The organism is Duganella caerulea (genome assembly GCF_040362985.1).
Taxonomy (GTDB): domain Bacteria; phylum Pseudomonadota; class Gammaproteobacteria; order Burkholderiales; family Burkholderiaceae_D; genus Rugamonas; species Rugamonas vulcania.
The window spans coordinates 335,801-391,446 of record NZ_BPWJ01000007.1; the positions used below are offsets into that span (position 1 = coordinate 335,801).

General features: G+C 61.0%; 41 protein-coding genes (1 of these 41 cut by a window edge). 25 read left to right on the forward strand and 16 right to left on the reverse strand.

Annotated elements, in window-relative coordinates:
- Positions 1-362, reverse strand: partial view of a hypothetical protein gene (locus ACUJB0_RS22165; protein WP_444847102.1) — the 5' portion only. It extends 193 nt beyond the left edge of the window; 362 of the gene's 555 nt are visible here — the first part of the coding sequence; its start codon is at positions 360-362; its stop codon lies off the left edge, out of view.
- A 118-nt stretch (positions 363-480) separates the two neighbouring features.
- Positions 481-3,327 carry an excinuclease ABC subunit UvrA gene (uvrA, locus tag ACUJB0_RS22170; RefSeq protein ID WP_444847103.1) on the reverse strand — a complete coding sequence of 949 codons (2,847 nt, stop codon included), beginning with the start codon at positions 3,325-3,327 and terminating at the stop codon, positions 481-483.
- A 232-nt stretch (positions 3,328-3,559) separates the two neighbouring features.
- Here uvrA and ssb point away from each other — a divergent pair, with 232 nt between their 5' ends.
- The 7 genes from ssb (at position 3,560) to ACUJB0_RS22205 (ending at position 12,509) form a co-directional block, all read left to right on the forward strand.
- Positions 3,560-4,060, forward strand: a complete 501-nt coding sequence (gene ssb, locus ACUJB0_RS22175; protein WP_161085181.1) for a single-stranded DNA-binding protein — start codon at positions 3,560-3,562, stop codon at positions 4,058-4,060.
- A 330-nt stretch (positions 4,061-4,390) separates the two neighbouring features.
- On the forward strand, positions 4,391-4,768 hold the full coding sequence (locus ACUJB0_RS22180; RefSeq protein WP_444847104.1) for a helix-turn-helix domain-containing protein: 378 nt from the start codon (positions 4,391-4,393) through the stop codon (positions 4,766-4,768).
- A 187-nt stretch (positions 4,769-4,955) separates the two neighbouring features.
- Positions 4,956-6,308, forward strand: coding sequence for a tyrosine-type recombinase/integrase (locus ACUJB0_RS22185; RefSeq protein ID WP_444847105.1), 1,353 nt, complete (start codon positions 4,956-4,958; stop codon positions 6,306-6,308).
- Positions 6,305-7,831 (forward strand): site-specific integrase, encoded by a 1,527-nt coding sequence (locus ACUJB0_RS22190; protein ID WP_444847106.1) that lies wholly within the window; start codon positions 6,305-6,307, stop codon positions 7,829-7,831. The genes ACUJB0_RS22185 and ACUJB0_RS22190 overlap by 4 nt, the downstream gene beginning before the upstream one ends.
- Before the next feature lie 50 nt (positions 7,832-7,881).
- Positions 7,882-9,831: an integrase gene (locus tag ACUJB0_RS22195; RefSeq protein WP_444847107.1), complete on the forward strand. Its 1,950-nt coding sequence runs from the start codon at positions 7,882-7,884 to the stop codon at positions 9,829-9,831.
- Between the two features lie 600 nt (positions 9,832-10,431).
- The gene (locus tag ACUJB0_RS22200) at positions 10,432-11,361 is read left to right on the forward strand and encodes a hypothetical protein (RefSeq protein ID WP_444847108.1); all 930 of its coding nucleotides are present in this window, start codon (positions 10,432-10,434) and stop codon (positions 11,359-11,361) included.
- Between the two features lie 41 nt (positions 11,362-11,402).
- Positions 11,403-12,509 carry a hypothetical protein gene (locus ACUJB0_RS22205; protein WP_444847109.1) on the forward strand — a complete coding sequence of 369 codons (1,107 nt, stop codon included), beginning with the start codon at positions 11,403-11,405 and terminating at the stop codon, positions 12,507-12,509.
- A gap of 105 nt (positions 12,510-12,614) precedes the next feature.
- Here ACUJB0_RS22205 and ACUJB0_RS22210 read toward each other — a convergent pair whose 3' ends face one another.
- From ACUJB0_RS22210 to ACUJB0_RS22225, 4 genes are all read right to left on the reverse strand, one after another.
- Positions 12,615-14,477 carry a hypothetical protein gene (locus ACUJB0_RS22210; RefSeq protein WP_444847110.1) on the reverse strand — a complete coding sequence of 621 codons (1,863 nt, stop codon included), beginning with the start codon at positions 14,475-14,477 and terminating at the stop codon, positions 12,615-12,617.
- Positions 14,474-14,989, reverse strand: coding sequence for an ABC-three component system middle component 2 (locus ACUJB0_RS22215; protein WP_444847111.1), 516 nt, complete (start codon positions 14,987-14,989; stop codon positions 14,474-14,476). Before ACUJB0_RS22215 ends, ACUJB0_RS22210 begins: the two co-directional genes overlap by 4 nt.
- Complete coding sequence (locus ACUJB0_RS22220) at positions 14,977-15,978, reverse strand: ABC-three component system protein (protein WP_444847112.1); 1,002 nt, start codon at positions 15,976-15,978, stop codon at positions 14,977-14,979. Before ACUJB0_RS22220 ends, ACUJB0_RS22215 begins: the two co-directional genes overlap by 13 nt.
- 109 nt (positions 15,979-16,087) lie before the next feature.
- The gene (locus ACUJB0_RS22225) at positions 16,088-16,411 is read right to left on the reverse strand and encodes a helix-turn-helix domain-containing protein (protein WP_444847113.1); all 324 of its coding nucleotides are present in this window, start codon (positions 16,409-16,411) and stop codon (positions 16,088-16,090) included.
- A 119-nt stretch (positions 16,412-16,530) separates the two neighbouring features.
- On the opposite strand from ACUJB0_RS22225, the gene ACUJB0_RS22230 reads away from it, so the two are divergent.
- From ACUJB0_RS22230 to ACUJB0_RS22255, 6 genes are all read left to right on the forward strand, one after another.
- Entirely contained in the window at positions 16,531-17,004 is a 474-nt protein-coding gene (locus ACUJB0_RS22230; RefSeq protein ID WP_444847114.1) for a hypothetical protein, read from the forward strand.
- Between the two features lie 592 nt (positions 17,005-17,596).
- Positions 17,597-18,151, forward strand: a complete 555-nt coding sequence (gene abiEi / locus ACUJB0_RS22235) for a type IV toxin-antitoxin system AbiEi family antitoxin (RefSeq protein ID WP_444847115.1) — start codon at positions 17,597-17,599, stop codon at positions 18,149-18,151.
- Positions 18,152-18,298: 147 nt separating this feature from the next.
- The gene (locus ACUJB0_RS22240; protein ID WP_444847116.1) at positions 18,299-20,095 is read left to right on the forward strand and encodes an HsdM family class I SAM-dependent methyltransferase; all 1,797 of its coding nucleotides are present in this window, start codon (positions 18,299-18,301) and stop codon (positions 20,093-20,095) included.
- A complete protein-coding gene (locus ACUJB0_RS22245; RefSeq protein ID WP_444847117.1) occupies positions 20,049-22,916 on the forward strand; it encodes a hypothetical protein in 2,868 nt (955 codons plus the stop codon). Before ACUJB0_RS22240 ends, ACUJB0_RS22245 begins: the two co-directional genes overlap by 47 nt.
- On the forward strand, positions 22,900-27,102 hold the full coding sequence (locus ACUJB0_RS22250; RefSeq protein WP_444847118.1) for a C-terminal helicase domain-containing protein: 4,203 nt from the start codon (positions 22,900-22,902) through the stop codon (positions 27,100-27,102). The genes ACUJB0_RS22245 and ACUJB0_RS22250 overlap by 17 nt, the downstream gene beginning before the upstream one ends.
- Positions 27,103-27,114: 12 nt before the next feature.
- Complete coding sequence (locus ACUJB0_RS22255) at positions 27,115-29,310, forward strand: DUF8724 domain-containing protein (protein ID WP_444847119.1); 2,196 nt, start codon at positions 27,115-27,117, stop codon at positions 29,308-29,310.
- A 65-nt stretch (positions 29,311-29,375) separates the two neighbouring features.
- Here the strand turns inward: ACUJB0_RS22255 and ACUJB0_RS22260 are convergent, their stop codons facing one another.
- Positions 29,376-30,545: a hypothetical protein gene (locus ACUJB0_RS22260; RefSeq protein ID WP_444847120.1), complete on the reverse strand. Its 1,170-nt coding sequence runs from the start codon at positions 30,543-30,545 to the stop codon at positions 29,376-29,378.
- 127 nt (positions 30,546-30,672) lie between these two features.
- Positions 30,673-31,866: a hypothetical protein gene (locus ACUJB0_RS22265; protein WP_444847121.1), complete on the reverse strand. Its 1,194-nt coding sequence runs from the start codon at positions 31,864-31,866 to the stop codon at positions 30,673-30,675.
- A 1,117-nt stretch (positions 31,867-32,983) separates the two neighbouring features.
- On the opposite strand from ACUJB0_RS22265, the gene ACUJB0_RS22270 reads away from it, so the two are divergent.
- The 5 genes from ACUJB0_RS22270 to ACUJB0_RS22290 all read left to right on the forward strand — a co-directional run bounded on the left by ACUJB0_RS22270 (position 32,984) and on the right by ACUJB0_RS22290 (position 37,376).
- Entirely contained in the window at positions 32,984-34,018 is a 1,035-nt protein-coding gene (locus ACUJB0_RS22270) for a porin (protein ID WP_444847122.1), read from the forward strand.
- Positions 34,019-34,030: 12 nt separating this feature from the next.
- On the forward strand, positions 34,031-34,771 hold the full coding sequence (locus ACUJB0_RS22275) for a substrate-binding periplasmic protein (RefSeq protein WP_444847123.1): 741 nt from the start codon (positions 34,031-34,033) through the stop codon (positions 34,769-34,771).
- A 7-nt stretch (positions 34,772-34,778) separates the two neighbouring features.
- Complete coding sequence (locus ACUJB0_RS22280) at positions 34,779-35,501, forward strand: substrate-binding periplasmic protein (protein ID WP_444847124.1); 723 nt, start codon at positions 34,779-34,781, stop codon at positions 35,499-35,501.
- An 81-nt stretch (positions 35,502-35,582) separates the two neighbouring features.
- Complete coding sequence (locus ACUJB0_RS22285; protein WP_444847125.1) at positions 35,583-36,254, forward strand: substrate-binding periplasmic protein; 672 nt, start codon at positions 35,583-35,585, stop codon at positions 36,252-36,254.
- Between the two features lie 21 nt (positions 36,255-36,275).
- The gene (locus ACUJB0_RS22290) at positions 36,276-37,376 is read left to right on the forward strand and encodes a hypothetical protein (RefSeq protein ID WP_444847126.1); all 1,101 of its coding nucleotides are present in this window, start codon (positions 36,276-36,278) and stop codon (positions 37,374-37,376) included.
- A gap of 7 nt (positions 37,377-37,383) precedes the next feature.
- On the opposite strand, the gene ACUJB0_RS22295 is transcribed toward ACUJB0_RS22290, so the two are convergent.
- The 4 genes from ACUJB0_RS22295 to ACUJB0_RS22310 all read right to left on the reverse strand — a co-directional run bounded on the left by ACUJB0_RS22295 (position 37,384) and on the right by ACUJB0_RS22310 (position 40,046).
- Positions 37,384-37,599, reverse strand: coding sequence for a DUF2783 domain-containing protein (locus ACUJB0_RS22295; protein ID WP_444847127.1), 216 nt, complete (start codon positions 37,597-37,599; stop codon positions 37,384-37,386).
- An 11-nt stretch (positions 37,600-37,610) separates the two neighbouring features.
- The gene (locus tag ACUJB0_RS22300) at positions 37,611-38,603 is read right to left on the reverse strand and encodes an SLAC1 anion channel family protein (protein ID WP_444847128.1); all 993 of its coding nucleotides are present in this window, start codon (positions 38,601-38,603) and stop codon (positions 37,611-37,613) included.
- A 101-nt stretch (positions 38,604-38,704) separates the two neighbouring features.
- The gene (locus tag ACUJB0_RS22305; protein WP_444847129.1) at positions 38,705-39,679 is read right to left on the reverse strand and encodes a GlxA family transcriptional regulator; all 975 of its coding nucleotides are present in this window, start codon (positions 39,677-39,679) and stop codon (positions 38,705-38,707) included.
- Positions 39,680-39,701: 22 nt separating this feature from the next.
- Positions 39,702-40,046 carry a hypothetical protein gene (locus ACUJB0_RS22310; RefSeq protein ID WP_444847130.1) on the reverse strand — a complete coding sequence of 115 codons (345 nt, stop codon included), beginning with the start codon at positions 40,044-40,046 and terminating at the stop codon, positions 39,702-39,704.
- Positions 40,047-40,186: 140 nt separating this feature from the next.
- On the opposite strand from ACUJB0_RS22310, the gene ACUJB0_RS22315 reads away from it, so the two are divergent.
- Together ACUJB0_RS22315 and ACUJB0_RS22320 are read left to right on the forward strand one after the other, a co-directional pair.
- Positions 40,187-42,235, forward strand: a complete 2,049-nt coding sequence (locus ACUJB0_RS22315; RefSeq protein WP_444847131.1) for an ATP-binding protein — start codon at positions 40,187-40,189, stop codon at positions 42,233-42,235.
- Positions 42,232-42,984: a substrate-binding periplasmic protein gene (locus ACUJB0_RS22320; protein ID WP_444847132.1), complete on the forward strand. Its 753-nt coding sequence runs from the start codon at positions 42,232-42,234 to the stop codon at positions 42,982-42,984. Before ACUJB0_RS22315 ends, ACUJB0_RS22320 begins: the two co-directional genes overlap by 4 nt.
- 4 nt (positions 42,985-42,988) lie before the next feature.
- Here ACUJB0_RS22320 and ACUJB0_RS22325 read toward each other — a convergent pair whose 3' ends face one another.
- Both ACUJB0_RS22325 and ACUJB0_RS22330 read right to left on the reverse strand, forming a co-directional pair.
- On the reverse strand, positions 42,989-43,579 hold the full coding sequence (locus tag ACUJB0_RS22325; protein ID WP_444847133.1) for a hypothetical protein: 591 nt from the start codon (positions 43,577-43,579) through the stop codon (positions 42,989-42,991).
- A gap of 91 nt (positions 43,580-43,670) precedes the next feature.
- The gene (locus tag ACUJB0_RS22330; protein ID WP_444847134.1) at positions 43,671-45,608 is read right to left on the reverse strand and encodes a phosphatase PAP2 family protein; all 1,938 of its coding nucleotides are present in this window, start codon (positions 45,606-45,608) and stop codon (positions 43,671-43,673) included.
- Between the two features lie 39 nt (positions 45,609-45,647).
- On the opposite strand from ACUJB0_RS22330, the gene ACUJB0_RS22335 reads away from it, so the two are divergent.
- From ACUJB0_RS22335 to ACUJB0_RS22350, 4 genes are all read left to right on the forward strand, one after another.
- On the forward strand, positions 45,648-46,067 hold the full coding sequence (locus ACUJB0_RS22335) for a hypothetical protein (RefSeq protein ID WP_444847135.1): 420 nt from the start codon (positions 45,648-45,650) through the stop codon (positions 46,065-46,067).
- 73 nt (positions 46,068-46,140) lie between these two features.
- Positions 46,141-47,367: a TolC family protein gene (locus ACUJB0_RS22340; RefSeq protein WP_444847136.1), complete on the forward strand. Its 1,227-nt coding sequence runs from the start codon at positions 46,141-46,143 to the stop codon at positions 47,365-47,367.
- Positions 47,360-48,622 (forward strand): efflux RND transporter periplasmic adaptor subunit, encoded by a 1,263-nt coding sequence (locus ACUJB0_RS22345; protein ID WP_444847137.1) that lies wholly within the window; start codon positions 47,360-47,362, stop codon positions 48,620-48,622. The genes ACUJB0_RS22340 and ACUJB0_RS22345 overlap by 8 nt, the downstream gene beginning before the upstream one ends.
- Before the next feature lie 13 nt (positions 48,623-48,635).
- The gene (locus ACUJB0_RS22350) at positions 48,636-51,767 is read left to right on the forward strand and encodes a CusA/CzcA family heavy metal efflux RND transporter (RefSeq protein WP_444847138.1); all 3,132 of its coding nucleotides are present in this window, start codon (positions 48,636-48,638) and stop codon (positions 51,765-51,767) included.
- Positions 51,768-51,783: 16 nt separating this feature from the next.
- On the opposite strand, the gene ACUJB0_RS22355 is transcribed toward ACUJB0_RS22350, so the two are convergent.
- Positions 51,784-52,413: a retropepsin-like aspartic protease family protein gene (locus tag ACUJB0_RS22355; protein ID WP_444847139.1), complete on the reverse strand. Its 630-nt coding sequence runs from the start codon at positions 52,411-52,413 to the stop codon at positions 51,784-51,786.
- 337 nt (positions 52,414-52,750) lie between these two features.
- Here ACUJB0_RS22355 and ACUJB0_RS22360 point away from each other — a divergent pair, with 337 nt between their 5' ends.
- Entirely contained in the window at positions 52,751-53,191 is a 441-nt protein-coding gene (locus ACUJB0_RS22360; protein ID WP_444847140.1) for a hypothetical protein, read from the forward strand.
- A 78-nt stretch (positions 53,192-53,269) separates the two neighbouring features.
- Here ACUJB0_RS22360 and acpA read toward each other — a convergent pair whose 3' ends face one another.
- Positions 53,270-55,396 carry an acid phosphatase gene (acpA, locus tag ACUJB0_RS22365; protein WP_444847146.1) on the reverse strand — a complete coding sequence of 709 codons (2,127 nt, stop codon included), beginning with the start codon at positions 55,394-55,396 and terminating at the stop codon, positions 53,270-53,272.
- Positions 55,397-55,646: the final 250 nt, after the last annotated feature.

Genomic DNA, 55,646 nt, shown 5'->3' on the forward strand with positions numbered 1-55,646 from the left:
ACGGCGTTGAAGGACACATCGACGTTGCCGTTGCCCGCGTAGGCCGCCTTGAAGCCGGCCTTGCCGAGGTTCAGGAGGACGTCGCCATCGGCGTCGTAGCCGCAGATCTCGTCGTTGCGCGCCAGCTTGCCGCACAGCTCGTGGTTGGTGGCCAGCAGGTCTTCCAGCTCGGTGGAGTAGAAGGTGCCGGGTGGCGGTGGCGCGCGCCGTGTCTCGCCGAGGTAGCTGCTGTAGAACTGGGTGATGAAATCGACCTGCTGCCGCTCCGAGCGCGCCTTGTAGGCCATCAGCGAGGCCACCGCGATCACCGTGGCGCCCGCCAGTGCGGCGATGGGCAGGTAGTGTTTTTTATTGAATGACATGGCAGTCCCCAAGGAAGATGCATTGCTGCATTGTCCTTGAGGCTGGCGCGGGGCGAATTGCCCCAAATCAAGATGGGTGAGCGGAGGGGCGCCGCCGCGTTGCGCGGCGGCGACCGCTTTACTTCAGCAGCGGCACCAGGTACTTGCCGGTCACGCTGGCGGGGTTGGCCGCCACTTCTTCCGGCGTGCCGGCGGCGATGATCTTGCCGCCGCCCGCGCCGCCTTCCGGTCCCAGGTCGACGATCCAGTCGGCCGTCTTGATCACGTCCAGGTTGTGCTCGATGATGACCAGCGTGTTGCCCTGGTCGCGCAGGCGGTGGATCACCTTCAGCAGCAAATCGATGTCGTGGAAGTGCAGGCCGGTGGTCGGCTCGTCCAGGATGTACAGCGTGCGGCCCGTGTCGCGCTTGGACAGCTCCAGCGACAGCTTGACGCGCTGCGCCTCGCCGCCCGACAAGGTGGTGGCGCTCTGGCCCAGCTTGATGTAGCCCAGGCCCACGTCCAGCAGCGTGTGTAGCTTGCGCGCGATCAGCGGCACCGGCTTGAAGAACTCGTGCGCGTCCTCGACCGTCATGTCGAGGATCTCGGTGATGTTCTTGCCCTTGTACTGCACTTCCAGCGTCTCGCGGTTGTAGCGCTTGCCGTGGCAGACGTCGCACGGCACGTACACGTCCGGCAGGAAGTGCATCTCGACCTTGATCACGCCGTCGCCCTGGCAGGCTTCGCAGCGGCCGCCCTTGACGTTGAACGAGAAGCGCCCGGCGCTGTAGCCGCGCTCCTTGGCGGTCGGCACGGTGGCGAACAGGTCGCGGATCGGCGTGAACAGGCCGGTGTAGGTGGCCGGGTTCGAGCGCGGCGTGCGGCCGATCGGCGCCTGGTCGACCGCGATCACCTTGTCGAAGTGCTCCAGGCCGCTGATGGCGTCGTGCGGCGACGGCTCGGTCTGCGAGCCGTACAGGTGGCGCGACAGCGCCGGGTACAGCGTGTCGTTGATCAGCGAGGACTTGCCGGAGCCGGACACGCCGGTCACGCAGGTCATCAGGCCGACCGGCAGGTGCAGGTTGACCTTCTTCAGGTTGTTGCCGGTGGCGCCGGTGATCACCAGCTGCTTGTCCGGGTCGGCCACGTGGCGCTTCTTCGGCACGGCGATCTTCAGCGTGCCTTTCAGGTACTGGGCCGTCAGCGAATTCTTGTTCTTCAGGATGTCGGTCAGCGTGCCCTGGGCGATGATGTCGCCGCCGTGCACGCCGGCGCCCTTGCCCATGTCGACGATGTAGTCGGCGGTGCGGATCGCGTCCTCGTCGTGCTCCACCACCAGCACGCTGTTGCCGATGTCGCGCAGGTGCTTCAGCGTTTCGATCAGGCGGTCGTTGTCGCGCTGGTGCAGGCCGATCGACGGCTCGTCAAGCACGTACATCACGCCGGTCAGGCCGGAGCCGATCTGCGAGGCCAGGCGGATGCGCTGCGCCTCGCCGCCGGACAAGGTGTCGGCGCTGCGGTCCAGCGACAGGTAGTCCAGGCCGACGTTGTTGAGGAACTGCAGGCGCGAGATGATCTCCTTGACCACGCGGTCGGCGATCTCCTTTTTCGCGCCCTTCAGTTTGAGCTGCTCGAAGAAGGACAGCGTGTCGCGCAAAGGCTTCTCGGCGATCTCGTAGATGGCCTTTTCCTGCTTGCCTGTGCCGACCTTGACGTAGCGCGCCTCGACCCGCAGCCGCGCGCCGTCGCACGACGGGCATTTCTTCTCGTTGATGAACTTGGCCAGTTCCTCTTTCACCGCCATCGAGTCGGTCTCGCGGTAGCGGCGCGCCAGGTTGGTGACCACGCCTTCGAAGGCGTGCTCCTTGACCACGGTGCGGCCGCGCTCGTTGACGTAGGTGAACGGGATCTGCGTCTTGCCCGAGCCGTGCAGGATCACTTCCTGCGCGGTCTTGGGCAGCTGCTCGTACGGCAGGTCGAGGTCGAACTCGTAGTAGGCCGCCAGGTTGGACAGCATCTGGAAGTAGAACTGGTTGCGGCGGTCCCAGCCCTTGACCGCGCCGGACGCCAGCGACAAATTCGGGAAGGCGACGATGCGCTTGGGATCGAAGAACTCGATGTGGCCGAGGCCGTCGCATTCGGGGCAGGCGCCCATCGGGTTGTTGAACGAGAACAGGCGCGGTTCCAGTTCCTGCAGCGAGTAGCCGCACTCGTTGCAGGCGAACTTGTTGGAGAACACGTGCTCCGCGCCGCTGTCCATTTCCAGCGCCACGGCGCGGCCGTCGGCCAAGCGCAGCGCGGTCTCGAAACTCTCGGCCAGGCGCTGCTTGATGTCGGCGCTGACCTTGACGCGGTCGATCACCACGTCGATGGTGTGCTTCTCGGTTTTCTTCAGCTTGGGCAGGTCGTCCACCTCGTAGATCTTGGCGTCGTGGGTGCCGCTCTGCACGCGGAAGCGCACGAAGCCCTGCGCCTGCATCTGCTCGAACAGGTCGGAGTGCTCGCCCTTGCGGTTGGCCACCACCGGCGCCAGGATCATCAGCTTGGTCGCTTCCGGCATGGCCAGCACGGCGTCCACCATCTGCGACACGGTCTGCGCGGCCAGCGCGTGGTCCGGGTGGTTGATGCAGTATGGCGTGCCGACGCGCGCGTACAGCAGGCGCAGGTAGTCGTGGATCTCGGTCACGGTGCCGACCGTCGAGCGCGGATTGTGCGAGGTGGCCTTCTGCTCGATCGAGATGGCCGGCGACAGGCCCTCGATCAGGTCGACGTCCGGCTTTTCCATCAGCTGCAGGAACTGGCGGGCGTAGGCCGACAGCGATTCCACGTAGCGGCGCTGGCCCTCGGCGTACAGCGTGTCGAACGCCAGCGAGGACTTGCCGGAGCCGGACAAGCCGGTGATCACGATGAGCTTGTTGCGCGGCAGGTCGAGGTTGATGTTCTTGAGGTTGTGCGTGCGTGCGCCGCGGATGCGGATCTGTTCCATGGATTTTTTGCCTTTCGGGTCAACCCGCTACTATAGCTGGGTTTGAATATATGCGCCGACCTTGCGCCAGATCGAACTTGGGCGTCGCGGCACTGTATATAATACCAGTATTTTCTTGAGCGGTTGCAATGCAAATGTTGGTGGGTGGCCGGCCCGTTCGACTATAATCGCTGTTTGCGCATTACATAAACAGCCCGCTTGAGGCGGCCGCCGTTACTCAGGAGTTTTATACATGGCATCAGTCAACAAAGTCATCATCGTCGGCAATCTGGGTCGCGACCCGGAAATTCGCTACATGCCCAGCGGTGACGCGATCGCCAACATTGCTGTGGCGACATCGTACAAATCGAAGGACCGCAACACCGGCGAGCAGAAAGAGCTCACCGAATGGCACCGCATCTCGTTCTTCGGCCGCCTGGCTGAAATCGTCGGCCAGTACCTGAAAAAAGGTTCGTCGGTCTACGTCGAAGGCCGCCTGCAGACCCGCAAGTACACCGACAAGGATGGCGTCGAGAAATACGCGACCGACATCATCGCCGAGCAGATGCAAATGCTGGGCGGCCGTCAAGGCATGGGCGGCGACGCCGGCATGGATGACGGCGGCTACGAAGCCCCACCGCAGCGCCAGGCCCCGGCCCCGCGTCCGCAAATGGCGCCACCGGCCCCGGCACCACGCCCGGCCCCGCGCCCGGCGCCGAACTTCTCGGACATGGATGACGACATCCCGTTCTAAGATACACCTCAGAACGAGTTGTAAACAAGGCCCCGTAACTCTTTGAAGTTACGGGGCTTTTTTACGTTTGATACGTTTTCGGCGTCAACAAGATTCGCTCACTTATGTACACCTAAGAGAAAGTGTAAACAGCTTCCGTAAAAAAGCAGTTGATCTGACTCGGCGGCCGTCATTCTTGGGAAATCGTATCTGCATCGTGCTGATGAGCAAACCCTTTCACCGCAGTCCTTCAGCAAAATCATTGCGAAAGATAGGCTAACGAAAGTAAATAACCTATTGATTTATATGAAAATTTCGCTTTTGTAGGCGAAATAGTCGGGATAAAATTGGTTGGGAAACCCAACTATCGAGGCTAACCAGGTGACACCGTTCGGCTTATTCCTTCAGCACATCAGGGGCGAAAGAAACCTGGCGCAAAAGCAGCTGGCAGGAATGTTGGGCATTGACCAGTCATATTTGAGTGGTCTCGAGTCCGGACGAAAGGGCGCTCCGCCCCCTGGCATCGTTACACGTCTTAAGGATGCCCTAGAGCTTAACGAGCGCGACACCATCGAACTTCAGTTGGCAGCCGAGCAGTCTCGGCGCAAGTTCGAAATTCCTTTCGCCGCAACCCCCTCTGAATATGTCTTCATGCACATCGCGGCTGGCAAGCTTGGTCATCTGCGGCCAGGCCAAATCCGAGCGATGCTGGAAATTCTGAATCTCTAAGGGAAGGGAAATGCGGAAAGGAGAACTCAACATGTAAAACAAAACGGGACAAACCTTTGACAGCTTGCCCCGTTCGCGGACAACTGACGCTGCCCAGGTCGCACTGCCAGTATCGTCAAACGCCCACGTCCGGTCAAGCCCCCCCACTATTTTGCTTATCTGAAGTTTTTCCACTTCAGGAGCCTTTGTGCGCCCATTTTTGGGCGTAAAGGGAGATATTTTGCGTCCAAAGTTCAAGAGCTTCCCAGTTATTGGCATGTCCAACAACGATCCTGGTCCAGCCGAACCTTCTAGCAGGCCAGAGAAATATCGCATCAAGTACACGGTGACGAAGAATGGAGAGCGGATTCCGTTGCTTGTCGATGCGGCAGGATGCCCGGTCCTGACCGCGACCGTGTATGTTTTTTCGGAACTTCGTGCTCGAGGCCGCGCAGTGAACACGATAGACGCCACGTTGAGATCGATACTGGTTTTCTTCCTGTTCTTAGATATCTATGAGATCGATTTGCAGGAGCGCCTGAGGGCAGGACAGCTACTTACGTTGAGAGAGATCGATGCGTTGGTGCAGATATGCCGCCTGCCTGTTGATCAAGTCCGCGCTTTCACCAAACCGATCGCTTCTTCAAATGTTCGTCTCCTCCCAAGAGCGCGATCTCAAAGGTCATCGCCGACCTCGGTGAAGTCGGCCTTCTGTGCGACTAGGCTACGCTCGATCCGCGACTATGTTGAATGGCTCGCGGTCTCCGGCTTCGGGACAGGTTCTCACTACAGCGCGTCAATGGCTGCCACGGTGCAGGCCTTCACTAAAGCGTTGAACAGCCGCATGCCTGTCAGCCACAGCAGATTGCGATCCGAGCGCGAGGGGCTTGATCGAAGCGAAGTGGATGAACTGCTCCGTATCGTCGATCCAGCTGCGCCAGACAATCCTTGGACGGATAAGCACACGCGAGTTCGTAATGAGCTAATTATCTGGTTGCTCGTCTATCTAGGAGTCCGTCGCGGAGAGCTGCTAGGTGTTCGCGTTTCTGATCTCAACTTCAGGAACGAAACCGCGACGATTCACAGGCGTGCTGATGACAAGGATGATCCGCGGCTATATCAGCCAAACGCCAAGACTCAGGCACGAGAGCTGCCAATGTCTTCGGCACTCGCTCAGCGCACTAGGGAATATGTCATATCGTTTCGAAATGGCGTTGAAGGGGCAAGGAAGCACGATTTTCTCTTTGTCGCCACTGATACCGGTCGACCGTTGTCGATAAATGGATTCGCAAAGATCTTTTATGCCCTTAAAGAGCAGCCGTTGCTACCGCAAAAGCTATTCGCACATCTACTACGCCATACCTGGAATGATCGCTTATCAGAGCAATTGGATGAAAACGCGACTCCAGAGGAAGCAGAGAGGAAGCTGCGCTCTTACTTGATGGGCTGGTCGGAGACCTCAGGAACGGCATCCACCTATACGCGCCGGCATGTTCGTCGTAAAGCAGCTGAAGCATCTATCGCGATGCAAAAAAATTTGTTCAAGGGGCGAACCCAATGATCCCGCATTCGGCCGCTCATCGTCCCACCTTGGTTTCCTCGTCGCTACAAGCACGCACGCGAAGCGGCATTGTGTTTGATCCATTAGCCGATATATGGCGATTTAGAGATGAGGTGAAAAACATATCAATGAGGTTTGACACGCTTCTGATTTCCACGAAGCTTCGAGCCCATGCAAAGCGGGTCTTCGCCTGGTATCTGCAGAATCTTTCGTCTACAACGGCAGAGACGTACCTGACAAATTTCCGTCACTTCCTGAAATCGTTGGCGGACTTGGGGTGCGCGCCGGCGGACGACATAAGTGTTGAAGCACTCTTGAGCTACCGGTCATCGTTGAGTCGGAATGACATGTGGCGGTTGGGTTCGGTGGCGGTAATTATCAGGAAATGGCATGCACTCGAAATCCCAGGTATCGCCAACGGAGTCATAAGCTTCCTCTCAGAGCTGCGAGTTCCTGGCAATGCCAAGGGGGTAGCTGTCCTTACTAGAAATCCCTATACCGGCCCATTGAACGACCTGGAATATGAGACGTTGCTGGCCAAGTTGCATTCGAATTTCTCTGCATCGAGAATCTCGCTGAAAGCATATGCGCTGGTACTGCTCGTAGCCGCATTGGGGCAAAGGCCATCTCAGTACGCCTCGCTTAAGGTTATGGACCTGGCTGAAAGTAGGACCAAAGCCGGCACGAAGATCTTCACGCTGAACGTTCCTCGTTCTAAGCAACGCGGCCAGCTCCACAGGGATCAATTCAAAGTTCGCGTTCTGAACGAGGAATTGGGTGAGCTGCTTACCAAACACGCAGCCCAAGTCAAGCAGCAGTTCTCCGCCTTGCTGCCGTGTCCTGACGAAGCCCCACTATTTCCAAGCCAAACCTTTGGGAATCAACCCAAAGGATTTGAATACCACCTAACGAGCACGGCCTTCACTAGGAGCTTGAAGAGGGCGGTGAATACGTTGGCCATCATATCGGTTCGCACGGCAAGCCGAATGAACATAAGCACATATCGCCTTAGAAGGACTGTGGGAACACGGGCTGCGATTGAAGGACTAAAAGCATACGTGATCGCTGAAATGCTCGATCACAGTGACACTCAAAGTGTAAGCGTGTATGTTCAAGCGGATCCCACAATGGTAAAACGCATCGATCGCGCGCTGGCATTTCACCTGGCCCCTTTAGCGCAAGCTTTTGCTGGCGTCCTGCGTCGACCTGGTGAGTCGCGGCCGGGAGATAGTGACCTACCGGAGATTTGGTCTCCGCAATTTGGCCGAGAAGGTGAACGGATCGGAAAATGCGGCGAGCTTGGCTTTTGCAAAGCATTGGCACCGATTGCTTGTTATACATGCAAAAGCTTTCAACCGTGGATTGATGGTCCGCACGACGCGATTCTCGACTACCTGCTTAGTGAACGGGAGCGGCTGGTGTCGTCGGCAGATCTGCGCATCGCTTCAATTTGCGATCGTACAATCCTGGCCGTTTCTGAGGTCATTCAGAAGTGCCAATCCCAAAAGGAGATTGGACAATGAGTCGGACGGTCGTATTTTGCGCTCGGGGTGACAACACTGCCGTGGAGAACATGCGAGCGTTCATCAACGTCGCCCGACATCACTTAGCCGTCTTTAGCACCGCTCTTGATTTTGAAAGCGATGTTTGGGATGTCACGGAGTTTGTTCACCTAAGGGCTAAAGCCAATAATAGACTGCGGCTCCTGTTTATTTCCTGGCGATCAGGGCTGCATCTTCAACCAACTTCGATGGCAGAGCCATTCAAGGACTTTGCGAAAGCATACTTGCGCTACATGCAAGGCCTGCGTCCTTCAAAGATCTTGACGCAGCGACTTGTGGCCTTGAGGGCGCTTGAAGCTGCATTGATAGAGGCTGGGGGAGTAGCGGACGCGACTATGACGACCGCCTTTGTCCTCAATAGAGCTACGCAGATGATTGCAGCTCGATACGCGAAAGGGACTGCTTACAGAATCTCACGCCACCTCGAAGCTATCGCTGACTTCATGCTCAAGAATCATTTAATGACAGTGCCCTGTCGCTGGCGGACCTACTTGGTCCGGCCAAATGACTCCAACAGGTTGGGCGTTGAGTTTGATCGGCGTCGTCGCTTGAAGTTGCCCTCCCAGACTGCCCTCGATGTGTTGCCAATGGTCTTTCGAGCTGCTATCGCGCCAGCGGATGTAATTTTCAGTTCGGTCGCCGCACTTCTTGTATCGGCCCCTGATCGAGTAAGCGAAGTATTGACCCTCGACGCAAACTGCGAGGTATATGAAAAGGGACTCGATGGCGAAAGTGTCTACGGGCTGCGCTGGTTCCCAGCGAAGGGAGCCGAGCCAATGGTGAAGTGGATTATTCCCTCAATGGTTCCTGTCGTGAAGGAGGCCCTGGCGAGAATACGAATTGCCACCGACGCCGCCCGGGAGGTGGCGCGGTGGTATGAATCGAATCCTACGAAAGTATATCTGCCTGCGGAACTTGAACACTTCCGCAGCGATACGTTGTTGACCAAATCGGACATGGCGCAGCTGTTTAACTTGTCGTCAGAAGATAGCGTTAATTTGACGTGCAAGACCTTTGGCATCGTTCCACTTGCGCGCGGACGAAACTGGCATGTTCGCTTTTACGATGTCGAGAAGTCGCTGCTCAGACATTTGCCAGCAGGTTTCCCCTACTTGGATGCGGAACTCGGACTCCTCTACAGCGAGGCATTATTTGTGGTGCGGCGAAATGAGCTTCATACGCAACGCAGTGCAAACCCTTGTCTCATTGGTGCGATCACATCAAATCAAGTTAACTCTGCGCTCGGCGGAAAAGTCGCTCACGGCTGTTCATCCATATTTTCCAGACTTGGCTTTTTCGAGGAAGATGGCTCGCCCATACGCGTCTCTTCTCACCAGTTTAGGCACTATCTAAACACGTTAGCCCAAATGGGCGGAATGAGCCAGCTTGATATCGCGAAATGGTCTGGACGACGGGATGTCCGCCAAAATCGAGCGTATGACCACATGACCACGGCGCAACTGTTGGAGCGAGCTCGTCAGGCCGTTGGTAATGGGAGCGATATGTTCGGCCCATTGGCGGCACTGCCAGAAAATCTGCCAGTTCGTAGAGAAGAATTCTCAAGACTACGCATGCCCACGGCGCACGTGACTGAAATCGGTTTCTGCATCCACGACTACACTATGTCGCCCTGCCAGTTGCATCGAGACTGCATTAGATGTGACGACCTCGTTTGCATCAAAGGAGATGAGTTAAAGACAGTCCGCTTACAGCAAGCGTTGGAAAACACTATCGATTTGCTTCGTAAGGCAGAAGATGCGGTAAAGGCAGGCTACGTGGGAAGCAATCGTTGGTACGACCACCACAAGGAGGCGGCCGCTCGGCTATCACAACTGCACGCCGTGCTAATCGATCCAACCGTACCAGATGGGGCAGTCGTTCATCTCGGCGCGCCGAAGGCTTTACTTCACAATGATTCAGCGCCCAACTTACTCGAGAATCGCTGCGGGGCGAGCGAATGACGAAAAGACGGTCCAGGAATCTCGATGATGAAATCATTAAACAAATCGTCGAGCTCATTGATGGTTGGGCCGGGGACCTGACATGGGCCAAGTTGATTCATGCGATTGAGCTTCGGTACTTCGCATGCTACACACGACAGGCCTTACATAATCACGAACGAATTCGTGAGGCGTTCAGGTTACGCAAGGAAGAGGCTGCATCATCCAGAGATGCTCCGACGACGCGAAACACCAGCCTTCAAATCGCTTTGGAACGAATTGCCCGTCTTGAGGCTGAGAACCGCCGGCTGAGAGAGGAGAATCGCCGCTTACTTGAGAAGTTCGCGACTTGGGCGTACAACGCGTATTCGCATGGGTTGAATGAGGAAGCACTTAGTCGGCCGTTACTAGAAGTTGATCGAGGACAGACAAGATAATGAACTTGAAACTCTACTTAGAGGATGAGTGGCCCCGGCGCGCGGCTTATCCTCAGATGTAGTTCCACTTCGAGGAGAGTCCGGTGATAGGTCCGCAATTTTGAATCCGATGTATCGAGCAGACGCAAGAAAATGGCATTCATCGATCTGATAGACTACCTTTTTCACGTTCTATTCGCATTAAATGACAAAGAAGAAAAGGAAGTCTAGCCCGAAGCCGATCACAACACCCGCAAAGTCCAAAGCGGAGATACAGGCTCCTCGGGCTTGGATGCAAGGACGAAGGTTGTGGGCAGTAGTAGCGTCTGCATGCGGCGTTGCGGCAGCCGTCATCACATTTGGTTACGGATTTATCAAGGACTACCGGGAAGGAAAACTTGGCGGCGAACTGGAACTCACTATCGACAACGTGCCGCTCAATCGCGGCATGCCAACCTATGTGTTCTTTCCGGTGACTGATGAGGGTGCGCGCTACCTCATTCCCGTCGGACTGGTATTGCAAAATCGCGCACCCGTAAAGGCGTCCGACGTCACGCTTTCAACTAGGTATGAGAAGCCAGCCGAACGTGCGTCTATGGCCGACTTGGGAGGACAGTTTTCGGGCGGCCGACTGGCTAGTGACCTGAAAAGCGAGTTGAATGGAAGTGACAAATATGACTATGTCGTCCATCGCGTCAATTTTCTGTCTGCTGGTGAAAGCTTTAGGCTCACGGACGGAGGCCAATCGTACTCGATACCAATAACGCTGGATTCGTACGAACCGCTGTTATACGGTGCTCACCAAGGGATTAATGTCAATATAGCCGCGGGCAGCGACCGTGACTCACGCCACACTTGGGACATCCGCTATCGCGCACTTGCAGTGCGGAACATGCAGCAGGTTCGCGAAGTGATGCGAACCTTTTATGCTAAACAGGTTGCGATCGATCTACGTGCGACGTTGACCACGAAGAGCTATCTGTGGCGGATTCTATTTGGTGAGGAGGTGAGCATCGTTGCCTTTGCTCCCGACTTTAAATATGTGCGTGAGCGTAAGCTCTATGTGCCTAATGACATGCCCAAAGAGCAGCTAGTGTACCGCTTTGACCCATATAAATGGACGCTGTTATTTTGAGTTGGTTCTCTCAGAATTTATGACAGCAAAAGACAATCAACATGGATACGATGATGACAGATTTCGACTACGACGAGTATGAAACGACATTAAATGGGCTACGCGATGAATGTCTACTTAATGCGCTTACCCCACAGGGGCTTATTGAAAAACATATAGACTGTTGCCAATCATCGACTTTGAAAGCAATGAGCCTTTGCTGTGAATTCAGCACTTTGGCCGAGCAACGGCAAGCCGAGAGCTTGCTGATCACGGGCCTCTTCAAACGGATTCCCAGAAGTGACCGTATTGCCGCCTTGTTGCTCAGCATGGAGGTTGGACGCCAGATTCAGCGACGTGATCTTGAGAAGAGGTTTGTACGTTATAAAAGCGAACAACCACTATTCACTAGGTTCCCGAAGTTGGATGGTCGTGCGCGTAAAGAAGAGTTGCTCCCTTGTGACAACCCTGCCTCGATTAGGTCTGATGGGATTGTCGAGCTTGAAGGCGGCTATGCCCGCCTTGATCCCATGCTGCCACCAGCTATCGTACACACGTTGGCGCAGCAGTTTCGCGAAGCGCCGCTGTACATCCGACTCGATCCTGAATTTGCAGAAAATAGTCTGCCGTCGCAACTGTTGCTGGAAGCGATTATGGTTCCAGCAAGGCACCTCTGGTGGCGAGACTTGGGCTTGCGTCATAGAGAGCAGACCGGAGCTCAATATAGTCTCATCCCTCCAGCATCGCCTCGTGATGATGCGGCTGCGTATGTCGAGTACCACGTTAAAGGCTTCCGAAAGCTCGAAACCATTACTCAGCGCAAAGACCCTGATCACTTGACTATGATGCTAGAAGAACTGCAGTTGCTCAGAAATGGAATGCTAATTGGGCGCTGTATCCACCTCGACACCAAGGCTCCGTACGGCACACCGCCGGATCGAGCCACGGTCCTTCATGTAGATCTCGCTATTAATGTTTACACTGATGCTAAAGTTGATGCACGCCTGATGTCTCAGATGAACGATGCCGAGAAGGTGGAGGCGAGCTTCCGCACGCACCTGCTACGCACCGAGGAAGTTCCTTTTGATGTCCTAATTCCGCTAAGCTTTATGTTCTTTGGCTCCGACCTACTAAAACTGGATTTGTTTACCAATCAGTTTTCACGTTAAGCGCTTCTTCAGGATTGCTAAGAAGACCCACTGCATCACATTGTCGTGAGTCCTCTTTGATGCGCAGCTTTAGCCTGCGAGGGCGAGCTACCCAGTATATTAAGGTCAGGCTTTCCCAAGTAATCCGAAACGGCCGTTGCCGCCGACTCCGGTGAAGGTCTCGATGCGTGCCAAATCTCGAATAGCTGTCGGCGGATCAGTATTTTCGATTACGATGAACTGCACTTTATCTTGAAGGCTAGCTAAGTGCTTATAGAAGTTCTCAGCGACGCTCGTAGTCTTGAGCTGGGCCTCGTCTACAGAGAGTTCACCATGACGCGAAGACATAGGCTCGCGATAAGTGAGAAGAGGTGTGTCGAGGACGACGAAGCCAGGATGCGGCAGTCTGTTCTCGATGCAATAAACGATGACTGCAACGTTGAAGGCAGCATGAAGAATTGCGCGAACACCCTTTCCATTCGCAGCACGACTCTTACCGCCGATGGTAATGTCATAAGCCCGTTCGTCGAACTGAACCTTGTCGGCATTGGGGAACTGCCAGGCGGTCAATACGGCCTTCACGGTTTCGCCAAATTTGAACGTTGTGGTTGAGTCTGGGCCAGCAGGCGGAGCCTTTTCCTCGCGCCTAGTTGGTTCGTTCTCAATTTCGGCTCGACGAGTGACCAACTTTGCGCGGCGCTGGTAGAGGTCAAGGACTTTGCTAATTTCAGTTCTCTTTGCTGTGTACGTCTCGTAGGTCTCCCGGAGCGAGGCTTCCAACGGACGTGTCTCTTGGATAGACTTGTCTAGAATTTCGATGTCGGTCTTTTGCTGCGCAAGCGTCTGGCCAAGGCCGCCGGCTTCAGCCTCAAGCGAAGTGATCGTTTGCGTGAGCTCCAACTGCTCTCGCTCGATCTTGCGCGCCTCAGCCGCCGCCGCTTTGTGTGCCATCGATATTTCTTCGGCCGCGTGGTTGTGCGTTTGAGCTTCAGAAGGTGCACCGCATACAGGGCAGTCCATATCTGCCATCGCCAAGAGAACGTAACCACCTTCCTCGATTGACTGCAAGCGCTGCAAGTCTGAGCTATAGACTGCTTGTAGCTTCGCGAAGCGTTGTAGTGTCAGGTCTAGTTGATTTGTTCGGTTGCGCAGTTCACGGTGGTGGTCGGTGGCGCTGCGCCGCTCGACAACCAGACTATCCAGCTTCTTCTGAGCATCCTGCAAACGCGTGGACAGATCACCCGTACTTTGATCCAGCAGCGCGAGCTGTTTCTCGGCTTCTTTCTCGTCGGGGCGATCTTCACCAAGCTCGATATCAAGTTGAGCGATTAGTTCGTTTACCAATTCAATCTTGGCTGTCTTTGCCACCTTTCTTTCGGCGACCTTGGGTACCGTCACGGCTGCGGAACCATCAGTTCCAGTAATCAGGAATTTAAATAGGTTCTGTTCGAACGTGCGCTCTGCCGGTGTACCTGAAGCAAAGACGGGACTCTTTTCTGCAATGATGTCTTCTTCAGACACGACGGCATATGGCGACAAGCGGAAGATGGACAAATTATCCTTTTTCCCGTTGGCGTCGCGCACGATCTGTTTGCCCGAAAATCCCATCACATCGAGCAGCATTTGTGAGACGGAGTCTGTTCGCCTGGTGTCATGCTGTTGACGTAAAACAGTGCCCTCGGGTGTTCTCGCGTTCTTGACTAGGCCTTCAAAGAGCTTGAAATGGCCGCCTTCGGTAGCGCGATAGAGCGTGACATTGCGACCGTCTGGCAGAGTCAGGCCCAGCCAGGCAGCGTCGTATGCAAGAATCTCTTCTGTCGCGGGCAAGCTCTTAGACACCCCAAGCATGAAGAGAATCGCCTTCGACGTGAATGACTTACCGGTGTTCGACGCGCCATAGATAATATTGAGCCCGTCGTCAAACTCGAGCTCGGCAGGTTTGATATTGGGGCCGGTAAAGGTAAGGTGGCGAAGTCGGATGCCTGTCATTTCGATAATCCTATTTGTGTCTCAGCGGCGTGGAATTCGGCAGTCCAGCGCCCAATTCTATTTTCAATTAGCCCCCGCATTTCCGCAGCTGTCCGATCGATAAAGTGGTTTGCCATCCATTTTGCGCGTTGCTTTAGGGCGAGTGAATAGGGCGCCTGCAATAGGTCGAGATAGCTCGGTGCCTCTTCGCTGGCGCAGTACTCAATTCCTGTTTCGCATTCGAACACCTCAATGAGGTGCATCTGCTGCATTATGCGCAGGCTTTGTTCTACTAATTGACGACGAACGAGCAACTCGCCGGCGCGATTGGGAAGATCTGGATGAAGGCTATCCGGCACATCCTGACCATCGAGGTCTCCGGTATGGACAACCAGGTGATCAAACCACGTCATTTCTGTTAGATCGCAACGGCGGGGATAAAATGCCTCCAGTACAACTAGTGCTCGAATGCCAGTCTCAAGCTTGCTGTTGAAGGGAGGGATGCCGCGCGCTGTTACTTCTATTGATGCCATGGCAGACGTCCTTCGTTTGCAAATTGATGGCAAGTTCCCTGCTTGATTTGCGGACCCGCATGCTTGCCCAGAACGCCTGACGGTTGGAGGACGGCGGCCTGTTTCATTACTTGGCTCAGCTTTGCGAAACCATTCGCATGCTCATCGCCATGAATCTCGACGACACCGTGGTAGATCTCGTCCTTGAATGTATTCAAATACTCCTCGGGAGTGGAATCTCGGTAGAAGCGATCGAAAGCCATCGAGTCGAAGAAGCGTGTCCGTTGGTCGCGCAAGTGCGTCCCGAACTGTGCGCTGGCCAACGCGGCTGCCGCATCGGAGTAATTGCCAGGTCCCTTTTCTGAATAAAGCTGGAGGAGTTGACCGATATACGCCGATTCGTTCGCTTGAATCTCTGCAGGTACTACCCCTCGTGGCGACGGCCCAGGATCTTCATTGAACCACTTTACAAGCACGGGCTTACAGGCAGCATCGTTTGCAAGCCGTGTAGAGTCAAGCCAATGGATCTGAGCGAAATCAAAGGCTTTGATTTTGGCTTCGATCGCAGGACTTAGTGAAATAGTCTGCTTTTCGACGAGTCGCCCTGCGATGTCGGCGTTCCATCGATCAAGGAAGGCCTGCCTAAAGCGTTCAGGATGGGCGATGAACTGCTGGACTGCCCGACCAACGCCAACTGGAGCAACGAAGAAGTAGGCGCGAGGCAAAGCGTAAGCGCCGTTTGCCGAGTGCATAAAGATCTTACCAAGCTCGACGAAAGCAGCGCTTTCGGATAGGTTTTTATTGAGTTGCTTGCATTGAAAATTGTCCCACGGGCCTTCCATGCGCATATCCGTGACATAGCCTGTAACGTCGCGACCCATGTCCCCGGTTCCCCGCCAGAGCTCGTGGCCGTTGTAGTCCTTGTAACGCTGCGCTAGCCAGTCGTTAACGAAGTCCTCCAATCGGTCAGCAGGAAGCGCCCGAATCAAGATGGCGTGGTTAATGCGCAAATATTTCTCCCGGTGACAGATTAGGATGATGTAGCATGATTGCAATCATACTAACAATCATGCTTTTCATGGGGAAAGTTTTTGAGGGGCGGCTTGTTGGCCCTGCACTTTAGCTTTTTAAAGTGCTTTTGACAGCTTCTGTCATCTTTACCAGGTGGTCGTAGTCAGCATCTCGTGCGGCCCGGATAAGGAAGTCACGCATCTCTTCGGCGCTCGGGCGCTGATCGAAGTCAAAAAAGTCCTTCAACTCCACTCCCAGTTCAACACGAACCTTGTCCAGAGTTTCGAGCGAAGGAAAGTGCGCACCTCGTTCGAGGCGGCTCAAGGATTTGGTATCGATCCCTATCTGGCCGGCCAATTCTTCTTGGGACAAGCCTTTGCGCTTTCGAAGTAATTGAACCCGCTCACCGACAAGGTGCTTTGGATCGGACATCGCACAACCTTCAAAGTAGAATCTAGCGAGTAAATCAACTTTGAAGGTTTATTTGAACCTCGTACAACGTCTATAATTGCGAAAAGTAATCGTATAGAGTTTACCTTGTCTAAAAAGGCATGAAGATGAGTCAATTCAAGAAGCTAGTGGGCGAAGTACGCCATGTCGGGCGCGTTCTCATGAGTGGGGGACCGGAAGACTGTTGCCAGCTCGATGTACTGGTAGTCAGGGATAGCGACAACGGTGAAGTGATTCGAATGGTGAACGTCATTGTTCCAAATGCGATCCACGAAGTCCTCAAGCCAGGGGAGATTGGACAGTTGGAGATCCTGATGTTGAACTATCCAAAACCATTCGGCAGCGCCGCTCGCTACTTCGTGTTGCGACTGGAATCTGCGAATGAGTGGATTGATGGCACTTCAAATGTGAAGGCGTGGGTGCAAGGGTCCAAAGGAGCCGCACTTCACTTCCTGTGGTTCGGGTTAATACTGATGCCAGCGTTCGGATTTGGTCTGCTGCTATGGATTTGCGCGGCAAGGTTGCTCGCGCTAAATGTGCCGCGTGCCGTGGCCGTGTCTTCACAGCGGGGGTAGCCGTTGTACTTCGTTACCGATGACGCATGGGAAGTTACGGACCCAGTAGTAAAGGCATTGCAAGGCGCCGAAGGACGACTGTTCCCGTACGTCGAACTGGCATTGAACCAGCCTCTTTGGCATCTAGATCTCTTGGTTAGCGTTGAGCATGGTGCTGAATGCTGGCGTCGTTTTATCTTGACCTCGTTAGAGCAAGCAGTATCGACAGCTGAAGAATATCCAGGCATCAGCCAGCTCCACTACCAAAGTGCGTTGTCTACCAGTGCTGAAAGAGACTACAGCATTTGGCACGTTCAAAAGGTGCTCGTTGGGCGTTGCTCGGATGGAAGGCTGGCTCATGTAATAGAGTTCCTGCACGGACGAGAGGTTTATCCTGACCGACGTTTTCTAACGTCCGAACTTGTGGATACCCGTTGCATATACGAAGCTTCCGGTTTAGCGGGGCAATCCCACTCGGATTAATGATTGTCTGCGCAGGTTATCTTCGCGTGCGCAAAATAGCTTTCGATCAATGGTACGCTTTTACCCTATGGATTGTTAGGGTACACCGGTACTTACTAGATCAAATCACTCAGCGTGCTGGCCTGATGGAATGAAAAAGATCGAAGCTATCAATAAACTAGTAACCTTGGACCAGTACGGGGTCTATGTGCTGACTCGAGGGGACCTGGCCAAGGCATTCCCGAATGAGAGAGAAAAAGCTTTTGAGAAATCACTGCAGCGCTTGGTTGCAGATGGCATCCTAGAGCGCGTTGCTAGAGGTGTCTATGTAAATTCCTTGGCTAGGTCCAAGCGAGGTGGTGTTGTAGAGGGCATCGCGGCCGTGCTGCGCCGTGGTCATTTCTCCTATCTCAGCAGGGAATCAATGCTTTCCGAGTACGGTCTTATCTCACAGATTCCGGTGAGCAGACTTATCTTGATGACCACGGGCGCCAGTGGAGTCTATGAAACCCCGTATGGTGTCATCGAGTTCAATCATACAAAACGTAGCATTGCAGAACTGATTCAGAGAACTGTTTCGGTGAAGGGGAGAACATTAAGACTGGCTACGAGAGAGGCCGCCTTGGAAGACCAGATCCGTGCTGGTCGGAATGTCAACATGATTGATGAGCATGAACTGCGCGAACAACTATTGTTTGGCAAATGAATAGTTGATTGACGGAATAACAGATTTCAAATATTGTCAGGTAAGAACTTACCATTAATTACGACGAAACTTGCGCTAACTTTCAAAAAGATACCATCATCCACGGGTTAGTTTTTCTCTTTTCGTTCTTAGTATTGGCTTACTCTGATGTCATTGAAACAAAAAAATTCTAAGGCCAATTCTGGAAAGGATTACAAGTCTGTGCCACAACTGACGTTGTTGAAACGGCAGTTTTTTCGGCATCTACGGTCCATTGCTGCCTTGGGCGGCAAGGAAAAAGATCAGTGCTATGTGGTTGACGCGATTGGTACCTTGATCGTGCTTTGGAGCGCTCACCATGTCCCGGGCATGACATGCAAGGGCTTTGGCTATTCTGAACGCCTATCGAAAGAAGTGGCCTTCACAAAATTCCTGGACTGGCTCTGCGCACAGAACTTTTTGGACGGTGCTTATTGGCTGAGCTCCGCCTACTCCATCTGGATGGGGACAGACTATCGCCAGCTGTTGGCGATGTACTTCACACCGCCATCGCTCACAAAACGGTTACTTGATGACCTTGAGTACGAAGGCGCATCCTTTGTATTGCATTCCTTCTTCGACCCTGCCTGTGGTGGTGCGGCATTCTTAGCCCCGATTGCCCAACGTATGAAGGCCGCGCTCAAATCAAAAGGAAAATCGGCGACGCAAATCGTTCGCCATGTCGAAAGCCATCTATTTGGGACCGATATAGACCCGGTTTTGTGTCGGATGTCTGAGCAGTTCCTGCGCATCGTCGTTGCCGAAGAAATAGCGTTATGTAAGATCGAACCTTCTTTTCACGTCGCTTGTGCAAATTCACTCACGGATGTCCGCAATCTATACGGCACCTTTGATGTTGTCGTTTGTAATCCACCATATCGCAAGATGCCTGCCGCTGAAGTGGTACTTCACCGTGAGCAATATGGACACGTCATCGACTCGCAGCCCAACTTGTATGGTTTGTTCATGGCACTCGGGGTCAAGTTGCTCCGCCCTTCAGGTGTCGCAGGGTTTGTAACCCCGACGAGCTTTATGTCCGGACGCTATTTTTGCAAGCTTCGTGAGCACCTGATGGAGAACGTAGATATCGCCAATATCGGTATCGTCAGCGATCGACAAGGGGTTTTCATCGACGTTGAGCAGGAAACGGCGCTAACTATTTTCAAGCATCGCGAGCCCAAGCAAGAGACACAGGTGTCGGCGAAGGTATCGGTCGTGTCTAAGGGGGGGGACCTTGCATCGGTAGGCAACTGCGATATTCCAAATTGCGGGAGTGTATGGCCAATACCGCGCGCGATAGGCGATGCCCAACTGATTCATCAGATGGGCAAGAGCAAGTATCGGTTAGTAGACTATGGTTTTGTGCCGCGTACAGGTGCATTCGTTTGGAACCGTGACAAGCGCGCTACTTTTTATCAAATAAGTGAAGCACGTGAGGCGAAAGCAAAGGCACCTTATCCACTCTTGTGGTCTAGCGACATTGCTACTGACGGGGCGATTAACTTCGGACAGAGTAAGAAATCGATCCGAGAACCAAGCTTTGTAGATATGGTGAGGGACGGGTCTTCCTCTATCTGTCGCCGCCCGTCTGTCTTGCTTCAGCGTGTGACCAGCAACGATCAGCCACTTCGTTTGGTTGGTGGCGTCGTCCCTGATACTTTGCTACGCGGCTTTGGTGGATTTGTTGGGGAAAACCATGTCGTTATTCTCGAATCGATCAGCAGCCAACAAAACGTGCCTTTAGAGCTGATGGTCAAGCTACTAAGCTCGCGTCCTGTTGATCGCTATTTCCGCTGCATCTCTGGCTCCACCAATGTATCGATCTTCGAGCTTCAGCAATTGCCTTTGCCGGCACCAGAAAGGCTGCTCGCTCTAATTGGTGAAGATCGCAATTTTGACGAGGTTGTACTACGCGCTTACCAATAGAAGCCTTCTTAATTTGAAGTGGGGTCGCCTCATTTTGATGAAATCCGCAATGCCAAAATTTGTATTCTTAAAGCCAAAAGATCGTGAAGAGCAGGCGCAAAAAAGAAAGGCGCAGGCGGAGCGCTTTTTGGCTGTTCATCGGAGCAAGCGGTCGGTATCTGAAGAGCGCAAGGTCGCATTGAGAGCGGAGGAAGTGGCCTCTCCTCCTCCGAGCGTCGCGCGCGCGCAACGCCCTTGGGCACAGGTTCGCGCGGGAAGTGCGCCCTTGATATATCAATCACGGGCGACTAGTGAGATTATTGCGCAGCAACCCTGGGCTCGGGAGTTGACGAACACTTTGCTCACTGCCGCCACCCAGAGTGGAGTGACGCTTTGCCTCGTTTGGCCGGCTAAGGTGGCAGCCCTGCCACTTCTCCACGTATTCGCCAGCGTTGAACGTGTATTTGCCAAGGACCTATTTGGCCTCCGAACGTTGCTCTACCCAGGCACCCACGCATGTCGGGCACCACTCCACAGCGTGCTCGCAGACCGCCAAGTACTCAGCGCTTTTTATCGAGCGCTTTGGGTGCAGCAAGAAAATGGCTCATTCGAGTCAGAAGTGTGCACATCGTCGACGGCATTCCTCGCAGTTCTATGGGCGCTGAACGACCTTACACAGCACACCCCTGGAGCTCCAAACCCTTCTCTCGCAGAACTCGTTCCAACGTTTGTCTTCGATCCCGTCAAGCGGGTTTGGGCTACTACAGTTTCCAACCCCCTGGAACGCACCCTAGCAAAGGTTGAACGTCTGGCGTTCCGACGGGACTTGCGCCATAGAGTTGGCCTTGAGTGGGGCATCCCGGACAAGGCGCCAAGCGCTCTCATGGTAATGCATCACACAGCAAAGAAGGATTCCTGGCGGACTGCATTAGATGCTCAGGCACTCAAGGGCTTGGGACGTCCAGAGGTTCTGTTGCTGGACGCGACTACTGCCGCTATGCGCACAAACTACGCGGCAGTCAAGTGCATCCCTGACTTCTTTGCGTTCACACAAGAGAACGGTTTTTCCAACTTAGGGGCCGTTGTCGTGACCGATGACCCCAAGACGTTCTTCATTTTGCGGGCGCAGTTAAATGGTTCCAAGACTGCGTTTACGACGAAGGTCTTAGCTGCGGAGGCCGACGAGGTGTTGCTTTCCGCGCATCCAGTTGCTGCTGAGTGGAATCCCGCTCAGCGCAGCAACTCGAATTTTAGCGTGAGCATCGTTGACCGAGACGCGTCGCAGCTCGCACTTACGCTCCAACGTTTGACTGCCGGAGCAGGCAGCGAAGAGAGTCTCGCCTACCAAGCACTGCTTGAGGCCTGCATGTACATCCTGCGACTGTCGAACATGCCCGCTGGATACTCCGACCTCACCACAATGTCGGCGGAGGCGGGTGAAGACTACAACAGCCAGCAAAACGCATGGACGCCGGTGAGGTTAAGGCTCATGGCAGCACTCTCATCCGGGGCGTTGAGGCAGGTACGCGCCGCCGTCGAACGAGCAATAACCAAGGCCGAGCAGCTCATCGATGATTGGAACGATTCCACGCCAATGGCGGCACGGATGTTGGCCGAAGTGCGCAAGCATGCAGTGGCAGGCCGAAAGAGCATCGCTGTGGTACTGCCGAGTAACAGATATGTTCGGCTAGCGAATGGTTTTCTTCAGCGAAAACTGGACACGGATTGGGCCGCTACGGAAGGGCTGATCGAGTGGCACACACTGTCCACCGTCGGCAAGACGCTCTCAGACGAACGGAAGGGCAGGCACTTCATTTTTGTCGGCATCAACGCCGATGTGCTGCGTATCCTATTAACTCATCCATACATCCCGCATGGCACCGCAGTACTTGTAGCCTATCAGCAGGCCGAATCCACCCTTACAACGCTGACCTGCATGAAGGAGGTGGATGCCTTCAAAGCTTACCGGGGGCGAATCGGCCTGTTGGCCCAGGAACTGGAAAGGCGCCTCGCGGAAGTACCGAACCCGTTGGTTATTAGCAAATTACGAGAAATGTCTCTGACTTTCAAGTTTGAGGAAAACAGCCACACGGGCCAGAGCGGTGAGCAGACGTACATTAAATTCGAGCTAGAAGGTGGTGGCCGTATGGATGCTTCTGGTTGGGTCTACCGTCACGTGCCTGATGAAGACCCCCCATTCCGCCGAGCAGCAGCCAGCGCCATCCGGCCAGGCGATTTTATTTTTTATATGACCGACGAACTGCGAGCCAAATTAGAATCGTCACTACAGCTGAACGGTGAAGGAGTCACCTCTGTGGTGGATCCAGTTCGCATGTTGCTTAGGCTGTATCACGACGATGTTCAACGGCGCTGCACGTTGATGTTCAAGTCCACAAAGCGTTCGGCGCTTGCGCGAGAAATACACGCGAAGATGGTTGAGCTGGACCCGATTGCAGGGGACTGCCGACTAGGTCGGGTGTATTACTGGTTAGCTCTGCAGGCAAAGGATGACACCAGGCCCCATGCCTCTAAGGATTCCAAGTGCTTCAAAGTTTTCTGTAAAGCTCTGGGCATTAGCGACGAGGCAGCCGAGCAACACTGGGGCTTCATTCGCAATGCACGGCGTGTTAATCAGCATCTTGGACGGGAGCTGGTCGCACGATACGCTGAGATTATGTTCCAGCCCGAGAGCGCGGCGACATATCGTAAGGTGCCCGACATCATCATCCGAGAACTGCAGCAGGAGGCGTTGGGCTGCGTCTATCGCGTCGAATCCGTTGTGCAACCTATACCGCGCACGACATCAAGCAACAAAGGAGAGACAAGTGCCTATTCTCAGTGAAAATCCCCGCGATATCCATCCCTCCTACAAGGAGGCTGTGGTCGACAGCCTTCTCAACGGGCTGTCAGCACGGCTCGCCGGCCGGGGTGACTTTTATCGGGTCGTATACGGGACTAAGCCTAGCGCCGCTTTGATGTCAGAGTTCATCGTTCCGATGCCGACTGAAGAGCGTGGCGGCGATGAAGAGGCTGACCCTATTCGCATCAGTGCGCACGGTTTGGACTTCCAGATTCGCTCGGATGCCATGGCCACCACGCTGGGCGTTTCACTAACGAGTGCAGTCTACGTTCGGATTCTTCCGACTGACGATGAGGTGAAGCCCGGGGGGCGATTGGAACCCACATTCCCCTTGACGCGAGAAGCACGGTCCGAAATCCGCGGGAAGGTCAAAGATGTGCTGGCGAAGCTCGTTGCGGAGCTACCTGGTGGCAAGTCGAATCCTGAATGGGCTGTGAAAAGCTTCGAGGCTCGCAAGCTTGTTTATGAATCGATGCGTCTGCCCTTCGACAATCGCTTGGACCGTGCGCCGATGGGCGACGAAGCCGAAGCCAAGGATGCTGAAGGAGAAAATGGTGAAGGTGTCGAGGACGGAGAGACACGGCCCGCTCAGGAGGTTGGCGTCGGCTTGTTTACGCCTGATAGCTTGGCCGATGACATTCTTCCCCCACCGAAGTGGCTCCGACTAGAGCTCAACTTGCCTTCCTTCGAGTTCAAGCCGGCTACTGCCGAGGCGGATGCCAAGCGGGCAACCGATGTACTGAATGATGCTATAGCCAAACAGATTGCAGACTGGGCTGCCAGCTCGGACCCCGATACGGGCGGAAAGTCGTGGGGATATCGCCGGAGTCGAGTACGGCCCTCCGACGTACGTGACTGGACTCGGTATTTGGAAAGAGTTCGCGCCTCGGCTCTTGCGGTCATCGTGCCAAAAATTGAGTTGCGCTGGGTTGTTCAAGCAATGCCCGACCCGGTCGACGCGACCCGAACGACAGTTCATGTAGCCTTGGAGAACTGGACGGCTCCGCTCACCAATACTAACTTCAAGGAGTTGGAACCCTCGGTCTTTCACGTTTCGGTAACTGTGGTAGTTCCAGCAACTGATCATCAGTTCCTGCGCTTGGATCGTGTCAAACCTTCCTACCGGTACAACCAGTACCTCACGTACCCGGCGCTGGGGTTCAATGGCGGTATCACACTGACCGTTAGTGGCGCGCAGCATCGGCTGACCACGACTTGGACGCCGCGTTACGTGCTGCCCCGAATCATCCCGACCGATGATGCAGTTGAGCGAAACATCGAAAAGCTGTCGAACCCTGATTGCCTAACCGGCCTGGCACCCCTCATCAAAGCCTACGAGTGCTGGCTGACCAAGGTGGCAAAGCATCCAGTGGATCAGGGTCTCGACGGGCCAAGCGCGGGCGAGCAGTTGGCTGCCGAGAAGGGTAAGCTGCACGTGGACCTAGTGGCTTGGCGTCGTGAGCTTGACGCTATCCGCTGCGGCTTGGATATTCTCGAAAAATCTCGCGCGAATTGGAGCGGGCCTGGAATCCAAGAATCACCGCTCGGCATCCCGTTTGAGGCGTGGGTGTCAATGAACGCCTCCATGGCAAAGGTAGCCAAGTTGAAAGGCTACGATGATTGGCGACTGTTTCAGCTCGCCTTCATCCTAGCGTCCATTCCGGCTTTCGCGACACGTATTCCCGAGTTCCATAGCTTTTACACACCCGAGGTTGCCGAACACGCCAACGCCGTGACGCTGCTGTACTTCGCGACTGGTGGTGGCAAATCTGAGGCGTTCTTAGGCCTGCTCACGTTCGTGCTCTTCCTCGACCGCCTCAGAGGCAAGCACAGAGGGGTATCTGCTTTGATGCGCTACCCGCTGCGATTGCTCACGCTGCAACAGGCACGCCGCACCTTCGCGACAATGGGCGCGGCCGAAGAGGTTCGACACTCACGTGGGCAGCCTGGAGAGCCTTTCTCCCTCGGGTTCTGGGTGGGCGGCAGCAACACGCCAAATTGGCATTCTGATGACGGATACAGCGAAGTCCCAACCGACGACGAAGTTGCTCCGAACGCTGAGTCCAAGCACAAGAATGTCCAACCCTACAAGAGCGCTCGCGAACGCTGGTTGAAGCTGTCGTCGTGTCCATTCTGTGGTAACAAGGATGGTAGCCTGCTGGCACTGCGTCGCCAAGCAGGCGTTGGCGCCAACGCGATGGGGCACTACTGTACGGCACCTAAAGAAAACTGTTCCTGGAACGCTCGATTCGACAAGCCGACGCCACTTCCCTTTCACATCGTAGATGAAGACATCTACGCCAAAGCCCCGTCCGTTTTGCTGGGTACAGTAGATAAGCTCGCCGCTATCGGCCAATCGCAGGGAACTATACGCAGGTTCTTCGGCATGTTCGGGTTCGCGCCACTGGTCGAGACTGACAGCGATCGTCTAATTGTACCGATGAAGGTTAAAGACTGGGATGGTCATCCTGGAGCTGGTACACGTGCGTTGTTCCCCTCCTTCGCGTCAGGGGAAAAGCGATTCTTTGACCCGTTTCCTGCCCTATTGATCCAAGACGAGGCGCACCTGCTTGACGAGTCCTTGGGCACCTTCTCCGGTCTGTTTGAGTCGGCTTTGGAAGCTGCGCTTGACCAACTTTCGACGTTGCTGCAGGGGCACCTGTCATATGAGCCAGACTCGACCATACGCCGAAAAATCAAGGTCATAGCCGCTTCGGCCACCGTCAGCGAGCCGCAACGACAGATGCGAAATCTTTACCAACGGGATAACACTGTTCAGTTCCCCTATCCAGGACCGAGCCTATACAACTCGTTCTATGCCACCCCCCTTCAACCAGACACTTCGGCTGACGATTCCGAGCGCGCAGGCATCGCCATTGACGATATAGAGCTACGCAGCCACTGGGGACGGGTCTACGCTTCTGTTCTGACCAATGGTCATCGACACACCGTAGCAATGGCCTCCGTTCTCGGACATTACCATGTCATGATCACCGGCCTATACGAGAGACTGCGCAGTGGAGATCAGGCTGAAGAGGATTTCGCCCGAAACGAGCTGATTCGATGGGTGTCGCCCGGCCCCCTGCAGGCGCAGTTCGTTCGTCTTATAACAGCTGCTGATGCTGCAACGTTACTGACACTGGTAGACCTGCACCGAATCGCCTTGACCTACGTTACCAATAAGAAGGGGGGCGACCAGGTCATCGATACCGAAAAGGTCCAATTCGAGAAGCTTCACCAGGCCGAAGGATTTTCCGAAAAGTCAATCATCTCGGAACTAATCTCAGGGGCAGTGTCTGCCGCCGAAATTCAAGACATTGTCCGGCGGGCCGAGACCCGTGTTGGTGTCGGTAAGCAGTTCCCAGAGCTCAACAACACACTGCGTTCAGTCATCGCCACCTCCGCCATTTCGCACGGTGTTGACGTAGAGGAGTTCAACGCTATGTTCTTCGCGGGCATCCCTTCGGACATCGCGGAATACATCCAGGCATCGTCTCGCGTGGGCCGGACTCACGTGGGCTTTTCGCTGTTGGTACCCGTACCTCAGCGGTATCGAGACAGGTTCGTGCTGGAGATTCATGATATTTTCCACCGCTTCCTTGAGCGAATGATCCTGCCAGCAGCGGTCGACCGATGGGCAGAAAAAGCGCTGGTACGCGTGATGCCGAGTTTTTTCCAAGAGTATGTGTGCGGAATGAACTCCATCGAGAGGCTGTGCGCGGCAGATGACGACAAGAAGCGCTACAGCCCAACATATGCCATGGCGCCCGATGTGCGCGACTTCCTAGCGGTCCCGGCCAACATGAAGACTACCGAAGAATTTATGGAAAAATCACTCGGCCTGTCCTTCTCTCCTTCCCCCGAGGGGAAGAGCTACTACCGCTCGTTACTCAAAGGCCAGCTCGTTCATTACCAGCAGGACTTGGGTATCGACCGGTTGGTCAATGGCACCCGTTTGGTCCAGTTCTTTGCGGCACGCAACAGTCAGCTGCGGCCGATGACCTCGCTGCGCGACGTGGACCAACCCGGCCTCATTCATGAATCAGGTGTGGACGCCGCTTACAAGCGTGTAGGTGACGGAATGACAGCTCGGGTAATGACCTTTATTCGTCGGGGTTCCGGCGCAGACATCGATTCAACGGACAGCGCTACCGAAGCGCGGAACTGAGGAAGAAACGAAATGGCCAAAGCCAAAACAATGAACCGCTCTCGCAATCAACTTGCGACGGCTTATGCCCCGGAAAGCTTCTTCACCTTCGAAGGTGGGATGGGTGCGTGCATTGCGCACTCATCCGTCGGCGAGCCAATTCAGTTGTCGGAATCGACCATGGATTTAGTGTTCGAGCGGATGAACGAGCTCGGGCGCGCCTGGTTCAATGCCGCCTCATCCGTGCGTGATGGTGACCTGACGAAACCACGTATCTTGCCAGCGCAGTGCGTGGACCAAGCCCTACTGGATCCCAGCAGGGCGGAGTTCCAGCTGCCGGGCCAGGACCGCTTCTATTTGTGTCGACCCTCACATATGGAGTACACGCCGGCACCTCTTACGTTTGTGTGCCGGACGTGTGGGATGTTTCAAGGCTATGAGACACTCGTGGAGTTAGACAAAAATCTAGGTAGCCTAACGCCTGAGCACTGCCCTAATCCAAGGCAGAAGAGCCAATGCGACTGGGAGCAATTGGACGTCATTTTCGTTCACTGGTCCGGACACTGGGAGGCAGCTTTTCCCGGGCAGTGGCACTGGAGTGACCGCGATGCAAAGGTTACCAAACGCTATGATAGCTGCGTCTGCGGCAGTTTTCAGTTCAAGTTAAATCGGCGCTCCGCAGGCATTGGGGATTGGTTCTTCGAGTGTGCCGCCTGTGACAAGCCGCTATCGCCAAAGTGGCTTCAGAATGACCGGGACACCCTGCGCATTCTCGGGCCGGCGATGGGCCCCGACCGGCTCACCGAGGTGCGGATGCAGGCGACACCCTATCGCGCATCGAGCGCGTATTACGTTAAGTCGGATCTGTTCATCGATTTCAAAGATGGGAGCCAGCAGCTGTTGACCCGCCTGCGGCCTGGGCGGGAAATGGAACTGAAGGACTTTATCGCCAAGCAGTATGGTTTTGCCGCTCAACCAATTACTGATGAGGACGTGCAAAAGGCCTGCGAGAATAAGCCGGAATGCGTCAAGGATCTAGCAGACTACCTGGCCGCTGTGGAACAGATTCGTATGCTCGAGGGGTTTTCCGAGCCGATGCGAACTACTCTCAAAGGTGCCATCGAGCTGGCATACACCAGCCGCCAGCGAATCTTAGATGACCTACGTCGGCGGCAGATTTTGATGCCTAAGGCAGATCTACCGACATCTGTTAACTGGAACCTCCAAAACAGACAGTCGATTTTCGCGTCGAAGTTCGACCCGTTCCGTTTGGCCGTCGAGCACGCGGCGCTTAAGAGTACGCGCCTGGAAGTCGAGACGCGAACGAACGGGAAGAAGCCATACGTCTCCTTCACTCGGCTCGATGAAGACCTGGCCCCCGAAGACAAAGGCAGGACGAACCAGGTTCAGGATGCAACGCGCGTTTTGCTCGACAAACTCGGGTTGGAGGAAATGGGCCTTATTCGAGAGTTCGACCTGTGCCGCTTTAGCTTTGGCTACTCGCGCATGGAATCCACACCCATCCTCCGAGAAAAGCGGGGTATGGATATGCCGGTTCGTCTTAACTTGTTCCCGCCGGTGAAGCAAAACGACAGTACGCGGTATCCCGTCTATGTTGTGCAGCAGGGAAATGAGGCAATCTACGTGCGTCTCAAAGAGGAGCTTGTCCTTGAGTGGCTGCATAGCCTTGAGTGTTCAGATATGTTTAACCTAAACCCAGGCGAGATAATTGGCGCAGGGTTGTTGGGTGCGGCGCAGCCGATGAGTCCGTTCTTAGACAATCTGCCAGAGACAGCAACTCCGCCGGTGTACTTCTATATTTATACGCTGCTTCACAGTTACTCGCATTTGCTGATGAAGCACGTTTCAGAGTACTCCGGCCTAGACCTAGGTTCGCTGGGCGAGTACATCTTCCCAGCTGACTTGGCCTTCGTGGTCTACCGCAATGGCACGACCATGGACCTGGGTAACCTATCTGCGCTGTGGCGTAACGCCGGCACAGCGATGCTGACCACGATGCTTGGCTCTAGGGCGACTCAGTGCGGCACGGGTTCGCTGTGCACTGAGCGTGGTGGCGCCTGCCCCGACTGTGTGATGATGCCAGAAACCTCCTGCGTCGCCGGCAATAAACTCCTATCACGCTCGGTACTACGGTCTATCGGTGGACGGCCTCGTCTGGACAAGCGGAGTGCACCGATTCGCGGGTACCTTGACATGGTCAAGCCGTAGGCGGTGCGTGCGGCGGCGTCCTCGGACGTGATATCTGGTGGAGCCGAGGGCTTCTATCTGGGAGTTCAAGAGAATTCCCAGTCAACTTCATCCATGTATTTTTGGAGAGTTATTTTTCGTCGGCTGAAAGCTTCAGCATTCGAAACGGAGACAGTAGCCTTGCCGAATACGCTCTCATCTGGTAGCTGTAGTTGAATTGCAACTCTAGAGATATGTGTCGCCTTCGAGACATCAAAGAGTACTCCAATGCTGAGTGCAACCAGTTGTTGAGAGGCGTGTATCAGGGCTTCAGTTGGCGGTCGTTCATGTCTGTCGCGGATGAGTAGAGTTCCGACTTTCTTTGACTCTTTCCAACCGCTGACCTCGTAGCCTACAGTTGAAAGATCATGTGCAATTTGCATTAATGATGACGCCAACGATCGCTCAAGCTTTGGATATCCTTGTGCCAGGATTGCCGGAGCATGCTCAATGAAAATAATGGTATTGGCAAGCCGCAGTGCATGATGAGCTTTTTGAATCCAGCGGCATACTGCGCGCAAGCGATGTAGCCCAAGTCGCCGCGACTGAGGGTTTCCCTTGCCGAACGTTACTTGGATCGTCTTGGGTCGGACTAAGCGATAAGATTTGTGGGCGGAAATGTTCCTCCACTGGTTCACGCTTAACTTTAGATCAGGATCCCGAAGTAGCAATGATGCCCTGGCCTTATGCGGTTGAGGAAAACTGCCAACCAACGCGCCGAAGTCTAGCGAAGCAACTCGATCTGGCCACGCGCCGGTCGCATCACGTATCGCGAACGCATATAAGATTTGGAGTTGGGGCTTGAAACAGCCTTCAGCAATACCGCAAATCGTTTCGAAGACTTGAAACGCTATGTCCCTTGGTGCCGCACCTACCTCTAGCGAACTAGTAGTCTGGAACATATGTAGCCAATGGGCGTCAGATGTGCCGAGGCCTTCAAATGACTCAAGTAAGCTTTTGTAAGCCCCACTTCTGTCGATGCGCAAGACTTGTCGGTAAAGCGAGAGACTCCAGCGGAGTAAGTCAACATATTCGGGATCTTGGGCAATGCGCGCGAGGTTGCGTAGTTCCAAGATGAACGAATCGAGATTTTTCTTCAGCTGAGTGTGACGTCGAAAGTAAGGAGTGAATTCCGTTATTGCTGCTTGCTTCCAATCTTCGCGACTGTAGACAATTGGCACGCGGTGGTCTCTGATAGATTTGATCAGTTTTTGCATGCTCTCCTTTGCTAAATCACTCATTGGCATATAGTCGGGATATTCCGAATATGCCATTCATAGCACTGCCCATCTGCCCGATCCATAAATGGCCGTTTCTCGAGTTGATGTGTATGGGCAGTCTTGATCAACGCTCAACCAGTATAAGTTCCGAACGGAAGACATTCCCAATGCGCATTGTAGCGCTTGGGCCATCGGATTCAACTACACTTCTCCCAAGTAGGTTGGCCCAGGAAACATGCGCTTTGTCCGCCAGGGCCTCAACTGTAGGACGCTCTTGAAGTTCCTCCAAGGCCTCACGGTTCACGCCTTGTTTGATGAGGACTTTTTTTACAAGCTTCCCGTTCACGTGAATTCCCCGCGGCAGCTCGATAATGATTTCTCTACCTCTGAACTCATTACCGAATACATTCGAAATTTGCGTATTGTCGCCAAGCTCAGATTTTGATCGTTGCTCTCGTTCCGCAATAAAACGTTTGCGTATGCTCTCCGCCCTGGCAGTTTTGTAATGGCGCGCATCAGGCACGGGGCCGAGCGGTGAAGCGACCGCTTCGGCGGTCACTTCAAATCCTGCCATACGGAGAGCCCGAGACATAACACCGCGATTGACGGCGTCGTCAGCGAACATGAGATGATGATTGCTTACTTCAAATGGTTCATCGGGCGTGGGATCAATTATTCTTAGAACACTGCCTGCTCCACCGTGTACGTCGATGCTTAGCCCGCATACCAGCCGTTGGCCAGTGTGGCCTGCTGGGAAAGTTATAGAGCACTTTTGCGCCACCCCGCCCGAGAGCTGGCGCTCACTATATACAGAGCCTGACTGAGTACCTTTGCATTCGATTACGTGCCATCGTCCGGTTGTGTCTCGTGCGACGAAATCTGGTGTTTTGTTCGGACCGCGCTTCGCAGTTTTGCGCTGTGTCGCGCCGATAGAAGCCGCGACCTTCTGCATGAAGTATCGACCATCAACTATTTGCTCAAGGGCGAGCTTCTCACTTAACCAAAGAAGTGGAACTCCCATGCCAAAATCGTCGCTCAGGATGGTCTTCTGATGCGCGTCGAGTTCAGCAAAGCTTTGAGTTAGGCTAAGCGTGGAATCAGGCGAAATGGCAGCCAAATATCTGACCCAAGCCCAAAATTCACTTAATGACACACCGGTCGATGATGTAGGTGTCGTAAGATAACCGATCATCAGCAACATCGCCGGGATGTTCAAATCATAGGAGCTTTGCCCCGCAAATGCCCGTGGAAATCGTGGTAGGACACCAGGCCCCGGCCAAGTGGTCCTGTCTATGTCTATTGTGAGTGTGCGGTTCATGCGTCTTTCGAAATGGCGTAGATAAAGGCTAGAGTTGAGATTTGATTATGTCGTAAATAAAGTCTTGCTACCCCAGTCTCGTCCGCTTGTTGCTGCCTCCCACCTCAAATATCCTTCACGGAGCGCTTGGGCGTCTGCCAAGGCATGATGTGGTGGCCATACCGAAGAATATGTCAGCACCTCACCTAGCTTGTACGCCGAGTGTCTGAAGATCTTGTGATCGATGAGCTCATAACCGCACAAGTTCTCTGGCCGAGGACCTAGAAATGAGGCTTCTAGAAGTTGTCGGTCAGTTTCGAAATCGTAGAACACCGTTGCAGCCTCAGTCAACATTCGGAACCATTCGTACAAGCGGCTTGATAATTCAGCGGCCGTGCACGTGGCATGCGATTCGTGGCCAAGTAGCGGGATCACTTCGCTTCGAACAAAAGTGGAACAGTCTTCGTACCTATAGTCGGTCCGTTCCGCATAGAAGGCATGGCCGCCCTCTGTCACCATTCCGATGCTAATCAGGTCTGGATGTGCGTGGTCTGTAAATTCTGTATCGATGAAGATTCGCATAGCCCCGCCATAGTACACGGTCGGCGTTAACTGTTTACAATTGGCGGAATTCGGTGGGAGCAGGGAAACATAGGAAGCCCATGGTTGCAGGCTTCCTGAAGTTGTTTACGCGGTTGTTTACGTGCTCAGGTACGCACAACCCGACTAGAGCGTCCCCGCTGCAAAGCTTTACACCAAACCCCATAACTCCCGGTAGTTATGGGGTTTTTTGTTGTGCACCCAGATGAGCAGGTATTGAAATACATTTCCCTTCGCCATGTGAAGGCTATCGGTCCATTCGCTCCCGCTGCGAGAGCGAATTGAGTGCTCCTCAAATACCTCGTTGCGGATTGATAAATCTTGCACCTCGGTTCGTGTCTTCAGCGACACAAAAGACGGCTTATTTCCAAAAAACAATGCTCGGCAGAACGAAATATTCCCAGAATTTTTGACCGCCGTTTTATGCTGAACCCACTTCCATGGCGGCCAGCACGCCGGAAGAGACCCTCCTATCGCCACGTCGATGGCGTGGCGATTGCAGCCCTCGCAACCATCACTTTGACAGGTGAGATACGATATGAACAAAGCGACCGCATCCGCAGCGTGCTTCTCCCTCATGGCCTTCAGCGCCGGCTATGCCGCCGCGCAGTCCTCCGTCACGGTCTACGGCAACATCGATGTCGGCGTCAGCAAGCGCAGCGACACGACGCTCGCCGTCGGCCGGCGCGACAACAACCGGCTGGGCTTCAAGGGTGTCGAAGACCTGGGCGGCGACCTGAAGGCCTTGTTCCAGCTGGAGATACGCTACGACCCGGACATCGGCACGATCGAGGGCAAGACGCGGCCGCTGTTCCAGGGCCAGAGCCGGGTTGGCCTGCAGGGCGCCTTCGGCACCGTGCGCTTCGGCCGCGGCCTGACCGCGCTGCAGGACTCGTCCAGCGCGTTCGAGCCGTGGCGCGGGGTGCCCAGCACGGCCGGCTTCCAGACCGATCTGACGGTGGCGGGCTACAACAGCCAGCCGCTCGATCCGGCCGGCTCGTCGGCCAACCGGTGGTCCAACGCGGTGTTCTACAACACGCCCGAGCAGGGCGGCTTCCAGCTCAACGTGACGGTGGCGAGCAAGGAGGCCAACGGCAACCCGGCGATCGTCGGCCGCGGCAGCCTGGCGAACCCGCAGTACCCGGCCAACGCGGCGCTCGAGTCGAATCCGTATTCGGTGTCCGGCACGTATAACGGCGCCATGGTGGGCGGCATGCTGGCGTACGAGCGCAACGCGGCCGAGACCACCTTGTGGTCGGTGGCCGGCTCGCTCAAGCCGCATCCCGACGTCAAGCTGCTGGCGTCGTATCAGAAGCAGGATCAGAGCCACACCATGGCAAGCAACGCCAACACCAAGGCCTGGGTGACCGGCCTGAACTGGAATGTCGGCGTGGGCACCATCCTCGCCGGCTATGGGCAGAAGTCGCCCGACGGCGTCGCCAAGACCAAGCAGACCAGCGTCGGCTACGAATACAATTTGTCGACCCGCACCTACCTGTACGCGGATGCCTCGCGCCGCGCCAGCGCGGTGTCGGTCAATTTCTACGGCGTCGGCATCTTCCACAAATTCTGATCGGACCCCATCATGAGACACCATTCCTTCGGTCGCCTGTTTGCCTGCCTGGCCATGCTGGCGCCGGCGCTGGCCATGGCCGACGACAAGATCACCCTGAGTTTCAACGAGCGCCCGCCCTACCTGGTGGCCGGCGCCGACGGCTCGGCGAGCGGCCTGACCGGCACGCCCGCGGCCGAGGCCTTCCACGCGGCCGGCATCGAGGTCGCGTGGAGCAAGGTGCCGCCCAACCGGCAGCTGGTGGTGATCAAGGAGGGCGGCCCCAATTGCGCGATCGGCTGGTACAAGACGGCCGAGCGCGAGCAGTTCGCCAAGTTCACCAAGCCGATTTATCGCGACAAGCCGACGGTGATCATCGCCCATCCCAAGTTCGCGGCGGCCGAGCATGCCAAGCTGGGCGAGATCCTGGCGACCAAGGGCGTGCGCGTGCTGGTCAAGGAGAATTTCAGCTACGGCCCGTACATCGATGCCGCGCTGGACAAGGTGAAGGCCGCGCAAACCAAGTCGAACGGCACGTCGACCCAGATGCTGCAACTGGTGAACGCCAACTCGGTCGACTTCATGTTCGCGTCCGAGGAGGAGGCCAGCTATCTGGTGGAGCAGTCCGGCATCGGGGCGGGCAACTTCAAGCAGATCAGGATGCCGGACGTGCCCGCCGGCGACGACCGCTACATCATGTGCAGCAAGGACGTGTCCGATGATGTCATCGGCAAGCTGAACAAGGCGATCGGCGCGAAGAAGAGCAAAAAATAGCGGCGCCATGTTGCGCGTCCTGTTCCTGTGGCTGTTGCTGGCGCCGGCGTGCCGGGCGCAGGACGCCGTCGTGCTGTACTACAACGAACGCCCGCCGTACCTGATGAGCGCGCCGGACGGCGGCGTGCACGGCCTGACGGCGGACCCGGCGGCTGCGGCGTTCGCCGACGCCGGCGTGCCGGCGCGCTGGATGCGCATGCCCAGCAACCGCCAGCTGGCGCTGCTGCAGAAAGGCGGCCAGCGCTGCGCGGTCGGCTGGTTCCGCAACGCCGAGCGCGAGCGCTACGCCAAGTTCACGCTGCCGATCTACCGCGACCTGCCGCTGGTGGCGGTGGTGCGCGACGACTTCGCCCTGCGCGACGCCTCGACGCTGCGGCAACTGCTCGCGATGCCGGGCGTGGTGGTGCTGGTGAAGGAAAAGTATTCCTATGGCGGTTATGTGGACGCCGCGCTGGCCGAGGCCCGGCCGGTCCGGAGCGCCACCACCGCCGAGAGCATGGCGATGGTGGCGATGATCGGCGCGCACCGGGCGGACCTGATGTTCCTGGCCTCGGAGGAGGCCGATTACCTGCTCCAGCTGGCCGAGCTGCGCGACAAGGGCTTGCGCGTGCTGCGCCTGACCGACGTGCCCACCGGCGAGCGGCGCCACATCATGTGCAGCAAGGATGTCAGCGACGACATCCTGCGCCGGCTGGACAGGGAGATCCAGCAAAAGTCCGGCGGGCCATGACCTGTACAATGAACGCCAGTTGAATGTTTTCAGGTGGTGTGACGATGCGCGGTATTCTCTTGCTGATGGCCTGCCTGTTTGGTGTCGCGCCCGGCCGAGCTGGTCGTCATGGTCGACAGCACCTCCAACATGCCGATGGCGCGCGTGCAGGACGGCCGCCTGGTCGACGGCGTGCACAAGGAAATCGGCGAGATCCTGGCGCGCCACATGGGGCGCCAGGTGCGCTTCGTGCTGCTGCCGCGTAAGCGCCTGGAACACGCGCTGCAGAACGGCGAGGCCGACCTCCTGTGCGCCTACATGCCGGAGTGGCTGAGCGGCGATTATTTGTGGAGCCGCGTCGTCTTCACCACCGAGGAAGTGCTGGTGACCGACGCCAGCGTGCCGCCGGTGCGCGCGATCGGCGAGCTGCGCGGCCAGCCGGTCGGCACCATCCTGGGCTATTTCCATCCCGAGATGGAGGCGCTGCTGGGCAAGGACTTCGTGCGCGACAACGCGCCCAACATGGAAAGCAATATGGCCAAGCTCGGGCGCGGCCGCGTGCACCACATCCTGATCACGCGGGTGGTGCTGGACTACTACCAGCGCCTGCGCCAGCCGCCGCTGGTCATCCATCCGCCGCTGCCGGTGATGTCCTTCGCCACGCGCTGCGCGGTGTCGCGCAAGGGCCATGTGGCGCTGCGGGAGATCGACCAGGCGATCGGCCAGGCCACCAGGGACGGCAGCCTGGCCGCCATGCTCACGCGCTTTCGCTAGCGCATCACCGGGGGAGGACGTTTGCGTCACACATCGATAGCGCGCCAGATGGCGCTGGTCAGCTACGGCACGCAGTTCCTGCGCGGCCACGCGGAGCTGGAGGACTGGTACCGCCACGGCATCTTCTTTGGCGCGCGACTGCAGTTCCGTACGCCGGACGGCAACGCCCTGCTGGCCGACGACTTCACCTGGTGGCTGGGCATCCTGCGCCAGTCCGGCGCGCTGCGGCTGTCGCTGCACCTGCCCGCCGAATTCGGCATCGACACCGAGCGCACCATCCTCGGCAGCGGGTACGCGCTGGCGGTGCACTTCGCCGACCGCCACGAGATCTGGATCGTGGGGAGGGAGCGGGCCGCGTGGCACGAGCATCCGCTGCTGCCGGACGACGGCCACTACCCGGCCTTCCCGAACGCGGCCCACTGGGGCGGTGAACTCGATAGCTATTGGCGGGTCGCCGAGCGGCCGGGCACGCTCGAGGTGCCCGACACCAACTGGAAGCAGCTGGCGGCCGCCATCTCGGCCGATCTCGACCTCCGCGCGCCGTCCAGCCTGGTGCCGGCCGGGCCGCTGTTCCTGCCCGGCGGGGAGCCGGCATCGTGGGAGAAGCTGCCGCTGTTCGCCAGGTCCGCGGCGGCCGCGCCCGCGCACCATCTGCTGGCGACGCTGTATGCGGAACAGGCGAAGTTATCCAACGAGATGAATCCGAAGAACGAAAACAGCGCCTTCCAGCACATGGACGAGGCCGACGCCGTGGCGCTGGAAAACTGGGGCCGTCGCCTCGACAGCTGGACCGTCGAGGCGGAGCTGCGCTGTGCCAACGAGTGCCGTTCCAGCGCCATCCTCGAACGCGGCGCGCCGCTGACGCGCCTGCACCGGCCGGTCCAGGTGCCGGTGCCGGACCGGCAGCCGGCCGGCAACGCCGCAGGCGCGGGGTCCGGCGCGCCGGCAGCCGGGAGCGGCGCCGCCGGCAAATGGCGCGACCGCCTGGCCTTCGCCATCGCGATGGCGGCGGGTTGCCTGTTCGTGGTGGCCTGCGCCCACATCATCGTCCGGTTCCCATGGCTGGCGATCCTGATCGGCCTGCCGTACGCGCTGTACGTCCGCTACAACAAGCGGAGCTGACCGCAGTTCATCGCGGCAGCGTCCGCTCGACATGGACGCGCGCCAGCGCGAACGCCTGCCGCAGCACCGCCAGGTCGCCGATGTGGTTGGACAGCAGCAGGATCAACTGGTCGCTCAGCATCCGGCTTTGCCGCGCGTCCAGATCCTGGTGCGAATCGCTGAGCATCTCGTAGAAATCGTCGTAGTCGTCCAGGTTCTGGCCGAGCTTGAGTGGCAGGTCCATGGCGGCTCCTCCTAGGCGGTCAGCAGGCGGCCGGCGGCCAGGTCCCACAGCGTGCGCACGGCCAGCACCAGCACGGCGGCCGTCAGCAGCGACAGCAGCAGCGCGGCGATCCATTGCAGGCCGGCGCCGCCGACCGCGCCGGCGTACATCAGCGCGGCGTTGGACAGCGCCGCCAGCGGGAAGCCGATCGCCCACCACGCCGGCGAGAACGGCGCCGGCCGCGCGGCCAGGCGATACGCGACGATCACGAACAGGAACAGCGCGAAGTAGAACAGCAGCGCCGCGAACATGTCGACCCGGTGCACCAGGTTGACGTAGGCGATGAAGCCGACCGCGAACGGCGCCACCAGGATCATCTTGGACGGCCGCATCGGCGCGGCCAGCGGCGCCTGATGCACCAGCCGCGAGAAGATCAGCACGAAGAACACCAGCGCGCTGACACCGCCGATGGCGGCCGCCAGCAGGTTCACCTCGTGCGTCCAGCCGGCCGGCAGCGCGCCGCCCGTCACCACGATGTCGAGGCTGCCGACGCCGGCGATCAGCCAGGCCGGCACCACGCTGGCCGGCGCGGCGTTGCCGTTGAGCAGGCGGGAGATCATGACCACGCTCAGCGCCAGCGTGGCCACCGTGCCGACGCTCCACACCACCAGCTGGGCCGGCGCGCTGTAGCCGCCGATCACGCTCGACAGCAGCAGCACGCTGATGCCGACCGTGCCGAAGAAGCTGCCGGTCACCGGGTGCGCGAATTCCTGCCGCACCAGCGCGGGATGGCGCAGCAGCTTGGTCAGGTAGCACAGCGCCAGCACCGCGAACAGCGTCAGCGCGGCGATGCCGAGCGCGTTCGGCACCGCGTCGCCGGTGCCGTAGGTCTTGCCGGCCAGGCGCCAGGCCAGCGCCAGGCCGGCCACGCTCATCACGGAGCCGAACAGGCTGACGGGCAGGTGGCGTAGCGACGGCGTGGCGCGCGCGACGGCGGGGGCGGGGGATAAGCGGGCGGTTTCCATCATGACTCCGGGGGGGCTGTTTGCGTGAGCCCATTCTGCCCCGGCGCCGCCCGCCCGCGCGCGTCCTGGCCCAAAAGCGACGCCGGATGTCCCCGAATCCGCTAAGCGGCCCGGCCGTGGTCGCCGGCGCGGAAGCGTTCGCGGTACAGCCTGGGCGTGGTGCCCAGCTGGCGCGCAAAGCTCATGCGCATCTGGGCGGCGCTGCTGAAGCCGCAGCGGAAGGCCACCGTCTTGAGCGGCACGTCGGTCTCCTCCAGCAGCTTGCGGGCGACGTCGATGCGCACCTGGTCGACGAACACCGACGGCGTCACCTGCGCGTGCCTGGCGAAGGCGCGCGAGAAGGTGCGCCGGCTCACGCCCACCGCGTCGGCGATCTCCTCGATGGTCAGGGCGTCGCCGATGTGGTCGGTCACGTGCCTGAGCACCCTGGCCACCAGCGAGTCCTCGTCCGGGCCGACCGCCAGGTAGGGGCTGTACTGCGACTGCCCGCCGTCGCGCCGGATGTAGACGATCAGGCGCTTGGCCACCTTCATCGCCAGCTCGTGGCCCCAGTCCTCGGCGATCAGCGCCAGGCACAGGTCGATGCCGGCCGCCACGCCGCCGCAGGTGAACAGGTTGCCGTCGCGCACGAAAATCTTGTCGGGCCGCACGTTCGCGCCGGGGAACTGGTCGGCCAGCCGCTGCGCGTGGTCCCAGTGGGTGGTGATCTCGCGCCCGCCCAGCAGGCCGGCGTGCCCCAGCAGGAACACGCCGTTGCACACCGCGCCGTAGCGGCGGGCGCCGCGCGCGCGCAGCCGCAGCCAGTCGACCAGCGCCGGCTCCGGCCGGTAGTCCGGGAAGCGCGGGCCGCCGGCCACCAGCAGCGTGTCGCTGTCGGCGTGGTGGTCGAGGTAGCCGCAATGGACCTTGAACTCGATGCCGCTGGAGCACGCCACGCTGTCCGGGCGGCCGCCCACCAGCGTGACGGCGTAACGCTGCGCCTCGGGCAGGAAGTGGTTCGCCTCGGCGAACACGTCCAGCGGACCCGCCACGTCCAGCGCCTGTACGCCATCCAGTACCACCAGGGTTAGTTTCACTGCAGCCGCCCGTTCAAATCCCTCATGATAAGCCAGGCGGCGCGCGCGTGCGTCCGCCTGGTCGGGCGCTGCAGCAGTCGCGCCGAAGAACACCCGCGCCGCGAACGCGGTCGCGTCGCGGCGCGACTGCCGCAGCGCGGCCTCGTTGCGGCCCACGTGCGCGCCGCGCCCCGGCCAGCAGGTTCAGCTCGCCCCACACGGTCTGCGGCGCCCACAGCTGGCGGCGCTCGCGCGCCAGGTCGTACATGGTGGCCGGCGTGTAGCTGTCGAAGGCGAGGCGGCCGGCGCTGGTGGCCTCCAGCGGCTGGGCGCGCGCCGCGCCGACGGCCAGCGGCAACAGCGCCAGCAGGATCGGGAAGGGATTCATCGGGCCTCCTCGCAAGGATGTTGTTAATATACAAATACCATCCGCGCCACGGATTTGCAACAGCGTGACGATCGCCTGTTCAGCTGCAAGCGACTTCGTGTAATACTGGACCGACATGAGTTGGCTACGGGGGCAGTGCCATGTCCGCATCTGAAACACGACCAGTTGCCGCGAGCGACAGCGAGGTGGCCGGGGCCGAGCCGCTGCTGCAGCTGCTGCGCGCCTGCCTGATGGCGCACGAGATGCCGCAGCACGCGGCCACGCTGCGCCAGCTGGCGCAGCGCCGGCTCAACGGCTCGCAGGCGCTGGAGCTGGAGGCGTTCGCGCTGCTGGCGCGCGCGGCCGATCCGGCCTGCGCGGCCGACGCCTTGCTGCTGCCGGCCCGCAGCCTGCAGCTGCGCGCCCAGACCGAGCAGCATCCGCTGGCCCAGGCCGCCGCGCTGCGGGCGCTGCACGCGGTGCAGACCCGGCTGCGCCTGCACCACGCCGCGCTTGACAGCCTGGCGCGCGCCGCCGAGCTGTACGCGCGCTGCGCGCTGCCGCGGCTGGCCGCCCAGATGCGCGCGGCCCGTTGCCGCGTCATGCTCAGCGCGGAGATGTACCCGGAGCTGCTGCAGTTCTGCGCCGCCACGCTGGCCCAGCCGGACGAGCTGACGCCGGACATCGACGTCATGCTGCTTGACAGCGCGGCCTCGGGCGCCTACTACCTGGCGCTGGAGGAGGCCGACGAGGCGGCCGCCGCGCCGCTGTGGCGCGACTGCTTGGCGCGGCGCCAACTGGTGCTGCGCCGCACTCGCGAGTACGGGCTGGCGGCGCAGGAATGCCTGGCGCTGCTGAACCTGGCCGTGGTCAGCGCCAGCTGCGAGCAGAGCGGCGCCTGCCGCGACTACATCGGCCAGCTGCACGCGCGCTTCGGCCGCGACGGCTACTGGACGCCGTGGGTGACGCTGTCGGCGCTGCTGGCCGACTGCGCGGACGGCGACCCGGCCCGCGCCTGGGCCGCGCTGCGCGCCTACGAGGCCGGGCTGGACGCCGACACCCCGCACGGCGCGCGCCTGCGCGAGATCACGCTGCACGCGGTGCGCCGCTACGGCCGGCGCTGGGGTTATGTGGAGGCGGCGCTGCAGGCCGCCATCGGCCAGGTGGCGGCCGAGCGCGGCCAGAAGCGCGCGCTGTGCGCCGCGCTGGGCGAGACGCTGAGCGCGGTCATGGAGCGCCCGCAGCTGCAGCACCAGAACGCCCTGCTGGCGCAGCACGGCACGGTGCTGGAGAACTCGCTGATGCAGCGCAACGACGAGCTGGGCGAGGCGCTGGCCACGCTGCAGCGCGAGGTGGGGGTGCGCCAGGCCGCCGAGCGGGCGCTGCAGGCCGCGCACGACCGCCTCGAGCAGCAGGTGCGCGAGCGCACCGACGAGCTGGGCCACGCGATGCGGGCGCTGATGCAGCAGGAGAAGCAGCTGGGCCTGTCGCGCATGGTGGTCGGCATGGCGCACGAGCTCAACACGCCGCTGGGCAACGCCCGGGTGGCGGCCAGCGCCATCACGGCCCAGGCCGAGGCGCTGCGGCGCGGCCTGGACACCGGCCGCCTGCGCCGCAGCGAGGTGGCCGGGCTGCTGGCCAGCGTCACCGAGGGCGGCGCGCTGGTGGACCGCGCGCTGGGCCAGATCGGCGGCCTGGTCGAGCGCTTCAAGGGCCTGGCCGCCCAGCCGACCCACGAGCCGGCCAGCCGCTTCGACCTGGCCGAGCGGCTGCGCCACTGCGCCGGCGCCTGGCGGCAGGGCCTGCGCGAGCGCGGCGTCACGCTGACCTTGGCGCTGCCGGAGCAGCTGTGGCTGCACGGCTATCCGGGCGCCTGCCAGCAGGTGTTCCAGCACCTGATGGACAACTGCCTGCTGCACGCGTTTGCCGGGCGCGCCGGCGGCGCCATCGTGGTCGAGGCGCGCGCCGGCGGCGGCGCGGTCCACATCGACTGGCGCGACGACGGCGTCGGCATCGCGCCCGAGCATGTGTCGCAGGTGTTCGAGCCGTTCTACACCACCCAGCTGGGGCTGACCGGGGCCGGGCTCGGGCTGGCCAGCGTGCACAGCATGGTGGTGGGGCTGATGCGCGGCCAGGTCACGCTCGACAGCGCGCCGCGGCGCGGCACGCGGGTGTCGCTGAGCCTGCCCTGCGGCGGGGACGCGCCATGAGCGGCCGGCGCGCCGCGGTGCGCTCGCTGGCGTTGGCGCTGGCGCTGGGCTGGGCGCCGGCCGCGCGCGCCGCCCCGCTGGAGCCGCTGCGCCTGGTGGCGGCCGACCTGCCGCCGTACGCGGTGGCGCCGGGCGGCGACAGTCCCGGCGCGCTGGTCGAGCTGGCGCAGGAGATGGCGCGCCGCGTGGGCGCGCCGGCCACGGTGGAGTTCTATCCGTGGCAGCGGGCGCTGGCGCTGACCGGCGTGCATTCGCGCACGCTGGTGGTGCCGCTGACCCGCACGCCCGAGCGCGAGGCGCAGTACCGCTGGCTGGTGCGGCTGCGCCGGCAGGACTTCGTGTTTGTCGGCCGCCACGGCGGCGTCGACCTGCGCGACCCGGCGGCGCTGGCGGCGCGGCCGGTGGCGGTGTTGCGCGGCTCGCCGCACAAGCGCCTGCTGGAGTCGCTGCACTTCGGCGCGGTGGCCGAGTGCGCGTCGGTGCGCGAGTGCATGCGCATGGTCAGCAAGGGCGTGGTGGACGCCACCTACGGCGGCGAGGACATCCACCGCCACGCGGCCCGGGTGGACGGCTTCCACGAGGCCGACTTCGACTTCAGCCCGGTGTTCCGCAGCGGCGACATCTGGCTGGCCGGCTCGCGCGACATCGGCGAGGACGAGGGCCGCGCCTGGCGCGCCGCGCACGAGGCCATGCGCGTTGACGGCACGCTGGCGCGCCTGCTGCGCAAGTACGGCCTGACGCCCAACTGAGCGCCTACTTCGGCCGCGCCCGGCGCGCCTGGATTTCCCTGATCAGCTTGAGCTCCTTGTCGCTGGCCTTCTCCAGCAGCGCCGCGTGCTTGCGTCCCTGCTCGGCGTACGCGGCCACCTCGGGCGGCACCGGCGTGTCCGGATGCAGCTTGAACGCGATCCACGCCGACAGCAGGCACAGCGCCAGCGTGCCGGCCGCGTAGGCGCCCAGCCACAGGCCGGTCTGGCCGCGCGCCCGGTGCAGCGCCTGGCACACCTGCGCCGCCTCGCTGGTGGCGGCGCGCAGCTGGCCGACCAGCCCGGCCACGGCGGCGTCGGCCGCCTCGGTGGCCGCGCGCGCGGCCTCGCGCCCGGTCGCCTCCAGCTGCACCGTGGCCTGCGTCTCGATGCGCACCGCCTCGGCGATGCGGGCGTCGATCTGGTTCAGGCTGATGTGGGCCATGCGCACCAGCTTGTCGCAGCCGGCGATTTGCTTGGAAAAGTTCTGCAGGTCGGCATGGAAGCGGTCGACCAACGCGCCGTGGGCGTCGACCTTGTCGTTGAGCGTGTTGAAGAAGTCGCCTTGCGATGCCGCGGGCTGCTCGTCTGGATTCATGCGCTGCCTCTCGATAACCGGGAAGCCCTATTGTAGTTTCAAGCGGCGGCCTTGTGGGGCCGGCCGTGGCCGGCCGCCGCCGCTGTGAAATTTAGCCGCCGATGGTCAGCGTCAGCGCCGTGCCGCTGTAGCTCGGCGTGGCGCTGCGGCCGTCGACCTGGATGGCGGCGAAGCGGCCCGTCAAACGGCCGGCCGTCAGCACGGTCAGCACCTCGCCCGCCTTGGGCTGGTAGCCGCCGGCGAACTTGATGTGCAGCGTGCCGCCGGCGATCACGGCGTCGCCGGCCACCGCCAGGCTGCCGCGCGCGCCGCCGCCCAGGTCCAGCTCCAGCGTGGTGGCACCGGCCAGCTGGGTGTAGCGGCCGGCCAATTTCAGCGCGGCCGGGGCGTTGGCGATCAAGGTGCCGCCGCTGACGTAGACGTCGCCGTTGCCGAAGGCGGCGGCGCTGTCGCCCTCCAGCGCGCCGGCGGTCAGCTCGGTGCCGCCGCTCCAGCTGTTGTTGCCGGCCAGCCTGAGCGTGCCGCTGCCCTGCTTGACCAGCTTGCCCGTGCCGCCGATGTCGTTGCGCCAGCGGTCGGCCGCGTTGAAGCCGCCCTTGGCCGCGTCCATCACCAGCACCACGTTGCCGCTGAAGGCGCCGTAGCCGTCGGCCGCGGCAAACAGGTTCAGCCTGCCCCAGCCCTCGGGGTCGTCCATCACGGCGGAGCCGGACGGCAGCGCGGTGGTCTTGAGCACCACCCGCCGCTGGGCGTCGCTCAGGTAGGGCAGGCGCGTCTCCAGCAGCACCTCGGCGCCCTTGGGCACCACGGCCGGCGCGCCGGTCGCGCCGACCAGCGGCAGGCCGTAGGTGCTGCGGCGCAGGTAGTTGGCCTGGTTGACGTCGTGGTCGGCGAAGCGGTCGCCGCCCGCGCCGGACTGCGCGTAGGCCAGGAAGCTGTCGGCCGTGGTGGAGGTGGCGGCCATCAGCGTGGCGTGCGCCTGCGTCACGGCAGCGCTCTTTTTGGCCGCGTTGGCCGGATCGGCCAGGTTGGCCGCCACCACGGCGGTCGCGTGGATGCGCCCGCTCAGCACGTCCAGCGGCGAGTGCATGCCGGCCCAGATGCGCGCCTCGCCCAGCTCCAGCCCGCGGCTGATCAATTCCTGGTAGCGCTCCGGCAGCGCGTACGCCATCGCCAGCGTGTCGCGCATCGCCTCGGCCGAGTGGCCGCTGGTGAAGCCGCCGTCGGTGGTCGGCGTGGAACTCTTGGCCGGCACCAGCGCCGGCAGCACCTGCACCGCGCTGCTCCAGCGGTAGGGGCGGGCGTACTTGTAGAAGCGCTTGGCCGGCTCGGTCGAGCCGTTGGTGCCGACCAGGTTGACCAGGTCCACCACCGCGCCGAAGCCGGGATTGGCGGCGCCGCCGACGCCGGTGTTGTTGCCGCCGTCGTTGTACAACTTGACGGTGGCGTCGTCGGCGATCGCGGTGATGGTGGTGGTCTGCTGGGCGGCGGCGCGCCAGGCCGCCGTCAGCGGACCCAGGCCGTCGGTCACGCTGTAGCCCTTGGCGCGGCGGTCGTCCAGGTAGGCCTGCAGCGCCTGCGCCGGCGTGCGGGCGGCGGTGGCGCGCACCACGTAGTCGATATTGGCCGCGTGCACGGCGGCGTTGACGACCGTGCCGCCGTCGCTGCCGTCGTTGGGCACGCCGGACCAGACCGACGGCAGCACGGCCGGGAAGCCGGCCGCCGCGTCGGCGCTGACGCCGGCGTCGACGATCTCGGTCAGCGGCTTCCACACCTGCAGGAAGCCGCCCAGCACGCGCACGCCGGCGTTGGTGGCCAGGGTGGCGTAGCGGGCGTCGCCGCGCTGGTTGCTGGCGGCGGTGTCGACGAAGGCGGTGACGGCCGGCACCGCCACCACCTCGGCCGCGCCCTGGTCGGCCGGCGCCGGCGGGATCACCAGCACCTGGTCTTCGGAACTGGAGCCGCAGGCGGCGAGGGCGAGGGCGATGCTGGCGGCCAGCAGCAGCGGGCGGGCGGGGAGGCGATGCATGGGCGATTCCTGGAATGAGATGAAGGAGGCCATAGAGTAATGACGTCGTATGACATGCTGATTACACAAGCCCCGCCGGCGGAAAAAAACCGCGCGGGCTGCTACAATGGCCGCGTGAAAAAAATCCTGCTCATCCTGCTGCTCACCATCCTGCCGATCCAGTACGCCTGGTCGATGGCGGCGGTGTATTGCCAGCATGAGCCGGCCAAGGTGACGCATTTCGGCCACCACGGCCACCACCACCAGGCGCAGGCCGGCGACGACGCCGACCAGGGCAAGCCGGCCAAGGTCCACAGCGACTGCGAGGTCTGCCACCACGCGGTGCAGGCCTCGGTGCCGGCCGGCGCCGCGATCGCGCTGGCCGCCGCGCCGTGCGCCCACGCGCCACCCGCATCGTCGCGCTACCTGTCCTTCATCTCCGACGGGCCCGCGCGGCCCGACTGGCTGCTCGTCGCCTAGCGCGACGAGGCCCTCGCCCCTTTTCCCAGACGCCTGAGTCTCGTCGAATTCCTGTTCCTTTCTGGAGAATTCGATGTTCAAGTATGTGCTGCCGCTCGTCGTAGCGGCGTGGTCCGCCCCTGCGCGGGCCGAAACCGAGCCGTCCGCGCCGCTCACGCTGACGGCCGCGCTGGCGCTGGCCGCCGGCGCCAACCCCGAGCTGGCGGCCGCCCGCCATGAGCTGGGCGCGCAGGACGGCGCCGTGCTGCAGGCCGGCCTGCCGCCCAATCCCACGCTGTCGGCCGAACGTGTCGGCGCCCGCCGCGGCGACGCCGCGCGCGAGACCACCTTCCAACTGAGCCAGCCGCTGGAGCTGGGCGGCAAGCGCGCGGCCCGCGTGCTGGCGGCCGGGCGTGGCCGCGACAGCGCGTCGGCCTCGCTGGCGCTGCGCCGGGCCGAGACGCGCGCCGGCGTGATCGACGCCTGGTTCGCGGTGCTGGCCGCGCAGGAGCATGTGCGGCTGGCGCGCCAGGCCGCCGAACTGGCGCGCCGCGCGGCCGGCGCCACCGCGCGCCGCGTGGTGGCCGGCAAGGTGTCGCCGGTGGAGGAGACCCGCGCCAACGTGGCCGCGTCCTCGGTGCGGCTGGAGCTGGTGCGCGCCGACGGCGCGCTGGCCGGCGCGCGCCAGCGGCTGGCGGCGCTGTGGGGCAATCCGGCGCCGCGCTTCGAGCGGGTCGACGGCGCCATCGACGCGCTGCCGGCGCTGCCGCCGGACGAGGCCCTGCGCGCGCGGCTGCAACGCGCGCCGGCGCTGGCGCTGGCCCGCGCGGAACTGGCGCGGCGCCAGGCCCTGGCGCAGGTGGAGCTGAGCAAGCGCGCGCCGGACCTGACGCTCAGCGTCGGCAGCAAGCGCTCGGAGGAGGCGGGGCGCTCGCAGGCGGTGATTGGCATCTCGGTGCCGCTGCCGCTGTTCGACCGCAACCAGGGCGGCGTGCTGGAGTCGGCGCGCCGCGTCGACCAGGCGCGTGACGAGCTGGCCGCCACCGCGCTGCGGCTGGAGGGCGAGCTGGCAGTGGCGCGCGGCGAGTTCGAGGTCGCCCGCCAGCAGGCGCAGGCCCTGCGCGACGACATCCTGCCCGGTGCGCAAAGCGCCTACGACGCCGCCAGCACCGGCTTCGAATACGGCAAGTTCGGCTTCCTCGACGTGCTCGACGCCCAGCGCACCTTGCTGCAGGCGCAGACGCTGCACCTGAACGCCCTGGCGGACGCGCACCGCGCGCTGGCCGCCATCGACCGCATCCTGGGAGAAGACCATGAATAAGACGCAGAAAATCACCATCGCCGTCATGGCGATCATTGGACTGCTGCTGGCGGCGTTGATGCTGATGCCCCGGCGCGGAGCCAGCCCGGACGCACCGGCCGCCCGCGAGGCCCAATCGGACGCGGAGCACGCGCCGCCGGAGCAGGGCGCGCACGCCGACGCGCAGCCGGACAAGATCGCGCTCGATGACACGCAGGCCAAGGCCGCCGGCATCGTGCTGGCCGTTGCGGCGCCCGCGCGGATCGATGTCGTCATCACGCTGCCGGGCGAGATCCGCTTCAACGAGGACCGCACCGCGCACGTCGTGCCCAAGCTGGCCGGCGTGGTCACTAGCGTGCGCGCGGAGCTGGGGCAGAACGTCAAGCGCGGACAGGTGCTGGCGGTGATCGCCAGCAGCGGCCTGTCCGAGCAGCGCAGCGAGCTGCTATCGGCCGAACGCCGGCTGGCGCTGGCCACCACCACCTTCGAGCGCGAACGCCGCCTGTGGCAGGACAAGATCTCCGCCGAACAGGACTATCTGCAAGCCAGACAGGCGCAGAGCGAAGCCGAGATCGCGCTGCGCAACGCGCGCCAGAAGCTCGACGCCATCGGCGCCGGCGTGGGCGCCACGGCCGGCGGCGCGCAGCTGAACCGCCTGGAACTGCGGGCGCCGTTCGACGGCGTGGTGATGGAGAAGCACCTCGCGCTGGGCGAGGCGGTCAAGGAGGACGCAGCCGTCTTCACCATCTCCGACCTGTCGCAAGTGTGGGCGGAGATCGCCGTGCCGCCGCGTGAGCTGGCGCTGGTGCGCGTGGGCCAGACGGTGCTGGTCAAGGCCTCCGCCTTCGACGCGCAGGCCAGCGGCAAGATCACCTACGTCGGCGCGCTGCTGGGCGATCAGACCCGCACCGCCAAGGCCCGCGTGGCGCTGACCAATCCCGACCGCGCCTGGCGCCCCGGCCTGTTCGTCAGCGTCGACGTGCCGTCCGGCCGCGCCGCCGCCGTCGCCAACGCCAGCGCCGTCAACGCCGCCGGTGACGCCGCCATAGCCGCCGTCACCGTGACGGCCGACGCCATCCAGACGGTGGACGGCAAGCCGGTGGTGTTCGTCAAGGAGGCGGGCGGCTTCCGCGCGCAGCCGGTCACGCCCGGCCGCAGCGACGGCAAGCTGACCGAGATCGTCCAGGGCCTGCCGGCCGGCGCGCGCTACGCGGCCGCGGGCAGCTTCGTGCTCAAGGCGGAACTGGGCAAGGACAGCGCCGAGCATGCGCACTGAAACGGAGGACACCATGTTTGAACGACTGATCCGCTTCGCCATCGCCCAGCGCTGGCTGGTGCTGCTGGCGGTGGCCGCCATGGCCGCCCTCGGCGTCTACAACTACCAGCGGCTGCCGATCGACGCCGTGCCCGACATCACCAACGTGCAGGTGCAGGTCAACACCCCGGCGCCCGGCTACTCGCCGCTGGAGACCGAGCAGCGCGTCACCTTCCCGATCGAGACGCTGATGGCCGGCCTGCCCGGCCTCGAGCAGACACGCTCGCTGTCGCGCTACGGCCTGTCGCAGGTCACCGTGGTCTTCAAGGACGGCACCGATCTGTTCTTCGCGCGCCAGCTGGTCGGCGAGCGCCTGCAGCAGGCGCGCGCGCAGCTGCCGGCCGGCGTCGCCCCGGCCATGGGGCCGGTGTCGACCGGCCTGGGTGAAATCTACCTGTGGACGGTGGAGGCCAAACCGGGCGCGAAAAAGCCCGACGGCACGCCCTACACGCCGGCCGACCTGCGCGAGATCCAGGACTGGATCGTCAAGCCGCAGCTGCGCAACGTGGCCGGCGTGGCCGAGATCAACGCCATCGGCGGCTACGCCAAGGAGTACCACGTGGCGCCCGATCCGCAGCGGCTGGCCTCCCACGGCCTGGCGCTGCGCGACGTGGTGGCCGCGCTCGAGCGCAACAACGGCAACGCCGGCGCCGGCTACATCGAGAAGCGCGGCGAGCAGCTGCTGGTGCGCGCGCCGGGCCAAGTGCGCTCGCTCGACGACATCGGCGACATCATCCTGGCCAACGCCGGCGGCGTGCCGCTGCGCGTGCGCGACGTCGCCCAGGTGGCGCTCGGGCGCGAACTGCGCACCGGCGCCGCCACCGAGAACGGCCGCGAGGTGGTGCTGGGCACCGTCTTCATGCTGGTCGGCCAGAACAGTCGCACCGTGTCGCAGGCGGTCGACCGCAAGATGGCCGACATCAACCGCAGCCTGCCGGCCGGCGTGCACGCCGTCACCGTGTACGACCGCACCACGCTGGTGGACAAGGCGATCGGCACCGTCAAGCGCAACCTGCTCGAGGGCGCGGCGCTGGTGGTGGCGGTGCTGTTCCTGTTCCTCGGGAATATCCGCGCCGCGCTGATCACCGCGCTGGTGATCCCGCTGGCGATGCTGTTCACCTTCACCGGCATGGTCACGTACCAGGTCAGCGCCAACCTGCTCAGCCTGGGCGCGCTGGACTTCGGCATCATCGTCGACGGCGCCGTGGTCATCGTCGAGAACTGCGTGCGGCGCCTGGCCCACGCGCAGGCGCGCCAAGGCCGCGTGCTCACGCGCGCCGAGCGCTACGACGAAGTCTTCGCCGCCGCGCGCGAGGCCCGCAGGCCGCTGCTGTTCGGGCAATTGATCATCATGGTGGTCTACCTGCCGATCTTCGCGCTGACCGGCGTCGAGGGCCGCATGTTCCATCCGATGGCGCTGACGGTGGTGCTGGCGCTGGCCGGCGCCATGCTGCTGTCGGTCACCTTCATCCCCGCCGCCGTGGCGCTGTTCATCGGCGAGCATGTGGTGGAGAAGGAGCAGCGCCGCGTCGGCGCGTGGTACGCGGCGCTGCTGGAACGCGCGCTGGCCGCCACGCCGGTGGTGCTGGCCTTCGCCGGCATCGCGGTGGCGCTGTCGGTGCTGCTGGCCACGCGCCTGGGCAGCGAGTTCGTGCCCAGCCTGAACGAGGGCGACCTCGCGATCCAGGCGCTGCGCATCCCCGGCACCAGCCTGACGCAGTCGGTGGCGATGCAGCAGCAGCTGGAGCTGGCATTGAAGCGCCAGTTCCCCGAGATCGAGCGCGTGTTCGCGCGCACCGGCACGGCGGAAATCGCCTCCGACCCGATGCCGCCCAACGTCTCGGACGGCTACATCATGCTCAAGCCGGAGGCGCAGTGGCCGGCGCCGAAGAAATCGCACGCGCAGCTGGTGGCGGCGATCCGCCAGGCCGCCGAGCGCTTGCCGGGCAACGCCTTCGAGTTCTCGCAGCCGATCCAGTTGCGCTTCAACGAGCTGATATCGGGCGTGCGCAGCGACGTCGCCGTCAAGCTGTTCGGCGACGACATGGCGGTGCTGGGTGAGACCGCCGCGCGCATCGCCGCCACGCTGGGCAAGGTCGACGGCGCCACCGAGGTCAAGGTCGAGCAGACCGGCGGCCTGCCGGTGCTGACGGTGCGGATCGACCGCGCCAGCACCGCGCGCTACGGCCTCAATGTGGCCGACGTGCAGGACACCATCGCCACCGCCATCGGCGGCCAGCAGGCCGGCACCTTGTTCGAGGGCGACCGCCGCTTCGACATCGTGGTGCGCCTGCCCGACGCGCTGCGCGGCGACCTCGATGCGCTGCGGCGTCTGCCGGTGCCGCTGCCGCGCACCGGCGGCGACGGCGGCGCGGCCAACTTCATCCCCCTGGGCGAGGTGGCGGCCTTCGACATCGCGCCGGGCCCGAACCAGATCAGCCGCGAGGACGGCAAGCGGCGCGTGGTCATCAGCGCCAATGTGCGCGGGCGCGATATCGGCTCGTTTGTCGCGGAGGCCGAAAAGCGTTTGCAGGAAGTGCGGGTGCCCGCCGGTTACTGGACCACTTGGGGCGGACAGTTCGAACAGCTGCAGTCGGCGTCGCGGCGCCTGCAGGTGGTGGTGCCGGTGGCGCTGCTGCTGGTGATGGTGCTGCTGTTCGCGATGTTCGGCAATCTGAAGGACGGCTTGCTGGTGTTCAGCGGCATACCGTTCGCGCTGACCGGCGGCGTCGCGGCGCTGGCCCTGCGCGGCATTCCGTTGTCGATATCGGCGGCGGTGGGCTTCATCGCGCTGTCCGGCGTGGCGGTGCTCAATGGCCTGGTGCTGATCTCCTTCATCCGCAGCCTGCGCGAGGAGGGCCGCACGGTGGAGCAGGCGATCCGCGAGGGCGCGCTGGGCCGCCTGCGTCCCGTGCTGATGACGGCGCTGGTGGCGTCGCTGGGCTTCATCCCGATGGCCATCGCCACCGGCACCGGAGCCGAGGTCCAGCGCCCGCTGGCGACGGTGGTCATCGGCGGCATCCTGTCGTCCACCGCGCTGACCTTGCTGGTGCTGCCGCTGCTGTACCGGCTGGCGTATCGGCGGGAACGGGCCGCGGCGGCTTAGCGGCCGGCTGCGGGGTTCACCTTGGGGTCAGGATCATTTCCTGTAGCTCGCGCCGCATGCTGTAGCGGTCAAGGAAATTACTGCCCAACAGGATGACGGGGAGGCCGCTTTCATGGACCATGGCCTCAAGGTCGCGCAGCTCCACTTCGCCGATGCGCAGCCGCTCGATGTGCACGCGGAAGACGTTGGTGACGCCGTTGGCCGTCGATGCGGTGCCGGGCCGGCCCTTGCGGTAGTCGATGCCGAAGCGGCTGGCGTCCGTTGCGGGCAGCGCGATGATGTTGGCGCCGGTGTCGATCAGCATCCGCGCGCTCATGCCGTTGATGCTGCCGTTGGTGTAGAACTGGCCGGAGGAATCCGCGCGCAACACCAGCGGCCGGCTCGCGCCGTTCGATGCCGGATAGCGGCCCATCGCGATCGTCACCGGCTTGCCATGCTCGGTGATGGTGGCGCCGTCGTTGTGCACGGCCAGCAGCCGGGAGCCCGGCACGATGGTGCTGCCGATCGCGTAGCTGGTCGGTTCGCCGCCGTCCACCGTCAGCAGCGCCCGGTCGCGGATCACGCCCACCAGGTTGATATCGGCCGCGTGGGCGTGGGGGCCGGCAAGGATCAAGCCGGCCGCTAAGGCACAAAGTGGGTGGCGCATGGTCATGGGCGGAAAATCTTGGGAATTAACTAATTGCCGCTGAGCATAACATTTATCGCCGGCGCAAAAATGCGCCAATCCTCACGCAAGGGAGTACATAGGGGGTGTATTTTTTTGCGGGGCTCTAAAAGCTCTAAACCCTCTAAATCCATAGAGATCGAACTAAATCGCTAGAAATCGCTCTAAAAAAGGGGCGCGGCATGGAAAAAATAGAGAAATTAGAGTCCGCCGCGCTCTTTTTTAGAGTTTTTAGAGCCGAAATTAGAGAAATTAGCGCGGAATCTACCGAAATCTACCGAAATCTAGTGATTTAGAGCTTTTAGAGCCGGAGAAAAATATGCCCCACCCTATACCCCTCCATTTACCGAACGATGTATTTATCAGCCTGACCGATCAACTAGGCGAAGGCTGGTTCGGCCCGAAGAGCGAGGCCGTGCTGTGTCAGCTGATCCGCGACTGGGTCGCCCGCCAGTCCGGCGCGCCGGGCCACCCTGAACAAGACGCCGCCCCAGCCACACCGCCCGAAGCCGGCAAAGGCTATCAATGGAAGCAGCTCTTCCTGCCAAACGGCACTGAACTGCGCACCACCTTCGGCGGCAAAAGCACCTACGCGAAAGTGCAGGACGAAGTGATCCTGTGCGGCGGCGCTGCGACCACGCCATCGCGATTGGCCAACGCCAGCGGCTGCGGCACACGCAACGCCTGGCACAACATCTGGCTGAAATTCCCCGGCGAATCGACATGGAAGCTCGCGCACAGATGCCGGCCGCCGGCGTAGCCGCTTAGCCGCTGACGCCGACGCCAACGCAAAAACGCCAGCCGCGAGGGCTGGCGTTGGCGCGGCGGCGGCGGGCGCTTATTCTTGCGGCGTCAGCGCCAGCGCGGAGCTGAAGTCGCCCATCGGCTTGGCGCCGTTGGCGGCCAGCGCCTTGTCGCGCATGCTCAGGCCATCCAGCACCGGCAGGCTGAAGCGGCGGGTGATGGCGCGCAGGATCGAGGCCGAGTCGTACTGCGTGTGGTCCACGCCCTTCTTCACGTACGGCGAGACGATGATCGCCGGCACCCGCGTGCCCGGACCCCACTTGTCGCCCTTTGGCGGGCTGGCGTGGTCGTAGAAGCCGCCGTTCTCGTCGTAGGTGACGATCACCAGCATGTTCTTCCACTGCGGGCTCTTCTTCAGCTTGGCGATGACGTCGGCGATGTGGGCGTCGCCGTCGGCCACGCTGGCGTAGCCGGGATGCTGGTTCAGGTTACCCTGCGGCTTGTAGAAGGCCACCGGCGGCAAGGTGCCGTTGGCGACGTCGGCCACGAACTGGCTGTCGTAGTCCTTCAGGTGCGCCGCGCGGTAGGCCGCGTTCTTCACCGGATCCATGTTGGCGAAGTAGTTGAACGGCTGGTGGTGGAACTGGAAGTTGGGCGGGTTGCCGTTGGCGCCGCGCGGGGCGGCGGTGGTGGCGGCGGTGGTGTCCTTCCAGGCGCCGGCGTACCAGGCCCAGTCGATGTTCTTGCCGCTCAGCAGATCGCCGATGTTCTTCTGCGTCTGCGGCGGCAGCGTGTTGGCCTTGGTGGTGTCGGCGTACAGGCGGGTGCTGTCGTCGGCCGCGTAGCTGTTGCTGCTCGGCTGGTACGGCGGCTGCATGGTGTTGACCGCGTAGAACATGCCGCTGGCGTCGGCCGGCGTGATGGCGCCGTCGTTGGCGTAGGCCGGCGCGCCATTGAGCACGCTGGACGGCGCGGTGGCCGACGGCGTCAGGCGCACGAAGTTGCCCTTGGCGTCGACGTCGATCTTGGCGATCGAACCCTTGGCCACCGAGGTGTCGGCGTTCGGGTACTGCGGCGCGCAGGCGCAGATCAGGTACTGGTGGGTCAGGAAGGAACCGCCGAAGGCGCCGATGTACAGGTTGTCGGCCAGCGCGTACTGCTTGGCGATGTCCCACATCTTCATCTTGCTGCCGTCGTAGTAGCCCATGGTCAGGCCGCCGGCGTCGGAGTACGCGGCGAACTTGTCGTTGGCGCCGCCGTTGATCTGCATCTGGTTGTTGTAGAAGCGGTGCACCAGGTCGCGCGTGATGGTGGTCGGCGCCAGGTACAGCGGGCTGTTGGCGTCGTCGATCTGGAACGGCTTGTTGGCCATGCCCACGGTCTGCGCCTGCGAGATCACCACGCTCTGGCCGGCCGCGGTCATGCCGCCCCAGGTCGGCGGCAGGGTCGGCAGCGTGCTGCCGTCGAAGTCCTTCTGCGGCACGTAGGCGCTGGTCGAGGTCGGGTTCACGCCGGGCACGCCGTTGGCGCCGGGGAACAGGCCGTACAGGTTGTCGAAGCCGCGGTTCTCGGCGTAGATGACGACGATGGTCTTGATGTTGTTGAGCGCCAGGCCGCTGCTCAGCGCGGCGGCCATGTCGGCCGGCGCGGCCTGCGTGCTGGCGGCGGCGATGACGTCGGTCACGCCGGCGCTCTCGGCCTTCAGCTTGGCCTGGTCGTCGCCGCTCACCTTGTTGGGGTCGGCCAGCAGGTTGGCTTCGGCCACGCCCAGCTTGGCGGCCAGCTTGGCGCTGGCGGCCGCGAAGTCGCCGCCGTTGGCGTCCATCAGCGCGGCCAGCTCGGTCGACAGCGCGCCGACAATGGCGCCGTGGCCGTCCGGCGCGCGGAACACCAGCTTCTGCGCCACCTTGACGCCGGCGTCGCCGACGGCGTCGTGGCGGATGGCGTCGGTGCCGACGGTGACCAGCAGCGCGCCCTTGTCGGTGCCGGTCAGCGCGAAGCTGCCGTCGGCGCCGGTGCGCACGGACGAGGCGCCGCTGTCGCAGCTGAGCTTGACGGTGGCGCTTTCCAGGCACACCACGGCGTTCTCGTAGTAGCTGCCGACCACCTGGCCCTTGAGCGTGGGCACGCTGTCGGACGAGCTGCCGCAGGCGATCAGGCCGGCGCCCAGGCCGATCGACATCAGCATCAGGGGCAGCGGGCGCATCGGGTTCAGTTTCATGTTCTTGCCTTGGGGGTGGGTATCGAAGCGGCCCATGCTAGGGTTGAAATATTTCAGGATGATGAATTTTCATGTTTCGTCATGTATCCTTTCCTATCTGTCATGTAGCGGTCATGTCGCGCTGCTAGGCTTGCGGCATGAAAAGAATCACACTTGCCCTGGCCGCCGCGCTGCTGGCCGCCTGCCGCCAGCAGCCGCCCGCCGCCGCGCCCGCCGTTCCGGCCGCCGCCACCGCTCCCGCCACCGCCAC

Bases quoted from the DNA above. Each gene is read 5' to 3' on its own strand.
- ACUJB0_RS22225 (WP_444847113.1), bottom strand. From the start codon at position 16,411: ATGTCCGATCCAAAGCACCTTGTCGGTGAGCGGGTTCAATTACTTCGA.
- ACUJB0_RS22320 (WP_444847132.1), top strand. From the start codon at position 42,232: ATGAGCGGCCGGCGCGCCGCGGTGCGCTCGCTGGCGTTGGCGCTGGCG.
- ssb (WP_161085181.1), top strand. From the start codon at position 3,560: ATGGCATCAGTCAACAAAGTCATCATCGTCGGCAATCTGGGTCGCGAC.
- ACUJB0_RS22340 (WP_444847136.1), top strand. From the start codon at position 46,141: ATGTTCAAGTATGTGCTGCCGCTCGTCGTAGCGGCGTGGTCCGCCCCT.
- ACUJB0_RS22310 (WP_444847130.1), bottom strand. From the start codon at position 40,046: ATGAATCCCTTCCCGATCCTGCTGGCGCTGTTGCCGCTGGCCGTCGGC.
- ACUJB0_RS22355 (WP_444847139.1), bottom strand. From the start codon at position 52,413: ATGCGCCACCCACTTTGTGCCTTAGCGGCCGGCTTGATCCTTGCCGGC.
- ACUJB0_RS22280 (WP_444847124.1), top strand. From the start codon at position 34,779: ATGTTGCGCGTCCTGTTCCTGTGGCTGTTGCTGGCGCCGGCGTGCCGG.
- ACUJB0_RS22300 (WP_444847128.1), bottom strand. From the start codon at position 38,603: ATGGAAACCGCCCGCTTATCCCCCGCCCCCGCCGTCGCGCGCGCCACG.
- ACUJB0_RS22275 (WP_444847123.1), top strand. From the start codon at position 34,031: ATGAGACACCATTCCTTCGGTCGCCTGTTTGCCTGCCTGGCCATGCTG.
- ACUJB0_RS22295 (WP_444847127.1), bottom strand. From the start codon at position 37,599: ATGGACCTGCCACTCAAGCTCGGCCAGAACCTGGACGACTACGACGAT.
- ACUJB0_RS22215 (WP_444847111.1), bottom strand. From the start codon at position 14,989: ATGGCATCAATAGAAGTAACAGCGCGCGGCATCCCTCCCTTCAACAGC.
- ACUJB0_RS22190 (WP_444847106.1), top strand. From the start codon at position 6,305: ATGATCCCGCATTCGGCCGCTCATCGTCCCACCTTGGTTTCCTCGTCG.
- acpA (WP_444847146.1), bottom strand. From the start codon at position 55,396: ATGAAACTGAACCCGATGCGCCCGCTGCCCCTGATGCTGATGTCGATC.
- ACUJB0_RS22315 (WP_444847131.1), top strand. From the start codon at position 40,187: ATGTCCGCATCTGAAACACGACCAGTTGCCGCGAGCGACAGCGAGGTG.
- ACUJB0_RS22270 (WP_444847122.1), top strand. From the start codon at position 32,984: ATGAACAAAGCGACCGCATCCGCAGCGTGCTTCTCCCTCATGGCCTTC.
- ACUJB0_RS22200 (WP_444847108.1), top strand. From the start codon at position 10,432: ATGACAAAGAAGAAAAGGAAGTCTAGCCCGAAGCCGATCACAACACCC.
- ACUJB0_RS22345 (WP_444847137.1), top strand. From the start codon at position 47,360: ATGAATAAGACGCAGAAAATCACCATCGCCGTCATGGCGATCATTGGA.
- ACUJB0_RS22255 (WP_444847119.1), top strand. From the start codon at position 27,115: ATGGCCAAAGCCAAAACAATGAACCGCTCTCGCAATCAACTTGCGACG.
- ACUJB0_RS22330 (WP_444847134.1), bottom strand. From the start codon at position 45,608: ATGCATCGCCTCCCCGCCCGCCCGCTGCTGCTGGCCGCCAGCATCGCC.
- ACUJB0_RS22350 (WP_444847138.1), top strand. From the start codon at position 48,636: ATGTTTGAACGACTGATCCGCTTCGCCATCGCCCAGCGCTGGCTGGTG.
- ACUJB0_RS22230 (WP_444847114.1), top strand. From the start codon at position 16,531: ATGAAGATGAGTCAATTCAAGAAGCTAGTGGGCGAAGTACGCCATGTC.
- ACUJB0_RS22195 (WP_444847107.1), top strand. From the start codon at position 7,882: ATGCGAGCGTTCATCAACGTCGCCCGACATCACTTAGCCGTCTTTAGC.
- uvrA (WP_444847103.1), bottom strand. From the start codon at position 3,327: ATGGAACAGATCCGCATCCGCGGCGCACGCACGCACAACCTCAAGAAC.
- abiEi (WP_444847115.1), top strand. From the start codon at position 17,597: ATGAAAAAGATCGAAGCTATCAATAAACTAGTAACCTTGGACCAGTAC.
- ACUJB0_RS22260 (WP_444847120.1), bottom strand. From the start codon at position 30,545: ATGCAAAAACTGATCAAATCTATCAGAGACCACCGCGTGCCAATTGTC.
- ACUJB0_RS22325 (WP_444847133.1), bottom strand. From the start codon at position 43,579: ATGAATCCAGACGAGCAGCCCGCGGCATCGCAAGGCGACTTCTTCAAC.
- ACUJB0_RS22265 (WP_444847121.1), bottom strand. From the start codon at position 31,866: ATGAACCGCACACTCACAATAGACATAGACAGGACCACTTGGCCGGGG.
- ACUJB0_RS22240 (WP_444847116.1), top strand. From the start codon at position 18,299: ATGTCATTGAAACAAAAAAATTCTAAGGCCAATTCTGGAAAGGATTAC.
- ACUJB0_RS22335 (WP_444847135.1), top strand. From the start codon at position 45,648: ATGACGTCGTATGACATGCTGATTACACAAGCCCCGCCGGCGGAAAAA.
- ACUJB0_RS22360 (WP_444847140.1), top strand. From the start codon at position 52,751: ATGCCCCACCCTATACCCCTCCATTTACCGAACGATGTATTTATCAGC.
- ACUJB0_RS22205 (WP_444847109.1), top strand. From the start codon at position 11,403: ATGGATACGATGATGACAGATTTCGACTACGACGAGTATGAAACGACA.
- ACUJB0_RS22210 (WP_444847110.1), bottom strand. From the start codon at position 14,477: ATGACAGGCATCCGACTTCGCCACCTTACCTTTACCGGCCCCAATATC.